This is a genomic window from Aliidiomarina shirensis, from assembly GCF_003987345.1.
In the GTDB taxonomy this organism is placed as follows: Bacteria; Pseudomonadota; Gammaproteobacteria; order Enterobacterales; family Alteromonadaceae; genus Aliidiomarina; species Aliidiomarina shirensis.
The window spans coordinates 56,491-114,161 of the sequence record NZ_PIPP01000007.1 but is presented as its reverse complement, the minus strand read 5'-3'; the positions used below and the strand labels follow the sequence as shown (position 1 = coordinate 114,161).

Genomic DNA, 57,671 nt, shown 5'->3' with positions numbered 1-57,671 from the left:
TGCGAAAACCCAAGCAATCCTAGAATGGCAATAATGCCACCAACGTTGCGATTACACATTTCGAAATTCCTTTTCTAATTCTAAAAACGATAACCTACATGCAAAGAGATATTTAACTTTGCATCTTTATTGCCATTGCGGTTTGTTTCATTAGCTACCCATGAGCTAGCGCCATAATGAAAGCCGCTGCTATCAAAACCGTTCGAGTAGTATGAGTAATACAGGCCAGCCCCATAAATATCTCGTTGATAGCCACTGAATGTTTCTTCTCTTACAAGGTTTTCGGTGCCAGTTATGCCGGCATAGACACCGAGGGCGTGATTTCTATTGAAATCGTTTGCAATGAACCCGGTAAATTCATAAGAAATGCCTGGGCCACAAGCGTTAGAGATAAAATTGGATAATGAAACACAGCCTACAGAAAGCTGCACCGCTGAATTATGGGTAACAAAATATCTACCAGAAGCACCTATGCCAGAGTAAGGCATACCAATACCGATACCAAAATCAATGCTACGTTCTTGCGCGATGGCGGGTGCTGTTAAGCCGCATAAAATTGTCGATGCGAGTAAAAGCTGGGTGAGCGTTCGTTTTCGTTGTGCTTCCATGAGTAATACTTCCTTATTTCAACTAACAAGAGCTATGAGCAGCTCTATATTTCATGAGCGCTTATTCATCGCTGGGGGTTACTTTAATTAAACTACCAGCCGCGCTATCGGTAAGCAAATATAGCGCACCGGTTTGCGGGTGAACGCGAATATCACGAATACGTTGATTCAGCTCCGTGAATAATATTTCTTCTAATTGCAGTGGTTTATGTGCGCCTGCATTATCTAAATTTGCTGCATGCTCGGGGAGCGAAAGTATGATTTCCGAGCGGGTGCGGAATCGCAGCCTAGCAACATGTTTGCCCGCAAGCGCAGGAACTAATAAATCGCCGTTCCATTCGTTAAACATATCGCCGTAATATATCGCCAGCCCCGCAGGCGCAATAGAAGGTGTCCAGCTAAATTCAGCAGCCGTCAGCCCGGGCAATTGCTTATAGGGGCTAATTAACGCACCGGTATAATCGAGCCCATCCGTGATTAGCGGCCAACCATAGTTAGCTCCACTGCGTAAGCGATTAATTTCATCCCCGCCGCGCGGGCCATGCTCGCTGATAAACATACGTTGTTGCTCTGGATGCCAGGCAATGCCTTGCACATTTCGATGGCCGTAGGTGAAGATCTCGGGCTTCGCGCTAGAGCTCGCCAGCATTGGGTTATCAGCTGGAATGCTGCCATCTTGTTCAATGCGAACAACGCTACCAATGTGGTTCGCAACACGTTGCGCATCTTCGCGATAATCAAAGCCATCGCCAAGCGTGAGTAATAGGGTGTTATCTGGCATAAATGCAATGCGGCCGCCGTAATGGGCACTGCCACGTTTGGCTGGCGCGGCGCGGAATATTACTTGGGCATCTTCGAGCGTTTCACCATTCCATGTTAACCGAGCTAGGCAAGTGTTGTTCGCATTGGCGGTTCCACAGGCGTAGCTAAGAAATACGGTGTTGTTGCGCGAAAATTGCGGGCTTAGCGCGATATCAAATAAGCCAGCTTGGCCAGATACCCAAAGATCTTCCAGCGGCGGCATGAATTGGTTGATTTCGCTGCCCTCACTATCAAGGTGGCGCACCATACCGCCGCGTTCCGTTATCAGCATGGTGTTATCGGTTAAGAAAACTAAACTCCACGGAAAAGCCAAATCCGTTGCTAAGTGCTCATACTGGTATGGCGAATTTTCGATTTCAGGCTCTGAGCTCTCTTCATCAGAGGCATCACTACTGGCGTCACTATTCCCTTCTTGGGCACTGATTTGTTCTTGGATTTGCGCTGAGCTTGTAAATGCGAATGCCGGTTGAGATTCTAGCACCGTACCGTAAGCCAGCAGGCAAAGGAGCATGCCCCAGCGCTGTAGCCATATAGTTTTTATCGGTGTAGTTGCTGAATTAGTTAATGGCTTCATTCTCACCTTCATTCGGGCGTGCTCGTGGTGTTCGTTTGTGTAGGCATTGATTCATTGGCTGCAGAGGCGTTATTAGCATGGTGTTTCGCGCGAATTCGCTTTACCAATTGCTGGCGAAAGTAACGGCTTAGCCAAGCATAAACTGCGCCACCAATAAACCCACTTAAGATCATGAAAAAAGTGCCAACATTGGTTCGTGTAGCGGCGATTAGGGTTGGCATCGGGGCAAAGTGATCGGCCACTAAAAACGCAACCCATAAACCAATCGCGCCCGCTACCGCACACCAGGCGATAAACTGTCGGCGCTGCAGGCGCACGATAATATGCGCTACAGGTAGTGCGATAATGAATGCTGCGGCCACAACAATCATGAGTAATGGTGCAAAGTTCAATAAATCGTGCCAAGTTGCATCTAAGCGCTGGCTATGTGTAATGCTGGGGCCAATACTACTGATGCTGAGGATATTAAATTGGGTTTGAATCACCGAGCCAAGTACACCAGCGATAAATACTGCTGGAAGGAAGGCGAAAATATAACTAAGCCAATGTGATTTGTGCTTCATGCGCAACAACCCTGATTGCTGTTCAGCGAACATTTTATATGGGTAGTTAACTTAACGAATTTACACGAAATTAGCTATAGCCAAGAAGGTTTTCTTGGGCTTTTCAGCGTACACCTGTGCTTGCTCGATTTTTCAGAAGCAGATAGAGTGGCGTTATTACAGGTTAGACCAGAGGAAAAGAATAAATATGAGTCAGCCATATCCGCACATGTTAAAGCCACTTGATCTCGGCTTTACCACACTAAAAAACCGAGTATTAATGGGGTCGATGCATACCAATCTTGAAGAAGAAAAAGGTGGTTTCGCTAAGCTCGCCGAATTCTATGCAGCGCGCGCCCGAGGTGGTGTTGGTTTAATTGTTACCGGCGGTATTAGCCCAAATTACCGCGGCCGATTGGCGCCTTTTGCCAGCCAGCTAACGAACCGCTGGCATGTTACTAAACATAAGAAAGTTACCGATGCAGTGCACGCTGCTGGCGGAAAGATTGCTATGCAAATATTGCATGCCGGGCGCTATTCTTATCACCCGTTCAGTGCTGCACCAAGCGCGATTAAAGCGCCGATTACGCCGTTTAAGCCAAAAGCCTTGAGCGAGCGGCAGATTCTGAAAACCATCAAACACTATGCGCGAGCCGCGAAGTTAGCGAAAGAGGCTGGCTATGATGGTGTTGAGGTTATGGGTTCGGAAGGTTATTTGATTAACCAGTTTATTTGTCAGCGCACCAATAAGCGCACCGATCGTTGGGGCGGTAGCTTTGAGAATAGAGCGCGCTTCCCACTCGAAATTATGAAGGCTGTGCGCGCTGCGGTTGGCGATGATTTTATCATTATCTACCGCCTTTCGATGCTCGATTTGGTAGAGGGTGGCAACACGCTAGAAGAAGTAATCGAGCTTGGTAAAAGCGTGGAGAAAGCGGGTGCTACTATTATCAATACCGGCATTGGCTGGCATGAAGCTCGTGTGCCCACCATAGTAACCTCGGTGCCGCGTGGAGCATTTCGTTGGATTACCGCACGTTTGAAAAAAGAATTGAGCGTGCCGGTAGTGGCAACGAATCGAATTAATACACCCGAGATAGCCGAAGATATTTTAGCCAATGACGAAGCCGATATGGTTTCGATGGCGCGCCCATTCTTGGCCGATCCTGATTTTGTAAATAAAGCGGCTGCTGATAAAGCGGATCGGATTAATACCTGTATTGCGTGTAACCAAGCCTGCTTGGATCATGTGTTTGAAAACAAACGCGCGAGCTGTTTGGTGAACCCATTAGCTGCATTTGAAACTGAGCTGGTAATGCACCCGGTTACGGAGAAGAAAAAGGTTGCGGTGATTGGCGCGGGCCCAGCGGGGCTTTCGGCGGCATGTTTTGCGGCGGAGCGAGGCCATGAGGTGCATTTGTTTGATGCCGCGAAAGAAATTGGTGGCCAGTTTAATTTCGCCAAGCAGATACCGGGTAAAGAAGAGTTTTATGAAACCATTCGTTATTTCGCCAACCGGCTGGTGGATGCCGGCGTAGTTCAGCATTTGGAAAGCCCACAAACTGCCGAAAGTTTAAAGAGCGCGGGTTTCGATGAAGTGGTGTTAGCAACTGGGGTGAAACCTCGGGATGTGCAAATTCCGGGTATCGAATCGGATAAAGTGTTGGGATATTTAGATGTGCTGCGTGATCACAAGCCGGTTGGCAATCGCGTTGCTGTTATTGGAGCTGGTGGTATTGGCTTTGATGTTTCTGAATACTTAACCACGGAACACTCGCCAACCCTGAATAGCGATGAATGGCATGGTATTTGGGGTATTGATCAAGGCTATGAGAACCGAGGGGCGCTGATGCAGCCATTGCCCGATCCTTCACCGCGAAAAATATTTTTGCTACAACGCAAAGAAAGCAAAGTGGGCGGTGGCCTAGGCAAAACTTCAGGTTGGGTACACCGCAACACCTTAAAAAATAAAGGTGTTTCGATGCTCAATGGTGTTACTTATAAGCAAATTACTGATCAAGGATTGGAAATTGAACGTAATGGGCAAACAGAGTTATTAGAAGTTGACCATATTATTATCTGTGCGGGGCAAGTGCCATTACGCACGTTGCAAGAACCGCTGCAACAAGCGGGCATAAATGTGCATTTGATCGGTGGCGCTGATGTAGCGGCGGAGCTTGATGCGAAGAGAGCAATTCGCCAAGGTGCGGAGGTTGCAGCACAGTTATAGTTGTTGAAATAGAAATACGCGAAAGGAGAAGCATGAATGGCAGATACAAAAGCAGCACCGAAAGTTTTAGACGATGCGCGCGGGCGATTAGAAGATATTTATGATCGCCTTGATGTTTCTGACGATTCACGAACTCGCTTATCGCGGCCACAACAAGTTATTGAAGCATCAATCCCGGTAAGAATGGATGATGGTTCATTGCAAATATTCCCTGCATGGCGTGTGCAGTACGATTTAACACGCGGCCCCGGGAAAGGGGGTATTCGTTTTCATCCCGATGTGAACGCAGATGAAGTAACTGCGCTTAGTTTTTGGATGGCAATTAAGTGTGCTGTAGTTGATTTACCTTACGGTGGCGCCAAGGGCGGTGTATGTGTTGATCCCAAAAAGCTCTCTCGAATGGAACTCGAGCGCCTTTCCCGGGGTTATATTCGTGCCATGTTTGATGTAATCGGCCCGGATTTAGATATTCCGGCGCCCGATGTAAACACCAACGAGACGATCATGGGCTGGATGGCCGATGAATATTCCGATATTGCGCGCGCAAAAACGCCTGCCGTTATTACGGGCAAACCCCTAGGCTTGGGCGGCTCAGTTGGTCGAGTGGCCGCAACGGGTGAGGGTGCTCTGGAAGTTCTGAGAATTTGGGTAGAAAAGCAGAAGAAGAAACCGGAAGATTTAACGATCGCTGTGCAAGGCTTCGGCAACGCGGGCTATCATTTTGCTTGTGCGGCACAAGGTTTAGGCTTTCGTGTTGTTGCAGTATCTGATTCAAAAGGCGCTGTGTATTCCGACAAAGGCTTAGATGTTAATGCTATTTGGGAACACAAGAATAAAACCCGCGAGCTTAAAGGGATTATTTATTCGGAATCTTCAGTAGGTGAAGAGAAAGGCGTTGAAAAGCTCTCTAATGCGGAGCTTCTGGCATTAGACGTGGATATTTTGGCGCTCGCCGCGCTCGAGAATGTAATCACCGAGGATAATGCGGATGATGTGCAAGCGGGGTTGGTTCTGGAGCTGGCAAATGGGCCAGTAACGAGCAAAGCAGACAAATCACTCAATAGCCGTAAGATTCCGGTTCTTCCTGATGTTCTGGTAAACACCGGCGGTGTGATTGTGAGTTACTTCGAATGGATTCAGAACCGAACGGGTGATTACTGGACCGCAGAACAAGTTCAAGAGCGCATGAACAAGCGCATTGGCGATGAAGCCAATGCTTGTTTTGAACTTGCTGAGGAAGAAGATATTGATTTGCGCACCGCCGCCTACATGCTGGGTTTACGGCGTATCACCAAAGCTATGGACGACAGAGGTAACCAAGGTTACTTCAACGGCGATTCATAACTAGGAACTTGCCCAGTTTTACTCGTCAACCGGGCCATGTTTTACGCGATAAAATTGGTCGATGTCGTAGCCCCACGCATAGGCGCGTGCGGTTACTTCATCAATTAAGCCTTGGCTTGGGCGCGGCGAGCGTGATAACAGCCAGAAATAATCTTTGCTATCACTCACCACTACGGCGTATTCGTAATTACTCCCCAATTCTGCCACGTAATAACCGCCATTGAACGGCCAGAAAAAGGTAACTCGAAAGCCTGCTTCCATACCCGGCACGGGTTTTGCTGTAGCGGTAGCGGTTTTCCACTCTCCACTGGTGCGATTATAACCTTTGTTGGTTACGTGAATGGTGCCATCTTCGTTCAAGCGATATTCAGCGGTAACGTTATCCAAATCTTTTTCAAACCGATGGGGTAGGCGCAAAATTGAATACCAAGTGCCCATGTAGCGTTCAGCGTCGAGGTTTTCTATCGGCTTAACGGCAGGATCGGGTTGGCTGGAATAATGAATATATGCCCAACCAGCGGCAACAATTACGATAATTAATAAAAGAAGCTTTTTCATGCGCGAACCCTTCTGCGTATTCCTTCAAGACCATTAATAACTATCAGCATCTAACTTTTATCAATGAATGTCTAGCGCTGTTTAAACCGCATTTAAATGTACCATTAAAGTGAATCGATATTGGCCAAATAATGCTTCGCTTGTGCAAGTATAGCCTCTTGCGCAGCAGTATCTTGCTTTTCCCACTGCCGATACATCATGCCCATCCGTGGGTTGTTTGCCAACTTACCTTTGTGCTTATCTAAAAAGTGCCAATATAAACTGTTAAATGGGCAGCTACGTGGCCCTGTTTTTGCCGATACCTTGTAGTAGCAATCTTTGCAGTAACTACTCATTTTATTGATATAGTTACCCGAAGAAATATAAGGCTTTGTAGCAAGTAGGCCGCCATCGGCGAATTGGCTCATGCCACGTGTGTTAGGAAGCTCCACCCACTCAATAGCATCGATATAAATACCCAAATACCAATCATCCATCGCATCAGGGTGAACACCCGCCAGCAAACCGAAATTACCGGTAATCATTAAACGTTGAATATGGTGAGCGTAAGCCGTTTCTAACGATTGCGATACCGCGTGTTGTACGCAGTTCATTTTCGTATCGGCATTCCAGTAGAATTCTGGTAGCGGGTTTTCGTGTTCAAAATGGTTTAGTGTTTTATAGCTGGGCATTTCTCGCCAATAGATTAAGCGCACAAACTCACGCCAACCGATAATTTGCCGGATAAATCCTTCCACTTGCGCCAGTGAAATCAGCGTTGGGTTTTCTTCATAAGCCGATAACGCAGCTTCCACCACCTCTTTGGGGCTGATCATTTTAGTGTTTAAACTAAATGAAAGGCGAGAATGGAAAAGCAGATAACAGCGCCGGCTCATGGCATCTTGGTATTGGCCAAAATAGGGCAAACGTTCATGCATAAAGGCTTCTAGTAGCTGCAACGATTGTTGCCGGCTAATCGGCCAATCAAGTTGCTTGGGGGTAGCTGAGCCCATGGTTTTGATCTTGGCGGCATCCAACATGGTGGCAATATCGGTTGCATCGTTAGCAAAATGCAGCGGCTTAGGTACGGAAACTTTATCGGGTAATTTGTTGCGGTTATCGTGGTCATAGTTCCATTTTCCACCGGTGGGTTTATCACCCGCCATTAAGTAACCCGTTTCCTTGCGTACGCGGCGGTAGAACGTTTCCATAAGAGGCGCTTTGTTGGCGGGCAGATAATCATCTACCGCTTGCCGAGAAATTAGGAAATGCTCGGTAGAACAGCACTCGATAGCGAAAGTATCGGGCAACGTTAAGGTTTCAAGTTGCTGCATTAAGCGATATTCATCAGGCTCTTGGTAACTAAACTTCTTCGGTTTACAGTGCTCAAAAATAACGTTGAGGTTTTCAGTGAGTGATTGTAGGTTTTCTCCACCATCAAGCTGCAAATAAAGAACGTCGGCACGGGTTGCTAGAGCTTTGGAGAATGCGCGCATGGCGGCAAAAAAGGCGAGCACTTTTTGTTTGTGGTGGCGCACGTAATTAGTTTCTTGCTGCATTTCGAACATAACGTAGAGCACGTTATCGTTGCGGTTAAACCATGAATGCTTGGCATTGAGTTGATCGCCAAGAATTAAACGCACTTCACGAAACGCTTTTCGTTTTTCCTTCGGAATATCTTGTAGGTTTAACCAAAGCGCCATCTATGAAAACTCCGTTTATTTGAATATGCTGCGTGAGAAGAGATCACATCTAGTTTCACGGTAGTGTAGAATACGCGGAAATACCTAAACTGGTTTGTAACGCTATGCGATTAGATCGATTTTTATCAGAAACAACCGGCATGAGCCGAAAAGAAGCCACCCGTACATTGCACCGCGGTGAAGTTACCGTAGCGGGCGAGGTGGAAAAGAAAGGCGCGAATCACGTTCCAGACGGTGCGGAAGTGCGTTTTAATGGCGTGCATTTGCAGCTTCTCGGCCCTACATATTTAATGTTTCATAAGCCCGTTGGTTGTATTTGCGCCAACGACGACCCGCATCATATGACCGTGTTTTCTTATTTGGATTTACCCAACCCAGATAAATTTCACACTGTGGGCCGGTTAGATTTAGATACTTCAGGGTTGTTGTTGGTAACCAATGATGGCAAATGGACACACCGTATTACGTCACCAAAACACGGTTGTAAAAAAGTGTATCGGGCGTTCGTTGCAGATCCGTTAGAAGAAAAGAACATTGAATCTTTTAAACGTGGTTTGAAATTACATGATGAACCAAAGTTAACAGAGCCGGCAGAATTAGAGATTATTTCTGAGCGCGAAGCCCTAGTTACGGTTTCGGAAGGGCGTTATCACCAAGTACGCAGAATGTTTGCGGCCATCGGGAATAAAGTAGAAAGCCTACACCGTGAGCAAATCGGTGAACTTGCGCTAGGCGATCTGAAATCGGGTGAGTTCCGTGAACTAACCGCTGAAGAAGTGGCCCTGTTCTAAAATTTTGGAATTATCGTTTTTTCCGTATACATGAGTTCGTCCTGATCTTTCGGCGCTTGAACGCATGCTTTCTGGTGGTAGAACTTGTAACCTGTATATTGGTTGTTTGCTTTTTCTACAAAGGATCAGAGAGTTATGTCTCAAGCCCGTCGTCTTCTACGCCCTTCGCCGCTGCTACTTGCAATTGCAGCAGCATCTTGCTTTTCAGTTGCACTCGCTGATGTCCCCATAATTCAGCCCGGTAAACCTGGGCAGCCAAGCCGCCAAATCAGTGCTGAGGAAGCAGTACAGCTTGTTGGTGCTCGGTATTCAGCTGCTGATGTTGAGTTTATGCAGGGTATGCTTCCGCATCATCAACAAGCCCTCGACATGACGGTACTACTTGCCGAGCGCACCAGCAGCAATGAAATGATTGAACTTGCAGATCGCATTGAGCGCACTCAACAAGATGAAATTGAGTTTATGCGTCAGTGGCTGAACGAACGTGGTGAAAATGTCCCTGACACGGATTGGCGTCAGCACGACGAACACGCTCACGATGGGCATCATGGCCACCATGATATGAAAGGAATGGCAACGCCAGAACAAATGGCGGATCTTGCCGCAGCGACTGGGCCGGATTTTGACCGCATGTTCCTTGAACTCATGATCAAACACCATGAAGGTGCTTTAAGTATGGTCGACGATCTACTTAAGCAAAGAGGCTCGGCGCAAGTTCCAGAAATGTTTGAATTTGTTAATGACATTAATAATGACCAAAAAGCTGAAATTGAGCGCATGGTACTAATGCTAGCCGGTTATTCGCCTGATCCTCGCGCAGGTTTAGCGGCTGGTTTTCGAGATGCTGGAGAAGCGATTTGGAATATGGAATTGCTGGCGGCATTGCCAAAGCCAGTAGGATTCTATGACTCAGAGAACCCCGCTGGTTTGCCGGAAAGCCGCTTGCGCGAACTTGCTCAGGCAGCTTCAGACACTGAAGATGGCGAAGAAGCTGATAGCAAAGATACTGAAGGTCGGCCAGCGCTACTGGATTTCGCCAATACCGATATGGCTTTCTCGGGCGATACGTTAGTAGTCGGCAGTTACCATGGTTTCAAGATTTTTGATATCGCGAATAAAGGACAACCAGAGCTCATCAGTGCTGTTGTTTGTCCCGGTGGTCAGGGTGACGTATCAGTGGTAGGCGATTTGCTTATTATGTCGGTTGAGCAAGGCCAAGGACGCTTAGATTGTGGTTTAAAAGGTGTTGCTGGATCGGTTAGTGAAGAACGCTTTCGCGGGTTACGGATTTTTGACATCAGCGATTTAACGATGCCGGTTCAGGTGGGTGCTGTACAAACTTGCCGTGGTTCTCATACGCATACTGTGGTTTCCGGGCCTGATGAAGAGAATCGGCTTATTGTTTATAACTCGGCGACAAGCTTTGTACGAGAAGACGAGGAACTGGAGGGTTGCCTCAACGAGAATCCATATCGTGATGAGCGCACAGCGCTATTCCGCATCGATGTAATTGAGATTCCAATTGATAGACCGGAGGATTCCCGCATCATTCATAGCCCAGCCGTATTTGCTGACACGGAAACTGGTAACCCTGCTGGTTTGTGGGAGCGGGGCGATCACGGTCCAGGTACGCAGACAACGAGTGAAACCAATCATTGCCATGATATTACCGTATATCCGGAAGCCGGGATTGCAGCTGGCGCTTGTTCGGGCAATGGTATTTTATTTGATATTTCTGATCCGGTGAACCCAGTACGTATTGATGATGTTGTTGATCCGGGCTTTGCGTATTGGCATTCAGCTACCTTTAGTAACGATGGTAGTAAAGTTATTTTCACGGATGAATGGGGCGGTGGTACTCGTCCGCGTTGTAAGGCATCAGACCCGCGTACTTGGGGTGCAAATGCGATCTACGATATCGTCGATCAAAAATTAGTGTTCCAAAGCTACTACAAGATGCCGGCGCCACAAACAGAAACGGAAAACTGTGTAGCGCATAATGGTTCATTATTACCAATTCCCGGGCGTGATGTGATGGTGCAGGCATGGTATCAGGGAGGGATCTCTGTGTTCGATTTCACCGATTCTGCGAATCCACGTGAAGTAGCTTATTTTGATCGTGGCCCAATTGATGAAGAAGCTTTAGTAACAGGTGGCTATTGGTCTGCTTATTGGTATCGGGGAGCTGTATACGGCACTGAAATTGTGCGTGGCCTTGATGTCCTTTTATTGCTGCCAAGCGAATACTTAAGTGAAAATGAACTAGCAGCGGCTGCTTTGGTGGATAAAGGAGAAGCGTTTAATCCTCAACTTCAAGCATTCTTGAGCTGGCCAGAAGAGCCTGTTGTTGCGCGTGCATATCAAGATCAACTTGCGCGTGATAACAGATTGAGCAGTGAGCAAATGACCCAAATGAATAGTTTATTGGATCAGGCTCAACAAGCACTCGATTCGGGTAATAAGAATGGTGGTTTGGCTACTCGCCTAAGTGCTTTAGCAGCCGATTTTAACGAAGCTGCGGGCGAATACGAAGGCCTTGATCGCCAGCGTATGAGCGAACTTAGTAAAACCTTAGATGGAGTTGCCACGCGTTTACGATAATTAATTTGAACGTGGTTTAAGATAAGCTCGCACTTGCAATCTGATGTTATTCCCAGATCGCAGTGCGAGTTTTTGTTTGTGCGGTTGTATTAAATAAACAAACGCTTATACATGTGCTCGGCGTAATCGTCCGTCATGCCGGCAATGTAATCGCATAGCACCCGATCCGCAGCTACTTGACCATCTTGCTCATATGCTTGCAACCAGCGGCCGCGAGTATTGCGTGGAAGCAACCGTTGCGGCTCCGCATGAAATGCGGAAAATAGATTAAGTAACATATTCTGGCTTCGGTAGCGCAATTGTTGAATTGCAGGTTGATTAATCACGTGCTCAAAAACTACAGCTTTCAAACCATCCAGTAACACGCGTTCATCGTCCGGCAAAATGGCATTCATTCGTACTAAGGTTTCTTCGGCGTTTGGTAATACTTCTTTCACCTGCACAGCGGTAACAAAGATATTCACCATCGCACCAATTGCGTTTTTTCGTTGATGATGGGTATCAGAAAACAGTTCTTGCTCGAGCTGCTGCATTAAGTTGCGTAGATCTACGTTTAGATTTTGCAGAAGCGCAGGAATGTGAGCATCCCACTGCTGGCGATTTAAGTTTCCGGTTACTACGGCATCTTCCAAATCGTGAACGCCATAGGCGATATCATCGGCTAGCTCCATAAGCGAGGCATCAAATGATTTATGCTTTGAACGTTGCCACGGAGCTTTATCAAGAGTATCCACGGCTTGGAATATTTCGCGATCCGCTTTGCTCAACGGTTCTAACACCCAATCAAGTAGATCGGCATCTGCGGTGAATACCGCTTTGGTAGGCTTCCATTGAGAAAGGCTTTTCGGGTGTTCTTCTGTAGGCTTAGGAGATTCCGGAGTAAGCACTGGGTATTTTAATAAACCCAACAACGTGCGGCGAGTAAGATCCATGCCGTGATCTTGATGGTAGGCTTCAAGCCGCCCCACAATGCGGAATGTTTGGCCGTTCCCTTCAAAGCCACCAGAACCTAACATTTTATAGTTAAGTGCCGTTTCGCCACCATGGCCAAATGGTGGATGCCCAATATCATGGGCTAAACACAACGCTTCCATCAAATTCTCATCAGGTAAAAGTGCACGCACGGCATCAGTTCCGGCGTGTGCGAGCTGATTGATTAATGATGAACCAATTTGTGAAGCTTCTAAAGAATGGGTAAGGCGAGTGCGATAAAAATCGTTCTCGCCGATATTCATGATTTGCGTTTTTGATTGCAACCGGCGAAATGCTGCGGAGTGAAGAATTCGAGCGCGATCTCGCTGCCAAGGGTTTCGTAAATCACCGGGCCGTGCAGGTGCTGCACCCGAACGTCGTTGCTGCCAAATAGTTTCCATGAAAACTCGCAAAGCTGAAAATTGAGTGTTTATGTTACGTGGCTATGTATTGTTTGAGCAAGCCTTAAAGTTCACCTCGTGGCACATAATAAGCCGATGCTCGCCCATACCAAGGTAGTTGTCTTTCTGTTCAACAACCACAAAGCCGAGTTTCTCGTATAGCTTGAGAGCGCGGGTGTTTTCCGGTGCAACGCTGAGTTTAATAAGCGTAAAACCTTGAGTAGCTAACGCCTTAACGGCTTCTGCCATTAACCTCGAACCAACGCCTTGACCTTGGTAATTGACGTTGATGAGCGCCGACATTATCCAAGCTTCGTTACTGGCTGTTCCCGGTGCGGCTAGAACATAGCCACATGTTTCGTTGTTGGCATGCGCTACCCAAAACATCTGGGGCCATTGCCGATAGGCTTGGAATAGAAAAGCCGAGGGGTATCCCTCGGCCTCATAATGTTGATATTCCAGCGCCGTTAACGCTGGAATATCAGCGGCTGTTACGAAACGTATATTCATTAGTTTCCTAGCAAATTTACTGGCGTACGCCTTCTACTACTAAGTCCATGTATACAGTTTGTGCTGCCGGACCTAGATTAAATTCCATTCCGAAATCAGAGATGTTGAGTGCTACTGTGCCAGTGAAGCCAGCGCGGTATCCACCCCAAGGATCTTCACCTTCACCATGTTTTTCAACATCAATCGTGATTTCGCGGGTTTCTCCGAACAAGGTTAAGTTTCCGGTTACTGCGCCCTTGCCATCGCCGTGGTCGGCGTAGCTAGTGCTCACAAACTTCGCTTGATTATATTTTTCAACATCAAGGAAATCACTGCTACGTACATGGCGATCACGCTCAGCGTGGTTAGAATCAACCGATGCAGTGTTCACGGTAACTTCAACTTTGTTTTTGCTTGGATCTGCTTCATCATAAGTGAAAGTGCCAGAGAAATCATTAAAACGACCTACAACATAGCTAACACCTAAGTGGTCGATTTTAAAATTAATGGATGCATGCGCACCTTCCGTATCAATAACGTAATCCGCAGCAATTGCAGAAGCACTTAAGGCGCTAGCCCCCGCGATTACCGAAGCAAGTGCGATATTTTTAAGATTAAACAATTTCATAGTCATTCTCCTTTAAGAGATTAATAATAGATTTATTTGTAACCTTTACTTTGTTTTCATTTTCGAGATTAAGCGCTAACTGTTGGTATTCTTATCAACTACCCCGGCCATTCGTTTCAGTGTGGCATCTTTATTTATAAAATGGTGCTTCAGTGCGGCAAGAATATGAATAGCCGTTAACACCATCATCGTTGTTGCGGCATAAAAGTGAATCGTACCCCAAAAATCCTCTTGTCGGTTCGCGAGTGCTTGAATAGCTGGCACCGTGAACCAATCGAATACTGCTATGCCGCGGCCATCAGCTGTAGAGATTAAGTAGCCGCTGCTGAATACAACGAACAGCAAGATATAAAGCGCTATGTGGCCAGCGTGAGCTGCAAAGCGTTCAATCGGCTTTTGCGCTAGCATCCGTGGTGATGGGTTAAAAAACTTCCAAGTAAGCCGCAGAGCCACCAACACGGCCAGTAAAAGACCAATACTGCGATGAATATTTGGGTAAATCCGATAACCAGGATCGTAATAACCCAAAGAAACGATATACAGCCCGAGCGGGTACATAGCCAAAACGGTTAGTGCTACCAACCAATGCATGACGATACTTGGCCAGCTGTATTGCGTTTTGCTATTTCTGATCTTTTTGGTAAATGCCATGTCCGATTCCTGCAACGAGTATTTTGCAAACTGCTATTCTTGCTGATTAATATGTTTTTGTTTTGTTTTTTCAATTTGGAAAGGTTAGCCTAGTTAAATGTATTCATCAAATGCATGATCTAAATAAAAGATATGCGCAAGGTGCATAATGAGAAGCTTGAAACTTAGAAATATAGATTTGAATTTGTTGGTGGTTCTAGATGTGTTGCTCGCAGAGCAACACGTATCGCGTGCAGCAGAGCGGCTAAACATGAGCCAACCTGCGGTGAGCCGGGCACTTGGGCGGCTACGGGAAACATTAAACGATCCAATACTTATTCGCACTGCGTCTGGGTTTACCCTTAGTTCTCGCGCGGTTCTATTGCGCGGAGAACTTGATATTGCATTGCGTGATATTGAGCGTGTTATCGAACCACCAAGCTTTGACCCGAGCACTGATGATAGCTTAATTCGTTTAACCGGGTTGGATATGGAAATTGGTTTGTATTTCCCAGTGCTGATTAAACGATTGCGCAAGATTGCACCATCAATGCGCTTTGAAGTGGTGCGCCAAGAGCACGATAGCTTTCCAATGCTTGAACGCGATGATGTTCATTTTAGTTTGAGTGGCTTGGCACCGATGAGCGCCGAACACAGTTTGCACAGAAAAACGTTACAGGAAATGAAAGTTGTGTGTTTGATGGCGGAAAATCATGCTCTGGCTCATGGCTCAATGACGGCCGAAGAATATGCAAATACACCTCATGGATTGGTATCGATTACTGGCCGAGGCCCAGGATCCATGGAGCAAGTTCTAGCGCAACACGGCTTGCAACGAAAAGTAGCACTACGCTTATCCGGATTCACTTCAGTTGCAGATTTTCTCGAAGATAGCGATCTTATTTTCACCTTGCCTGAGCGGTTAGCAGAGCGCATTGCACAGGGCCGAAAGTTATGCATCCGGCCGTTGCCTGCGCCGTTAAAAGCAAACTCGGTACGGTTCTATTTATATTGGCATGAACGCTATCATAATGATCCGAGAATGATTTGGATTCGAGAGCAACTTTCAGCAACACTGGCATAATTCTGTGCGCTAATTTTTTGGATTAGCGTTTCCTCTCTTGCCTGCACTTCGCCTGTATTTTCTTCTTGTAAAATTCTGTTAAAACCTAGATGCGACACGGGTTGTCGCAAGATCTATGGAATCTAGAAAAGCAACTAAAATATTCTATCCACTTGCTATATATCTTTGTTGCTCATTAGCTATTCTGTCGGTAAAGTTAGTTCAGGAATGTCGAAACAAAAAGGAGTTTGCATGACTACCAACAGCGCTCGAATGACCATCACTAGACAGTGGGAGCTGTTAAAATTGCTACCAAATCGGAGTCCGGGAGTAACTTCACGTGACTTAGAGCGAGCACTTGTTAGCGAAGGTTTCGAAGTAAGCAAACGTACAGTTGAGCGCGATCTTTCGGAGTTGAGACGCTTATTTCCTATTATCTGTAATGCCAAAGGGAAACCTTATGGTTGGTATTGGGCGAAAGATGCGAGCATCGATATGCCGGGCCTCTCGGTAGCAGAAGCATTGTCGCTATCGCTTATCGAGCAAATCATGAAACCATTGATTCCAAAATCTGTTATGGATTCAGTGCAACCCCGTTTTCGCCAGGCAAAGAAAACACTTAATGGATTAAAAAGCCCGCAAAAGCTATCGTGCTGGACCGAAAAAGTAGCGCACGTACCGGTAAATCTAGTTCAACAGCCTCCCGCAATTAAGCCGCAGGTGTTGGAAACAGTGCAAAATGCATTACTGCACGAAAATGTACTGGAAGTGAAATACCAATCCTTGCGTAAACAAGAGATAAGTGATTTACGTTTACATCCGCTTGGATTAGTACAACGTGCTGCAGTTACCTATTTAGTTGCCTCGTCTGAACCTTATGATCAGCCTCGTTTATTTGCGTTGCAAAGAATTGAAAAAGCGAAACCAACAGATATTAAAGCAACATCACCTGATGGTTTTTCATTACAAAATTACCTAGATGCAAGTGCTTCACAATTTGATTCTGGCAAAGATATTGTGTTGAAAGTTCGTTTATTCTCCGATGAGGTAGTTCGTTCGTTAACTGAAAGCCCGATTAGTGACGAGCAAGAAATTCGGGAAGATGAAGATGGCGCGGTGTTAATCGCAAATGTTAAAGATTCCTGGCAAATTCGTTGGTGGCTGCTTTCGTATGCGGAGCTTGTTGAGGTTTTGGCGCCGAAAGAACTGCGCGCTGAGGCTGCACGCAGGCTTGCGTTGGCGGCAGAACGTTATGCGAACTCTTAAGTACGCCGATTGATTCCTCGATAGCCACTAAGTAACACATTTAAAAGCCGATTGTTTTGAAGCAATCGGCTTTTATTTTGTCAGCAGGCTAAAATTTAGCCTGTTATTTTTCGTAGTAATGCGCGGCTTATCACCCGCATTTTATCTCGTGAAGAAAAACGTTTTAAGGTGCTTTTTACTACGCCGCTGGTAAATCGCGTACGTTTCGAGTAATCGATGCGAACATCCACTAAAACCGTTTCACCATTTTCCGAGGCTCGTATAGCTTGTGCTACTTTTTTGGCACATTCTTCGTTATTACTAATCGAAATGAAGGTGCAGTGAGTGGCTTCAGCAAGCGCTTTTATATTCAATGGTTTTAGCACAGTACATGTTTTTCGATTGTATGGGATTTGCTGAGCTTGGGAAATCTGAGAAAGTTCACCATCGTTAAATACAAAAACGGGTACGCCCAAATTCAACTCACTCGCGGTTGCCATTTCTAGCCCTGTCATGCGCAGTGCGCCATCACCAACAACACCAACCACTTGGGTGTCAGGTTTTGCCAGTTTGGCGCCAATAACACCCGGAATGCAATAACCCATAGCATTGAAATCGCTTGGGGAAATAAATTTTCGAGGGCCGTGAATTGGCATTAGTTCTGCCATCAAAAAAGTATGGTTGCCATCATCGGCAACGAGTACGGCATCGTCGTTTAGTTCAGAACGTAATGCATTAAAAAATACCGCAGGATTCACGCGATCACCGCTCTTGTGAGCCAGCCATTCCTCGTTGTATTTATGCTTCCATTCTTTAATTGTTTTCGCCACCGAAGCGTTATCACGCGGTTCAGTTTTTTCTTTCAAGTACTCTAATAGCAAGGGAACCGAGCGCGCGGAATCACCTGTAACAGCAATCTTTGCCGGGAAATTAGCGCTAAATACTTCAGGGTTGATATCCAGATGAATTAAATTTTCGGGCACTGGCATACTGTAGCTACCCGTTGGGATTTCAGCGAAACGAACGCCGATGGCTAACAAGCAATCACAATCGGCAAATGCATGAGTGGCTGCAGGCACTGCATATTCGCCAAACCCCATACCTGTGTGGAGCGGATGGTTACCCGGAAATACGCTCAATCCTTGCAATGTGGTGCATACCGGAGCACCTAAGTGCTCGGCTAGCTCAATTAACTGAGCACTGGCACCAAGGGCTCCCCAACCCACAAACAAGCCCGGGTTTTTAGCCTTTGCTAGCATTTCAGCCGCTTGTTTTAACAGTGTTTTATCCACTTGTTGAGCCGCGGTATCAGCATCAAATGCTTGCATACCTTCTACTTCACCCAAAAAGTTACCAATATTATACGGTAGCTCAACGAATACCGGCCCTGGTTCGCCAGAAGTAGCAATACGATACGCTTCGTAAATCGTAGGAATTACTTGCGCGTGAGATTCAATACGAAATGTTGCTTTGGTAATCGGCGAAAGGAGGGTGTGTTGATCCATATCGTGCAATTGATATTTATGTCCACTCTCAGTATGGATACCACCGGAGATTACGAGCATGGGAATGCCATCAAGCCCAGCTTCACCAATACCGCTGGCTGCATGAGTAACGCCAGCAGCGGGCACGATTACCATAGTACCTATACTCTCACCCATACGGCTTACTGCATCGGCCATAAAGGCGCCTGCGCCCTCATGTCCAACTAACACGGGTTGAATACTATCCGAGGCATTAAGCTCATCGTATAGTTCTGTATTATGCACGCCCGGAATACCGAACGTATGTTTTACGCCGAGTTGCTCGAGCGCGTAACGTGCTAATGCTGCACCTGATTTGTTCATTTTATTTCCTCTTTCCGCGCTATCGCTTGTGCTGCGCGGCGGCCATTCAAAATACAATTCGATAGAAAAGTGCCTTCAAGTGAGCGAATACCACTGATACCGCCACCACCAAAGCCTGCAGCCTCACCAGCAGCATAAAGGCCAGGAATCGGATTCCCCTGCAAATCTAGCACTGCTGAATCAAGGTTGGTTAACATACCACCCATACTTTTTCGGCTGATAATGCGTTCTCGAATAGCAATCAGGGGGCCAGCTTTCTTATCTACTATCGGCTGAAACTTACATGTTCTTAATTTATCACTGCGCCATTGCCGTAATTGTTGAATCTTTCTGAGCTGATCATCATTCCATAAACTTTGTCCACGGCGAATACCATTATCGTAATTGGTAATATCATGAACCATTTTTTCTGTATCCAAGTAATCATCGTTAGCGAGTGCCCGCATTTTTTCTGCAAGTTCAGGTAAGGTATCAGCGCATACAACATCTTCACACTCCTTAACCATCCAATCCACTAATGCGTGATTACCACGCAAGGTTTGCCAGATGAGCTTTAAGAATTTTTTATCGCGGAAGAATGGGTTTTCATCGGTGCCAGAAACGGCCATTTCTTTCGCCGCTATTTTCCAATTCATTATTTGCCAAGTATATTGCCCCGGTGCATGGCCAGTACGTTTGCAAAGATCATGGGTATCAAAGCCGGTAACCATAGGGGCAGGGCCCATACGTTCGCCTTTTGCATTGAGCCAAAGCGCCGATCTTGGTGGAATTAAGCTTAATCCATGGCGTGAAAATTGCGGCTTCGGGTGGGCGATGCCAGCTGCATAGTTCCACATTTGTCCGAGATTAACCACTTGGCCACCTACATTTTGAACCTCATCATGCAAAGCACCATCAGCTGCGGGTGAAACGCCATTTAGTATGTTCTCGGGGAACGGGCCGTAAACCGAATCCCAATGTTCGCGAACACGATCAATATTACCGTTAATACCGCCACTACATACAATGGTAGCCGGCGCGAACACTTCAAAATCAACAGGTGCGGCACCAGCATTGATTGTGCCTACGCAGCCTTGAATAGTACCCGTTTGCGGATCGCGAATTAAGCTATTCACTCTATGCTGATAGCAAATTTGAAGCTTATTACCATGTTTATGAGAACGTAACTTAGCTATCAAGGTTTGCACTACCCCTCGGCCGCATCCCCATGCGATATGATAGCGTGGTAAAGCGTTACCATTTCCGGTATTTCCGCGCTCGACCCATTGCACCGCCGGGAAGAACCGAATGCCGTGTTGCTGTAGCCAATCATACACATCAGTTTTGCAAGAATACGCGTATTCTTTGGCCCAACGCTGACCCCAAACATCCTCTGAATTGAATTCAGCGGCGCGAACCCAATCAGCAAGCAATAACTCGGGTGAATCTTCGATTCCATTCTTTTTTTGTTCTTTGGTGTTAATAAGCAGCATACCGCCAAACGCATCATTCGCTTGGCCACCAAATTTAGACTCTGGCCCAGCATCAATGAGAATCACGGATTTTCCCAGATCAAGGAGTTCAAGGGCACTTACTATGCCTGCTAAACCACCACCAATGATTAAGGTATCGGCTTGATATGATTTCGCCGCGGAAGAATTCATCTGTTACACCATGTAAAAGCTATCGAATAGCAGTAAACTTATCAGATATCTTTAACGAATTTTATACATTTTCCAAAGTTAGCATTAATTCTGAATATTCTGTGGTTTACTAGTAAACAGCGCTTTAACGTCAGCAACATTTTTTAAAGGCAATTATGCTCATAACCCTTAGCAAAATCGTGCTTGCCCCCATATTGCTTATGCAAGGCAAGCGTGTGCGGGTGAATACACCGCGTTTACCGGAACCCACAGGTGAACGCAGTGGTGTTATTTGTGGTGAAAAGCCAGCGCTGCGCGTACTAATTTTTGGTGATTCTGCTGCTGCCGGTGTCGGTGTTGCTGCTCAGCATGAAGCGCTTTCTGGACAAGTTGTAGCGGCATTGCAACGACGTTTTCCATTACGACACATTGAATGGCAGTTGTGGGCTAAAAACGGTGATAACAGCGCGGTAGCCCTAACGAAATTACATTTGCAACCGGCGCAACAGTTTGATGTGGTAATTACTTCACTTGGCGTTAATGACGTAACTGGAAATGTATCCACAGCGCAATTTCGCCGCAGCCAGCAAGCGATTGTACAATTGCTGCAGGAGAAGTTTCATGCTTCGCAGATCCTTCTTACTGCGTTACCGCCTATGCATCTATTCCCCGCGTTACCACAACCGCTGCGGTGGTTTGTTGGGCAACGGGCTCGTATGCTTACCCGTGAGTTAGATACAGTAGCGGCGGTAAACCATGGCTGTGAGGTGCTCGATGTAAGTTTTCCAATGAGTGAAAACACAATCGCCAGTGATGGTTTTCACCCTGGGCCTATCGGTTATAAATTATGGGCGCAAGCGATCGTTCGCAAAATAGAGGATACCCATGGCTAAATTCTCCAATTCAATAAGTTATATCACGCTCGGAGTTGATAGCTTAGAACGCTCATTAGCGTTTTATCGTGATGGCCTAGGCTTATCCACCAAAGGTATTCTTGGCGAAGAAATTAATAATGGCGCGGTGGTGTTTTTTGATTTTCAGCCCGGATTAAAGCTCGCATTGTGGCCCCGTAAAAGTATTAGTGAAGAGTGTGGGGTAACGCTCGGCCAACCTGATTCTGCCGGTTTCATGTTGGCACATAATGTTGCCGATCGAGCCGCGGTAGACGATATTATCCAGCAGGTTACTGCGGCAGGCGCCACTATTGTAAGGCCCGCTAAAAGCTTTGGTTGGGGTGGTTACGGCGGCGTATTTCAAGACCCGGATGGCCACTTATGGGAAGTAGTTTGGAATCCGCATGATGGTAGCGCAGATTAGTGCGCGGAAGGACAACAAGATGAATAGCTTAGAGTTAAAAATTCCACCTCTAATTTTGGTAGTGATCATTGCCGCTGATATGTGGCTGTTAAGCTGGATATTTGGCAGTTGGTTAGAGTTGGGGTGGCATTTTGTAACCCCGGCGCTACTTTTGTGGCTAAGTGTTGGGGTTGGTATTTTGCTACCGATGCTCGGTGTTCTAGAGTTTCGAAAACATAAAACAACGGTTAATCCCATGCAACCGAAAGAGAGTGCTTCAGTGGTACAAAGCGGTGTTTACCGGTTTACCCGGAATCCAATGTATCTTGGTTTCTTCTTTTTGTTGCTTGGCTTTGCGCTGTGGTTAGGTAACTTCGCTGCCTTTATTATGCTACCGGTTTATTTGTGGTTTTTAACGCGTTTTCAAATTATCCCAGAAGAACGAATTTTGTTAGATAATTTTGGCAAGCCGTATGCAGATTACATGCAACAAGTTCGCCGTTGGGTTTAGAGAATTGGCTCGAGGCTGAATGATGAATCCAACCTCGAGCCAGTAAGATTTTAGAATGTGTAATTTAATCCGATTTGATAGTGTTCAGTTTTTCGATAGCGGTCGCCCCGAGAAGAGGTAATAAATCCTGCCGTAGCTTGTAGCCTCTTGCTTAACTGGAACCTTCCTTCGATACCATATTCGATATACGATGATTCCTCGCCGTCGTCAACGTGGCTTAAGATCACTCGGCTCTCTATGCGTGGTGAAAGTTTGATATTTAAACCGGTGGATGCATAAAAACCGTTGTGATCCCTTTTGAATGTGCCGCTTCCCGCATCGCTCGAATTTAGCGTAACTCGATGTTCGGTATAAGTTAGCGCGCCTTCAATGAACCAATCAATATTTGACCGTACTTCGTGACGATATCCGGCACCTAAGTCAAATTTATCGACATCGGCATTTGTGTTATAGAATGAGTTATCTGAATTCATCTCGAATGAACTGGAATAGCGAGCATACTCAGCTTTAAAATATATGTTCTCAGTGATTAATTTGCTAAATTCCAAACTAAAGGCATCTGAATTTAATCTATTATCATTGCCAGGATCATCTTTGATATAGTTCAGGCCCACATAATCGTATGTAAAATCAGAGGCTAAAGTAGTGCTCGTAAAAAGCGCTGCACTAACAACGGCCATAAGCTTTAGGGTGTTCATAATGATTTCCTTTCATTAATAAAATGGTTTTGTTTTCCTAGTGTAAGAATTTATTTTATTTGCTTGGTTCCATAATTATTATTTATTTTTCAAAGAGGAACTTTTCTTGAACAATAAAGTCATGGTCTGATATTTATTTAATTGGAACAGTTTTGATAAACAAAGAGGTTATCGTGAAAAATAAGATGATTTTGCTGGTTGTAGCATTTATTTTAGTTCTTGGTGCACCGTTGCACGCCGAGGAAAAGCAGCGGGTACTCGGATTTGGAGGTTTCTTCTTTAAAGCCGAAGATCCTGCGGCATTAGCGCAGTGGTATGAGGAGCATTTAGGGGTTACTAAAACGCCTACTACTTATGAAGAAGAACCTTGGAAGCAGGAAGGTGGTAACACGGTGTTTGGTGTGTTTCGTGATACCACATCTTATTTTGGTGCTTCTGAACAACAATGGATGCTTAACTTTCGAGTAGCAGATTTAGACGCAATGGTGGCGCAGTTACGCGAATCTGGTATTGAAGTTGAAGTTGATCCAACCGAGTATCCGAATGGCTGGTTTGCGCGTTTAGCAGATCCGGAAGGTAATCCAATTCAGCTCTGGCAAGAAAAAATAATATCTTCGAGTGATTAATAGAATATAAGTAAACAACAATTAGAGAATTAAAACGATGAACAATCAACTTATCAAAATATTCCTAGTGTTTGCGTTAATTTCGTTTTCAATAGCTGGCAAGGCTGAAGATCAGAAACCTATCGAGCTCCCCACAGAGTGGGATAGCTACTATGTTGTATTGGTGAAAGAAGGCCCGAATTTTGCGGAGCTGCAAGGTTCTGAAGGTTTGCGGGCTTTAATGTTTGAGCACATTCAATATCAATTGGGCTTACAAAAAGACGGTATTGCATTATCTGCCGGGGGCTTCGCCGAAGCTAAAGAGGGAATTGCGGGATTAACCTTGCTGCGGGCATCATCTCTAGAAGAAGCAGAAGAAATTGCTCACGCAGATCCGGCGGTAAAGGCTGGCCGTTTCGCAGTCGTTGTTTACCATTGGTATGTACCGGGCGGCAGCTTAGGTGAATGAATGCTTGAATAACCAGGTAAATAACGGAATGAAGTATAAAAAATGGACTGATTAGCGAACCTATATTAAGTTATATGTGCGATATCAATAAATAAGGATATTTTTATGAGTAAATATGCTTCAGTATTAATAAGCGCAACTTTTCTTATGCTTACTGGGAACGCTGCGGCTTTTAGTTCAGATGGAACTACCAACGAAGATAAAATGGTAGAGCTATATTCTAAAGCGGGTTCATTGCACGAGTTAAGAACAATAGGTGCAATCTCTAGTGAACGTTATACAGAGTTTCTCGCGAATGGCCTGACACCTGATACTCGAATGGAGCTTAAGTACCGGCGCCTTGCGAGTGTGCATACTCAGAGAAGCGCGGCTTATGACTCCGAGAGTGGCAACGACAAACCTAATGAGCAAGAAGAGCGTTGGCAGCGTGTAGAGAACGGTGCAACTTACCAGTATGTGGAACGGAAGCGTTATTTTGAAGATCGAGGCTGGCAGCAAGTTTACTTTAGCCGCACACTTATCGAGTGAAAGCATAAAGCGAAAATAAAAAGGCCAGCTTAAAAGCTGGCCTTTTTATTGCAAATTACTTGTTCAAAGTACTTGCTGAATAATGGTGCCCGGAGGCGGAATCGAACCACCGACACGAGGATTTTCAATCCTCTGCTCTACCGACTGAGCTATCCGGGCAAACCGCGCATTGTGATTTCGGTGTAGCAACACCTCAATGCGGCGGGTATTAAACTCGTTTTGCGGTTAGGTGTCAAGGCTGCGCTGGTATTTTATTGAAACTTCTATTTCTAGAAGCCTTTTTAACACTAGGCAGCGCTTATGAAACGCACCGTTTGCGAAACGAATTAAACTTTAAGGGCGAACTTGCCCATTACCGGTAACTACAAACTTCTCGGTAGTTAGCGATTGTAAGCCCATTGGTCCATACGCATGGAGTTTCGAGGTAGAGATACCTATTTCCGCACCTAAACCTAGCTGGCCGCCATCAGAGAACCGTGATGAAGTGTTCCACATAGTTACTGCCGAATCGATATCACCAATGAATTTACGTGCGGTTTGCTCGTTTTCAGTGCAGATCACATCGGTGTGACCGCTTGAAAACTGATGTAAATGCTCAACTGCGTGGTTGTAATCATTGACTTTCCGAACCGCAATTTCGAGCGCCAAATATTCTTCACCGAAAGCATCATCGGCGATATGCTCAGCGCCTTCGAAATATTCTAGCGAACCTGAACATGCGTGAATTTTAACGTTCTTTTCCGCTAGTGCTGTTGCAGCCATTGGCAAGAACTTATCAGCTACTTCACTGTGAACTAACAAGCCTTCAAGAGCATTACATACGCCTGTACGTTGAGTTTTACCGTTTAGCAATAATGCTAAGGCTTTATCGAGATCCGCATCTTTATCAACATACAGATGGCATACGCCTTTGTAATGTTGAATTACTGGAATTTTGCTGTTATCGCTTACATAGTGAATGAGGCCTTCACCACCGCGCGGAATCACTAAATCAATGTAATCGCTTTGCTTTAACAGCTCAGCCATCAAATCACGATCTGGTGTTGGCACTACAGTAACCACATCTTTCGGTAAGCCACTAGCTTCTATTGCGCTATGCATAGCTTCGGCAATTACTTTACTGGTGCCGATCGCTTCCCGGCCACAACGTAAAATCACGGCATTTCCTGATTTGAAGCAGAGGGCGCCGGCATCGGCGGTTACATTTGGACGTGCTTCATAAATCATGCAAATAACGCCAAGCGGAATGCGCATTTTATCGATACGCATGCCATTTGGGCGCTCTTCTAGAAGATAGCTCTCACCCACAGGATCAGGTAAGGCAATGATTTCTTCAATGGCTTTTGCCATATCTTCAATGCGATCGCCATCAAGTGCTAAACGATCCATCATGGCATCATCTAAGCCTTTCTCTTCACCCGCACGTAAATCTTCGGCGTTCGCCAACAATATTTTTTCTTGATGCGCTCGAATAGCATCGGCCATACGTTGTAGGGCTGCATTTTTATCTTCGGTAGATAAAGTTGCAATAGAACGCGCGGCTTTAGCCGCACGTTTCGAAATTTCAGTAGCTAATTCGCTATTACTAATTTGGTTAGTCATTTTTTCTCCATAACATTAAATCGTCGCGATGAATGACTTCGCTGATCGGGCTGTACCCGTATGCTTCAGCGATGGCACTGCCTGATTGCCCTTTAATATGAATTAATTCATGGGAGCTATAGCGGCAAATACCTTTGGCGATCGTTTCCATGTTTTCTGCGCTCCGAATGAGCACTGCATCGCCGCGATCAAAGTTACCTTCAATGCCAACGATACCCGATGTAAGTAATGACTCGCTCTCGTTACGAATAGCTTCAACAGCGCCTGAGTCAACTAGGATTTCGCCTTGTGCAATAAGCGTGTGGCGTAACCAGTGCTTTTTATTACTTAGCGGGTTTTCTCTTGCTTTAAATAACGTGCCCGGGTTTTCGTTGCGAAGCAGAACTTCGAATTTACTACCCTTGCGCCCGTTTAATATGTAAGTGTCTATGCCGTGGGCGGTTGCTTTTTCAGCAGCCTCTACCTTAGTACGCATTCCGCCTGTGCCTACGGCACTTGCAGAACCCCCGGCCAGGGCATAAATACTCTGATCAATTTCTTCAACTACCGGCAGTAGGGTGGCATCCTTATTTTTATTCGGATCTTTATCGAATAATCCATCGATATCGGAACAAATAAACAGTGCATCGGCATCGACCACAGTAGCAACCATAGCTGCTAGGTTATCGTTGTCACCTACTTTCAAATCATCGGTAGCTAGCGCATCGTTCTCGTTTGCTATTGGCATGATGCCGTTTTCGAGAAGTGCGTTTACGGTGTTACGAATGCTTATATAGCGTTCGCGATCACGGAGATCGTCGTGAGTCATGAGTACTTGGGCACAGGGGAAATCAAAAAAGCGTGACCAGCTTTCCATAACTTGGGTTTGCCCTACAGCCGCCATGGCTTTTTTTAGAACAACCGGAACTTGTGTACTTTCAACTTTAAAATGATGTCGGCCTGCTGCAACGGATCCTGATGACACCAAGACAATTTCTTGTCCGCGCTCACGACATTCATTAATGAAGCGAGCGATGGCGAGAAGATATTTTGAACTGCATCCGTTACCATCTGGCGCGATTAGAGCACTGCCGACTTTGATCACTGCTCTTCGCCAGGCTGGGATTTTCATATGAACTCCATACTGAACTAACGAAGCACATATACTACCATAATCCCATGTTGAGCTCCACCAAGCCCGTTGTTCAAGGGCTAGATGTGCCATTTTCATCGTGAATGGGAGGTATTTTAATTATTTATAAAACGAATGAGATGAGTGTGTTATGTCTACAAGGATTCCAGCATACTTATTCAATTTAGCCGCGATTAAACGCACTTTAGACGACTAAAAAAATGCCAGAATCACAGGTTTCAAATGTAAATAACGTGTTGGTTTTTTGTATCTAGCGAGCTATTTTTCTTCTGGTGGCGTGAATCCTTCGATATCAACGTCCTTTCCTTGGAACAAAAACGCTTCCATTTGCTCCTCCAAAAATATACGAGCATTTGCATCCATCATGTTCAGGCGCTTTTCATTGATTAGCATGGTTTGCTTCTTTTGCCACTCCGCCCATGCCTCTTTCGATATGCTGGAAAAGATCTTTTCACCCAGTTCGCCTGGATAAAGTTGAAAATCAAGGCCTTCTGCTTCTTTCTTTAAATACTCACAATATACGACGCGGGCCATTTTCTACTCCATTTGCTGTGTGCTTGCGCGGAATACTAGCATATACCCAAGATTACTCGCTAGCATTGCTATGTGGCCAGTGCTCTTCAATGAATACGCGAATTGGCGCAGGTAAGCCAAGTGCCTGAAATTCTTCTCGGCTTTTGATACTGGTAGTGTGGCTACTCTGCCGTTCATACGTTCCGAGCTTTTCATGCAAAGCTACTGCGTTGTTCGCTGAATTATCTTGCGGTGCATTGAGCTGCCAAACGTTGGCTTCTAATTTATAGTGACTAAATACGTGTTTGAAGCGACCCTTGAGCGTAGCTCCTTTGGGCGCTTCGGTAACTTCTGGCAAGCTCCACAAAGAAGCCCAAATACCTTTATCCGGGCGTTTCTCGAGTACTAATGCGTTATCCTCGAGCCAGATAAAGTGCCCTTCTTTAACGGGGGTAGTTTTCTTTATTTTTGGTGTGGGTAATATCTCTATTTTATTCTCTCGATAAGCTACACATTCTGTGGAGAAAGGGCAGGCTTGGCAATTGGGATTACGCTTTTTGCAGAGTGTTGCGCCGAGATCAAGTAACCCTTGCGCGAAATTTCGATTATTGGTTTTTGGGGTTAATTGTTCCGCGTGCCGCCATAAGGTTTTGTTTACTGCACTGGATGTTACTTGCCCCTCGATACCAAACAGGCGGCAAAATAATCGCCGAACGTTACCGTCAACTATTGGGCCATAAGCGTCGTAAGCAAAAGAACGAATAGCTCCGGCGGTATAACGGCCAACACCCGGAATTTTCTCGATGTCGGTTAACTCGCGCGGAAACTCACCCGATAGTTCTTCTACAATGTAACGTGCAGCTTTTTGTAAATTCCGAGCTCGGGAGTAATAGCCAAGGCCTTGCCATTGGGCCATAACCTCATCTTCACTGGCGTTAGCCAAAGTTTCAATATTTGGAAAAACCTGCATCCAACGCTGAAAGTAAGGAATTACAGTGGCAACTTGGGTTTGTTGCAACATGATTTCGCTTACCAGCACCCGATATGGTGTGGCAGGTTTTTGCCAGGGTAAATCATGGCGGCCGTGGCTGTGTTGCCAAGCTAAAACAGTGTTCGCGAAATCGCCTACATTTAGCTGATTTTGGGTTTTATTTGATGGTTGCATGCGAGTTTGCTTGTTTTTCCTTCAAGAGGTTGGATAATAACGGCCCGTTGAGTGTAGCAGGTTCGTGGTTAAGCACGCCATGCGGGTAACCGAAGAATTTAGAATCACAGAGGTCGATATGAACAAAGCACCAGAGCAACAGAATAACAGCGGAGAAACGCCTGAGAAAACTGAGGGTGGCCGCTATATGCGCCAAATCCGCAGTTTTGTTCGTCGTGAAGGGCGTTTAACCAAAGGGCAAGCTGGCGCGATGGAGCGGCAATGGCCGAAAATGGGTATTGAATTCAATGGTGAGTTACTGAACTTTGAAACTATTTTTGGCAATAGCAATCCAGTGGTTCTAGAAATTGGTTTTGGAATGGGTAAATCTTTGGTGGCCATGGCAAAAGCTGCACCAGAAAAAAACTTCATTGGTGTAGAAGTACATACGCCGGGTGTGGGCGCGTGTTTGCTTGAAGCTGAGCGGCAAGAGGTAGATAACCTACGCGTTATCGAGCACGATGCGGTTGTGGTTTTAAACGAGTGGATTGCGGATAATAGCCTTGATGGCGTGCAAATATTCTTTCCAGACCCTTGGCACAAAAAGCGTCATCATAAACGCCGCTTAATTCAACTCGATTTTGTGGCCTTATTGCGTAAAAAACTCAAAGAAGGTGGCGTGCTGCACTTGGCTACCGATTGGGAAAATTATGCAGAGCACATGCTAGAGGTTATGGGTGAAGCTCCGGGCTACCGTAATCAGGCCAGCGATGGAACTTATATTCCGCGTCCAGAAGAACGTCCGTTAACGAAGTTCGAGCAACGAGGGCAACGCCTTGGACACGGTGTTTGGGATATGAAATATACGGCTATTTAACCATCTTCAGTTAGCAAATCACTGAGTACTTGGTTCAAGTATAAACGGCCGGTTTCAGTGGTTTGCCAAGTCGTTGCGGTATTTTCAATAAAGCCCTTATGTATTGAATCGGCAAGCGCTTTTTCGGCCATTGCTAAGGGTAACCCAGTAAATTCGGTGAATTCCGCTTTTGGCACCGCTTCCAGTAACCGCAACCGATTCATAAAGTATTCGAATACGCGCTCATCCGGTTCTACCTGCCATTGTTTGAAGGTGAAGTTGCGGGTTAAATCGAGATAACCACGTGGATGTTTTACTTTTTCGGTGCGTATAATTTTTTGTTCATGCGGTAAGGTTATTTTGCCGTGAGCACCGCAACCGATTCCCAAGTAATCTCCGAAACGCCAGTAATTGAGGTTATGTTGGCCACGATGTCCAGGCTTACCGTAAGCACTTACTTCATATTGCTCGTAGCCTGCCGCTGCAAGGCGAATATGGCCTTGCTCATAGATTTCCCAAAGTACATCATCGTTGGGAAGTACCGGTGGCTTACTGGCAAACATTGTGTTCGGTTCAATCGTTAGCTGATACCAGGAGATGTGTGGTGGATTCAGCGCAATAATACCCTCTAAATCTGCCATAGCACTTGCTAACGTTTGTTCTGGTAGCCCGTGCATAAGATCGAGATTAAAGCTATGTAACGGCAACGAACTTGCATGTTTGGCAGCTGTTTGGGCTTGCGCGGGGTCGTGAATTCGACCCAAGCGCTTAAGTTGTTGGTGTTGTAAGCTTTGTACCCCGATCGATAAACGCGTTATTCCCGCATCGGCAAAACCGGCAAAGCGCTCAGTTTCAAAAGTGCCGGGGTTGGCTTCTAAGGTTATTTCGATATCGGCAGCAAAAGGAATTCGGGCTGCAATACCATTGAGTAGCCGTTGAATGCCTGCAGCGGAAAAAAGGCTTGGCGTGCCGCCGCCAATAAAAATAGATTCCAATTTACGCCCTTGTGCATAAGGTAAATCGGCATCAAGATCGTCAAGTAGGCCAGCTATGTATTGGGCTTCGGGAATCACTTCCGGTTGTGCATGGGAGTTAAAATCGCAATAGGGGCACTTTTGCACACACCACGGAATGTGGACATACAAACTCAGCGGTGGAAGTTGCATACTGCTCACTGTCATGAAGTTTCCCGATTAAAAATCATTATAACTTTGGTGAATTAAGTTGTTGAACGAGCAGCTTTAGCGCTTTGGCACGATGGCTCATGGTTTGTTTTTCGGCTTTGCTCAGTTCCGCCGAAGTGCAATTCCGCTCAGGCACCCAAAAAACTGGGTCATAGCCAAAGCCGCCAGAACCCGCAGGTTCCTCGGTGATGATTCCTTGCCAGCGGCCATGGCAAACAAGTGGTGTAGGATCGCTGGCGCTGCGCATGAATACGAGTACGCAATGAAACTCTGCTTGGCGCTGTGCTGTTGGAATACCTTGCATAGCCGTAAGGAGCTTTTCCACATTATCGCTATCGCTGGCATTTTCACCGGCATAACGAGCTGAATAGATGCCGGGTGCTCCCGCAAGCGCCGTTACGGCTAAACCAGAATCATCGGCAAGTGCCGGTAAGCCGGTTGTTTCGCAAGCATGCCGAGCTTTAATAATAGCGTTTTCGATAAAGGTTAGGCCGGTTTCATCAGCATCACTGACATTGAGCGCCGTTTGTGGGGTTACATGCCATCCCAGCGGTGCAAGTAGCTCCGAAAGTTCAATGACCTTACCCTTGTTACCGGTTGCGAGTACAAGCTCTAATGAGTTTTTAGTGAGCATTTGATACCTCATACATAAGTTTGCGCCGATTATAGCGCACTTCGAAGGCTGTGTTATTATCGAAAGCGGAATCGTTGCTGTTTGGAAATTATTAAAGGACGCTTGAATTACTAATGGAAGCTGTAAACCTACTTATTCTTATTGCTGGTGCATTGTTAGTTGTGAGCATTTTGGCTGTGCAGTTTTCTGTGCGGGTAGGCGCACCGCTGCTCCTGGTTTTCTTAAGCGTAGGTATGCTTGCTGGTGAGGAGGGGGTTTTAGGGCTGCAGTTTGATAATCCAGACGCAGCACTGTTGATAGGTTCGGTGGCTTTGGTCATTATCCTCTTCGATGGTGGCTTGCGCACGCACCCTGAACGTTTTCGAGTGGCGTTAAGGCCGGCAGCAACACTCGCCTCAGTGGGGGTGTTAATTACATGCTTGGTCACTGGTTTAGCCGCCGCTTGGTTGTTTGGTTTCTCTTGGATAGAAGGGCTATTACTGGGGGCAATACTAGGCTCTACCGATGCCGCCGCCGTATTTTCCATTTTCCAATCGCAAAAACTTCGCATTAAAGAGCGTGTAGGCTCAACCCTTGAAATTGAATCGGGAAGTAACGACCCGATGGCGGTTATGCTCACGGTTACGATCGTTGCAGTTCTTGCTCAGCCAGAGGTGCCACTTGATGGTTGGGTTATATTGGTATTCCTACAGCAGGCTGTAGTTGGCGCCTTAGTGGGTTACCTTAGTGGTAAAGTATTTGTGTATGGTTGTAAAAAGCTCGATTTACACGTTTCCTTCTTTCCGTTACTGGCGGTAGCCGGTGCAATTACCGTGTTTGGCTTAACCGCGCAACTCGGTGGTAGCGGATTTCTAGCTGTTTATCTTATGGGTTATATCGTTGGGAATGCTCGTTTACCGCAAGTAATTCATATTCTTCGGGTGCATGATGGGCTCGCTTGGTTATCTCAGATTGTTATGTTCTTAATGCTTGGCCTACTCATGACGCCTTCTTCGATAATCGATATTCTTGTTCCCGCGCTTATTCTTGCAGTGGTACTTATTTTTGTAGCGCGGCCCCTTGCTGTTTTCATTAGTTTGGCTCCTTTTCGGTTTCCCTGGCGTGATCAAGTATTTATAAGTTGGGTAGGTTTGCGGGGTGCCGTGCCTATTGTATTAGCCCTCTTCCCTTGGATAGCAGGATTGGAAAACCAACAATTGTATTTTGAAATCGCCTTTGTTGTGGTGCTGGTTTCTTTGGTAGTGCAAGGTTGGAGCATTAGTTGGATAGCCCGCAAGTTAGGGTTGGAAATTCCCGCTGAACCTGAACCTGAATATAGAATGCCGCTGGATAGTATTCATTCGAAAGATGTGCTGGAGATCGTGGTATATGAAATCACCGATGATTCGGCCGCTGCGGAGCACCATTGGGGCGAAATAAACCTACCTCGAGATGCCGATTTTATCGGCTTGATTCGCGATGGTGTATGGATACGGAGCTCTATTGATCCAACGCTACAAGCGGGGGATTCATTGATGGTTATGGCAGCTTCCGATGACGTTAGTAAAATCAGTGAGGTACTAGCATCAACCGGAACAAGCAAACGTATTAACCGTAAATCGTTCTTCGGTGATTTCGTATTAAACGCCGACGTAACACTAGCCGACTTAGCTGGGTTCTACGTATTGCCTGAAGATGGCGGTGAAGATCTCGATACGAAGATTAATGATATTTTCGTCCGTCGTTTCCATCGAAGAGTGGTAGTGGGCGACCACGTGTTGCTCGGTAATTTGGTGTTTACGGCCCGTGAAATAGCTGATGATGGAACGATTTTGAAGGTAGGTGTTAAGGCCGCAGCAAGTTAGAGTTAGCTGCAGCCTTTCGTGGACTCATAGTAGCTGTATTAAGTTAATGATTAACTTTGGTTAACGATAAAATGTGTGGGTAAAACGTAGCTCTTCGCTTTTATCGCCTTGGGTGATTGTGATAAAAAATCGCAAACGATCATCGTCATCATGACCAACTTCACTGATGTAGTAGATGGCCGGCTCTTCTACAAAGCGGCGAAACTGCAAATTGATGCGCTGGCCTAAGCTGTTCAGTGCGTACCCTTGAATAGCCACACGCTGCGCAGGATTATCTTCTCGCGTAGTATCTAAAACCGATATGTTAACAAGCCCCCGCGCGTTACTGCGGCGAATGTTGTAACGCGTTGCAATTTCAGGTTGTAGCATAGTGCTTGGAAAAGCGCTGTAGTGCACCTGCCAATTATCGAAATTCTGATATTGCCCACCCTGTGCTTGCTCTTGGGCATCAGCAACGGATACAAACAGCATTGCACTGATAGCAATTGCGAATAAGGCAAAACTTTTTAAAATATTCATTTTACGCTCTCTGTTTTCATAACTTATTCCGCGCAAATACTCTGTTAGCTAATACTTACGCGGATAAATTGCACGATAATTATTAAAACCAATACGGAAAGATCGAGCCCTCCGATCGGTGGAATAATCCGGCGAATAGGTGAAAGCATTGGTTCCGTTAATTGTGCCAATACAAATTCCATCGGATGACGGCCTTGGCTAAACCAGCTCATAATTGCGCGTACTAAAAGCACCCAGAAAATAATGGTCAGGGTAGTTAATGCAACGCTATGTAAAGCTGCTAGCACGAGATTAAGAACCGTGTAGGGAAAGCTACCCATTTGCAGATGAATCAAAATAAATATTTTTAACGCGGCTAGAGCACAAGCTAAGAACGCTGCGGCAATATCGAATCGCCCGATAGTAGGAAATACACGGCGCAGTGGGTTCAAAATAGGGCTTGTTATTTTCACAATAAACTGTGAAACGGGATTAAAATAATCAACCTGCGCTAGCTGCATCCATAGCCGTAGGATGACGGCCATGATGTATATATCAAAGGCCGTTGTAATCAAAAATTGAGCGCCATTACCCATGTTTTATTCCTTCCGTAAATTTAAGTAACGCAGCTTAAAAAAGCTTCGCCATTTCTTGGTTCCGAGCAACTGCAGCATCCACCGCGCGCTTGGAAATATTGTTCAATTCAGCCTGTTGGTAAACTTCTACCCCTTTCGCTGTGGAGCCACCTTTACTGGTTACCTGCTTGCGTAAATCAACTAAAGAAAGTTCGCTCTCACTTGCCATTTTCGCAGCGCCTAAACACGTTTGTTGCACCATGGCGCGAGCTTGTTCACTGTCGAACCCTAGATCTTCTGCAGCCCGCTGTAAGCTGTGCATAAATTCAAAAAAGTATGCTGGACCACTTCCGGCAACTGCACCAAGCACATCAATAGCATCTTCATCTTCAAGCCAGATGGTGATACCTACGTAATCAAAAACTTGCGTAACAAACTCGCGATCGGCACTCGTTGTATTGGCATCGGCAACTAAGCCTGAAACACCTTCACCTACTAGCGATGGGGTATTTGGCATAACCCGGACTAAAGCAATATCGTTGCTGAAGTATTCGTAGTAGCTTTCCATGCGCAAACCAGCGGCGATCGTGATAATTAATTTTTTATCTAAATCAGGAACGTGCTTCTGCAAATCTTCACACACATCGCGCATTAACTGAGGCTTCACCGAAAGTACGATAACATCGGCCTTAGCAGCGATTTCGTGATTATCTTGGCTGGTAAAAAGGCCGTACTTTTCTTCCAGCATATCGAGTTTTGGCCGGCTGGGATTACTAACAATTATTGAGCTGGCAGGATACCCACCTTTGATCATGCCACCGAGGATACTTTGCGGCATATTACCTGCACCGATAAAACCAATGGTACGTGTACTGTTGCTCATAATAATTACTTCCTTCTGTTCAATAGATTTTAGCAAACTACTTGTTTCTTGCCCCAAATAGGGCGGTGCCAATTCTTACCATAGTTGAGCCGTAGCGGATGGCTAGGGCTAAATCGTTGCTCATTCCTAATGATAAGGTATCAACGTCCGCGTATTGTGTTTGCAGCTCACGATAAGCGTTTTCAAGCTTTTTAAAACTCTGTTCTTGTTCCTCGGCACTGGCCTCTGGATTAGGTATAGCCATGATACCTCGTAATTGTAACCTTTCTGACGATACAATACTGGCCGCAAGTGCATTAATTTCTTCCAAGCTCACGCCAGCTTTACTGGCTTCATCATCAATATTGACCTGAATTAAAATATTTAAAGGTTTCAAATCAGAAGGGCGTTGGTTATTTAACCGACGCACCAATTTTTCGCGATCGATACTGTGTACCCAATCAAAGTGTTGCGCTACATCTTTCGTTTTATTTGATTGTAGCGGGCCGATAAAGTGCCAGGTAATATCTTTTAAATCGCTCAGCTCGCTGATCTTATCGATGGCTTCTTGCAGGTAATTTTCGCCGAATTGACGCTGACCAGCGCGATAGAGTTCCGCAATCGCGGATGCTGGTTTCGTTTTACTGACTGCAAGAAGTGCGATACTGTCAGGATTGCGGTTTGCGGCCTGAGCAGCATGCTGAATTTGTTGTTTTACCTCGGCGAAATGCGTGTGCAATGCAGAGTTTGATACTTCTGTTGATGTTGGCATTAGCTTTATTTGTCTTCTTCTAGTTAAATTTGAACAAGAGTTTTATATGGACATCAAACAATTACTTGAATACAGCGTTAATCATAAAGCATCGGATTTGCACCTTTCGGCAAACGCGCCAGCCATGTGCCGTATCGATGGTGATATTGCTAAGATTAACACAGACCTACTCGACTCTCGACAAATCGAAGCAATGGTTACGTCGGTGATGAACGAGCGTCAACTTGCACAATTTAAGCAAGAACTCGAGGTTGATTTTTCTTTTGCCGTAGAGGGCCTTGCGCGTTTTCGGGCGAATGTTTTCATGCAGCAGCATGGGCCAGCCGCGGTTTTTCGTACTATCCCCGATAAAGTTTTGAGTCTAGAAGAGCTTAATGCGCCAGAAATTTTAGGCCGGATATCGGAATACCCGCGCGGTTTAGTGTTAGTTACGGGGCCTACTGGTTCAGGTAAATCAACTACTCTTGCAGCTATGGTTGATTATATTAACAATACGTATCCGCATCACGTTCTCACGATAGAAGACCCAATCGAATTTGTACATGAAAGTAAGAAGAGTTTAATCAACCAGCGCGAAGTTCATCGTGATACCCATAGCTTTAGTAGTGCTCTGCGGGTAGCGTTGCGCGAAGACCCTGATGTTATTCTCGTGGGTGAATTACGCGATTTAGAAACTATTCGCTTGGCGCTTACTGCGGCTGAAACAGGGCATTTGGTATTCGGTACGTTGCATACTACTTCAGCACCAAAAACAATTGATCGGATTATCGATGTATTCCCCGGTGATGAAAAATCAATGGTGCGTTCAATGCTTTCTGAGTCACTACGTGCTGTGATATCACAGATATTGATCAAAAAGCCTAATGGTGGGCGGGTTGCGGCGCACGAAATTATGCTAGCTACGCCTGCGATCAAAAACTTAATTCGTGAAGACAAAGTGGCACAAATGTATTCTTCGATTCAAACCGGAGGTGCCGTTGGCATGCAAACGATGGAGCAAGCTCTAAATCGTTTAGCTGAGCGCGGTGAGATTAACCAAGATCAGGTGAAAAACAAGTTAGGGCAAATCAGCTAGTGCCGCTTGCGTGGTTTTTCGCTAGAATACGCGCCTGAAGTAACCCACGGGTTTCAGTATTACCTTTAGTGGTGCAGCGAATTTTGAGGCGGAAATAATATGCGTGTTTTGGGAATTGAAACGTCTTGTGATGAAACCGGTATTGCTATTTATGATACTGAACAAGGTTTATTATCCCATGCTTTATACAGCCAGGTGAAATTACACGCCGATTACGGTGGTGTAGTGCCTGAGCTTGCATCACGAGATCATGTTCGGAAAACCTTACCACTGATTCGTAAAGCCTTAGCCGATGCAAATCTTACCGCCGAGGATATTGATGGCGTTGCATACACTGCAGGCCCAGGCCTAATCGGTGCTTTGCTGGTGGGGGCAACAATAGGGCGCAGCTTAGCGTTTGGTTGGAATGTTCCGGCAGTGGGTGTGCATCACATGGAAGGGCATTTGCTAGCGCCAATGCTAGAAGATAACAAGCCTGAATTTCCGTTTATCGCATTGCTCGTTTCCGGAGGCCATACCCAGTTAGTGCAAGTGGATGGCATTGGCGAATATTCGTTACTCGGTGAATCGGTTGATGATGCCGCTGGAGAAGCGTTTGATAAAACCGCAAAGTTACTTGGTCTTGATTACCCAGGCGGGCCGCGGTTAGCGGCGATGGCCGATAGTGGTGTTGCTGATCGGTTCTTATTCCCAAGGCCAATGACCGATAAGCCGGGCTTAAACTTCTCGTTTAGTGGATTAAAAACGGCCGCTGCCCAAGCCATTGCAAAGAATGGTAAAGATGCGCAAACACAAGCTGATATTGCTCGTGCATTTCAAGATGCAGTTGTTGATACTCTAATTATTAAATGCCAACGGGCGTTGCAGCAAACCGGTTTAAATCGCCTGGTGGTTGCTGGTGGGGTAAGCGCCAATGTGCGTTTGCGGGCAATGCTTGAAGAAACAATGAAGAAGCGTGGTGGCGAAGTGTTTTATCCACGTTCAGAGTTTTGTACTGATAACGGCGCGATGATCGCGTTTGCTGGCGCTCAACGTTTGGCAGCGAAGCAAACTGCAGAATTATCAGTAAAAGTTCGGCCGCGCTGGCCGCTTACTGAATTGGCGCCGCTTTAATGTATTTTTGAAAATGTATTTGTGTATGTAACCGTAATTTATTCTGGTGTTTTATTCTTTGCCGCTGATTTTTTCTTGGCTTTTTTCTGAAAGCTAACCTCGGTACCGCGCCATAAGCGGACGATGTTAGTTCGATGCCGCCAGATAATTAATGCGGCTAACATAATGGCCGGTATCGTGTATTGTGGCTTGATAAACCACGCATACACCGGGGAGAGTGCCACGGTAATTAAAGCGGCTAATGAAGATACTCGACTTGCCCAGAACACAACAATCCAAGTGACGATGAGTAACAAGGCCATTTCTGATGCCACCGGAAACATAGCGCCAAGAGCAGTTGCAACGGCTTTACCGCCTTGGAATTTGAAGTAGAGTGGATAGATATGGCCTAAACACGCGGCGATGGCAACTAAACCCAAAATAATAGGGCTTAAATCAAGATAATACGCAGCCCAAACCGGAATCATCCCCTTGAGAATATCGCCAAGTAAGGTGAAGCCAGCTGGAATTGGGCCGCCTAAGCGATATACATTGGTAGTACCCGGGTTTCCCGAACCGCGTAAGCGCGGGTCGTCGAGGTTGAAAGCTTTACATACAATGATCGCACTGCTTATAGAACCAAGCAGGTAAGCAAACACGATCATGAGTAGGGCAAGGGCAGACATGAGCTTTTTTGAGCGTTCCTGTTGCGTTAGTATAAAATAATGATGAACAGCAGAATAAAGTTTTTTTACTGCAAAAGCTATTCGAAGCGAGCACTATCCAAGGAAAAATAGCTCGATTGGGCAACTAAATTGTAACAACATTTGAAGAGTAGGAATTGGCGTGCGAGATTTTGTAAGTATTGAAGGCTTAGAAGTGTTGGCAGTGGTGGGCATTTTTGAGTGGGAGCAAGAAATCACGCAACCTTTAGTGATTGATTTAAAAATGGCGTGGGATAATAGAACACCAGCACAAAGTGGCGCCATTGAAGATGCACTTGATTATGATGCCGTGCGCAAAGCCGTGACGAGTTGGATTTCTGCCAAGCCTTGGGGGCTTATCGAGGAAGTAGCTGAAGTACTCGCAGCACGTATTATCGAAGAGTTTGGCGTTGCGGAATTGGAAGTTCGAGTAGCGAAACCAACAGCAGTTGCCTCGGCAAAAACGGTAGCAGTAACTATTCATCGCACTCGGCAAGAGTGATAAAAAAGGCTGGCAAATAATATGGCTAGTGAAAGACAAATCAGCATAGGTATTGGCAGCAACATTAATCGGGAAGAAAATATCCGTGGTGCTGTTCTGGCACTTTCTCGGTACTATCAGCAGTTACAGGTTTCACCGGTTTATGAATCAGAAGCATTGGGGTTCACTGGACCACCATTCTACAATTTGGTAGTGAGCTTTCGCTCGAGTAATACACTTTTGGAAATTCAACAACAGTGTAAAGACATTGAAGAAAGCTTTGGCCGTCCAGCAGAAACTGAAAAATATAGTTCGCGCACTCTCGATTTAGATATTTTATTGTTTGGCGATTTGGTACAAGAAAGTGCTCGCAATGGAGAGCCTGATTTACCGCGTTCCGAAATCTTAACCAGTGCGTTTGTTTTAAAACCGCTTGCAGATCTGCATCCGTTACATAAACACCCGATAGAACAGCAAACGTTTCAAGAGCTATGGAAACGGTTCCTGCATAGTGATGCTGGGCAACAGCAACCGCTTACGGTTGTTTCGTTTCGTTGGTAATGGTAGTTAGCAGTTGTGCGAGCACCTGTTCGCGCTGCACGTTTAGCTGCTCGCTTATTTCTTGATGTTTAAATCCTGCGGCCATAATCTTTTGCACATCGATATTGGCCATAGCCGCTAGGCCATTTTCTAGGGCTTTGAAATCTCTCCGTTCGCAAATTTCACTACCAGCAAAAATAATCTGCAAACACGTTAGCACAATATTAAATTGTTCTGGACGCCGCCAACTGTCGTTTCTTTGAAACACAGTAAGTAACTGTTTGGCAGTTAACTCCGATTTTTGCAGCTCGGCGTATAAAAATTCGGTTTCATCCGCTGCGCGTTGAAAGCGTTGGGGAACTTTGAATGCTTTTGCGGGATCTACTGTTGCTGAAATTTCAGCGTGCAAATCGATACAAAGCAGGACATAGCGATGTATTACTTTTTCTTCTCTAGCCTCTACCGTAAGGTTATTAAGCGCACTGCCACTTAGTTTTTGCAAATGTGTAAGCATTAACTCACTGTTGTTTGCTTGATTAGCAGTATTCAAGAGAATGTTTAGCGCGCCAATTTGTTGCAGAACTTGAAAGTAAACTTCGGGGTTGGCTGTGGTGAGCGCTTTATACGTTTCTTGCCATACGCGTTCAGCGGTAAGTGTTTGCAGTTCTCCTGAAGTAGCCATTTGTTGCATGAGCGCTAGCGTTTCGTTAGCAATACTAAAACCCAGTTCATAAAAGCGGGCTAAAAACCGGGCTACGCGAAGAACTCGAAGAGGATCTTCTTGAAATGCGTTAGATACGTGACGCAATTTGCGGGCATGAATATCCGCAATACCATTATGTGGATCGTGAAGTTTGCCATCGTCATCACGAGCAATCGCGTTAATCGTGAGATCACGGCGCAAGAGGTCGTCCTCTAGGCTTACATCGGGCGCTGCATAACACGTGAAACCGGTGTAACCGGAACCTGATTTACGCTCAGTTCTGGCAAGTGCATACTCTTCATGTGTTTGTGGGTGTAGGAAAACTGGGAAATCATTACCAACGGCGGTATACCCTTCACTAACAAGCTGCTCAGGAGTGGCACCCACTACAACATAATCGTAATCGGTAACGGGTAATCCGAGCAGTTCATCGCGCACAGCGCCACCAACAACATAAACCTTCATAAAATTCCTAGCAGATATTCGCCCAATTATTTGAGCCGGTATGGTTGAGAATCATTGCCAATCTTCATGGTGATTGCAAGGATTGTAGCAGGCTGATACCTTGCTGTACTCCTGTTTGCATTTTATGTGTAGGTTCTAACGGCTATGTACCATGATTTCTTTGGCTTTACGCAAGTGCCATTTTCAATTGCACCGGATCCTGAATTTCTTTTTCTCGGGCCACGGCATCGCGAAGGATTAGCACATTTACGCAACGGCCTCACTGGAAGTGGCGGATTTTTGTTATTAACCGGCGAAGTAGGAACGGGTAAAACTACATTATCAAGAGCTATTCTTGCAGAGCTGGGTGATACGCTTGATGTTGCGTTTGTGCTCAACCCTATGTTGAGTGAGCGCGAGTTACTGGCCACTATTTGTGATCAGTTTGGTATTCCGGGGCGGCACGAAAAAGCTTCGTTAAAACGCTTAACCGATCACTTGAGCCGATTTTTACAAGAAGCAGGTGAACAAGGCCGGAACCCGGTTGTTTTAATTGATGAAGCGCAACATTTATTACCTTCTGTGTTAGAGCAACTGCGTTTACTTACTAATTTAGAAACCGATTCTCGAAAACTTCTGAGTGTTGTGTTAATTGGCCAGCCTGAGTTGCAAGAGTTGTTGCAACGGCGTGAGTTGCGGCAGGTAGCGCAGAGAATCGTGGCCCGATATCATCTACTGCCATTAACTTTTGCTGAAACCAAAGATTATATTCAACATCGGTTAGCGCGTGTTGAAGCGAACGAAAATATTTTTAACACAGCGGCTTTAAAGGCGGTGTGGCAGTTTTCCCAGGGAACCCCTCGGTTAATCAATTTGGTGTGCGATCGGGCGCTACAAATCGCTGCTCGAGAGGAGTTGCAGCAGGTAACGGGCAAACATGTAGCTGAGGCCGTTGCTTCTTTAAGTTTTGCGCCAGCAGTGCAAAGAGCCCCACACGCTCGTCGGGTTAGGCTAAGCGGTTACATCGGTGTTACCGCGATTTTGGTTATCGTAATTGGTGCCTTGAGTTGGGCGATCTCTGAATACTTACCGCTATCTTCTGATAACAACCAAGCTAACACCCAAGCTTCGCATGATTCTAAACCAAATAGGCCTTTAGATATTGGCTCCGGTATGCTTCTTTTACCAGCGGTTGAGGCTTTAGCTGAGCGCTGGGATGTTGCTAGTTTCGCAATAGGCAGTGAGCCTTGCCAACAATTGCGCGATGTTAATTTAGCATGCTTGCGCACCAACTTTAGTATGCCGGAATTAATACAGTTTGATACGCCGGTATTGTTTAAAGGCGCCGCCGCTAATCAAGCCCAAGCGCAACAACGGGAAGCGGGTTATTACTTGTTACTCGGGTACGGCAGTGCAGCAAACTTAGGGAATGCGGATAATGAGGAATCGCATGCTTGGATAGTTTGGGATGGCGAAGCCTTACACTACCTTTCAGATATTCAATTTGCCGAAATTTATTCGGGAAATGCGTTATTGTTGTGGCAAATCCCGACCAGTGATGACCTTACTGATGTGGTGCGGGGCGGCTTAGCTGAGCGGGTGCCATACTCCATGCAGAACCGTTCATTGTTGCAACAATTGCAGTGGTTGCGGCAGAGCCAAGCCGTTCGCATCAACGAAATGAGCGTAGAAGCGCCAGCCGCAAATGAATTAAGCGCCATTGAACTTGCGGTGTTGAGCAGTGCTCACTATCAACAACGGCCTCGTTTAAGTGATGCAAATCTCAATGTTGCAGGAATTAGAACAACCGCCGAGCCGCGTGTGAGCTACTTGGGCGGCGCGGAAACGCTTGAGCAATTGATTATCCCACAAGAACGTTTGTTAGTACCTGAGGAGTTTAGCAATAACCCAATTGTTGCTAATACTGTAGCGAATGAAGCGGATGAGGATAATCGCAATAGCAACGAAGGAGAACGCCTTACCACGCGGCAAGTAAATGTCTCTGAAGAAGATGATTTGGACGATGTTTCGCCTCGCATTCGGGCGCTCTTCGATCAAGCCGTGGCGGAAGTTGGTATTAACGATGTATTGTCGGATCCTTCTGTAAATAATACTCAAACGTTACGCGAATTAAATGAGCTAACCGCGGCTGAACGCCGTTCTTTACCGCGCTTTGAGTATAATTCCCACATGTACAGCGGCCGTACTCAGGAACGCTGGATCCGGCTCAACGATAGAATGCTCCGAGAGGGCGATAGATTGGGTGATCTACGTGTTATACAAATTGAAGCTGCCCACACCATATTTGGTTTTCGAGAAATTTTATTTCGAGTTGAAGCACTTGAAGATTTAACTGATTGAAACACTTGCGAACTGGTTGTACCTTTGCGATGATACGCTCAAATTAAACAAGCGTTTGAAAATCGCCTGAATTGAAGCTTTCGGCTAAATGAATGGGCGAAATAGGCGCAGTTGGCCTGCTTTGTAGAGGCTAAGTACAATCAACGGGAGTGTTTTTATGAGTGATTATCGCGTTGCGCTACAAGATATGAATTTTGTACTGCATGATGTTCTGAAAGTAGGTGATGATTGGGCTGAAATGCCAAAAATGAGTGAGGTTATCGATCCTGATACCGCTCGCGCTATTCTTGATGAAGCTGCAAAGCTCACCTCCACACTTATTGCACCAAATGCGAGAGCTGCTGACGAAGAGGGCATTTCCTTTGCAGATGGCGTGGTAACTACTCCTAAGGGCTATAAAGAACAATTCCGCCAGCTAGCCGAAGGTGGCTGGGTTGGCGTAACGGCTAATCCTGAGTTTGGCGGCATGGGCATGCCGAAAGTGCTTTCTGCGCAATATGAAGAAATGATGTGTGCATCTGATATTTCCTTTTCGCTGTACTCTGGTCTAACTGCGGGCGCGATTATGTCGCTCGATCTGCATGCTAGCGACGAATTAAAGGATATATATTTGCCACGCCTTGTTGCTGGTGATTGGACAGGCACAATGTGCCTAACCGAGCCTCATGCGGGTACTGATCTTGGCATTATTCGCACGAAAGCCGTGCCGAATGAGGACGATAGTTTCAGCATCACGGGTACAAAGATATTCATAACCGGTGGTGAACACGATCTTACCGAGAACATTGTTCATTTAGTGTTGGCAAAATTACCTGACGCGCCTCCGGGGACTAAAGGGATTTCGTTGTTCGTGGTACCAAAATTCTTGGTGAATGAAGATGGCTCGATCGGCGAGCGAAATGCCGCAAAAGCGGGCTCTGTTGAACACAAAATGGGTATTCATGCGTCGGCAACCTGTGTCATGAACTTTGATGGCGCTAAAGGTTGGCTTGTAGGCGAACCACACCGTGGTTTAGCTGCTATGTTCACGATGATGAACTATGAGCGTTTAGGTGTGGGTATTCAAGGGTTAGGCGCCGCCGCTCGCTCCTACGTTACGGCATTAGATTACGCACTTGATCGACGCCAAGGGCGCGGTGCTAAAGCTACGCAAGACACCAATGCTGAAGCGGATCCGTTAATTGTCCATGGTGATGTTCGCCGTATGCTACTAACAATGAAGGCGTTTGTTGAAGGTGGCCGAGCGTTTTCCAGTTATGTAGGACAACAGCTAGATCGGGCTAAATATGCGGAAACTGCAGAAGCGCGAGAAGCTGCAGAGGCGCTGGTACAGTTGCTAACGCCTGTTGCTAAAGCATTCATGACGGATACCGGTTTAGAAGCAACTATAGCTGGGCAACAGATATTAGGTGGTCATGGTTTTGTGCGCGAGTGGGGCCAGGAACAATGGGTGCGTGATTGCCGTATCGCGCAAATTTATGAAGGTACTAATGGTATCCAAGCGCTTGATTTACTCGGCCGTAAAATTGTAGGCTCGGGAGGCGCTTTACTGCAGCCGTTAGCACAGGAAATCAAAACGTTTCTGGCGCAAGATTCGGGGCAGTGTTCCGCGGAATTTAAACAACTCGATTCAGCATTAACGGAACTGGAACGTGTTTCGAAAGATGTCCTTACTAATTTCCGCGGTGATGAAAACCTAATCAACAGCGTAGCTGTGGATTATTTAAATCTTGTTGGCTACGTAGCCTATGGATATTTGTGGCTGCGGATGGCGCAAGTTGCAGAATCTAACCGGGATTTGGGCGATTTTGCTACGAGTAAAGTGAAAACAGCGAAGTTCTACTTTGCCAAACTACTACCTCGGATTCATGGCATTGTGGCATCTATTGATGCTGGTTCAGAGAGCTTGTTTAGCTTCGGTGATAACGAGTTTTAATAGCGTTAAGCTATCGCCGCTTAGTTTTCTCAAAGCGTTAAATTAAACCCCGCCCGCTTATTAAAGTGGGCGGGGTTTTTTATATCGAAAAGCGCTTGTTTCGGCCAACAATTGCAGAGTTGCCAGCATAGGTTTGATAGCGTATTTTAACTTCGTGATCACTTTGGAAAATTATAATAAAAATCATGATTGATTCTCCTTTTAGTAAGTTACGCGATGTGCAGGAGCCGGAATCGGCCGAACAGCAACTGGGCTGGTTTCGGGGTCTGGTTATTTGTGTTGTTTGGGTTTGCCTTTGGCGAATTTCATTTGTTCTCGAGTATGCTCCGTTTACTAGTATTTGGTATCCGCCCGCAGGTTTGAGCTTCGCAGTTATTCTTCTGTATGGCTGGCGTGGAACGTTGCCAATTATTGTTGCTAGTTACATTACCGCCTTCTGGATCGATGGAATGTATGCGCTTGATACGGAGTTGCTCGCTTTATTCGTGAATAGTACATCGTCGACATTAGCCCATGTTTTTTCTTATGGGGTTGGTGCTTTGTTCTTGCGCCAATTTATACGTATGCATGTAATCCGCACATTGCCAGCGATTATTCTAGGTTTTTTGGCGTTGGGCTTTATTACATCGTTGCTTGCTTCATTTTTTGGCGTTCAGGTACAGATAAGTGCGGGTACGCTTTCCATTTTTAACTTATACAATGATTGGTTGTTACGATGGATTGGCGACATGGTAGGCGTTTTTGTACTGACGCCTCTTTTTCTAGCGCTGCTTGTTTGGAAAACGCCCATGTACTCTGCTTGGTTACGCCGCCTGCGCATTAGTACGCAGCCCGCTCCAGTTTATCGCTATGCCATGAAGCTGACGATAAACCTAACCTTGTTGCTTTGCTTGATCGTACTCTCATGGTGGTTCGAAAATCCAGATGTAGCTTTTGGAGTATTCTTTTTGGTTATTCCACAGATGTGGATCGCATACACAGAAAATGCTTTACGCGCGGTACTTAGCTTAACCATTTTCTGTATTGCAATAGCTCTCGGGGTAGCATTATTTTCACTTGATGAAAGTGCCATAATCTTTCAATTCGCAATTTCGGTTATCGCAGTGACGGTATATTTCGGCTTGGCGGTACCGTTAATGCTTTCGCAATCACAGAACTTACAGTACCAAACCCAAAACGATCATCTTACGGGGGTGGCGAACCGTAGTTATTTTTTAGATTCTGCGGAAGAAGAGTTTGAGCGAAGTTATCGAAACCAGTTTCCGGTTTCACTTTTAGCGTTTGATATTTGCCATTTTCGCGCAATTAACAACAATTATGGCCATGTAGTTGGTGATGATGTTTTGGTGAATGTATCGAAATATTTGCGTTCAGAGTTACGCCAATCAGATATTATAGGCCGATTGAGTAGTAATTCGTTTATGTTGTTAATGCCGGCGTTAACGCACGATTCAGCGCAACGCTTTGCTGAGCACATGATGCTGAAGCTCAGCTATATGAGTATCGATAGATTAAAAGAGCCGCTGGAAATAAAGTATGCGGTTATTGAGATTACTCAAAATGAAACGGTGGACAGTGCCGTAAGCCGGGTTTCTGAATTACTGCAACAAAAGAAGATCCGGGAACGTGGTTATTCCGCTAATACACGTTAGCGGGTTTTACCGAATAGATAAATTTCGCATTTTTTTATAACTTTGTTCTTCAATGCTCAGAAAATGTTGTCTTTTCTCTCGTGCAAGATAACAATAGAAAGATTACCCGCGGCCTTGGAAATACTATGCCAGTAAAAATTGAAGCTTCGAATCGTACTTTCGTTTCTAAACAGCCTTTTATCGAGTTAAAGCAGCACTTCCGGGCTATTCTAGCCAGTGTGTTGCTGTTCACCTGTTTGTGGTTAAGTACCTCAATTGCAGCGTTTGCGCAGGATTATGATATTGATCAGATATCGCGTGCTGTGGTGCAAGTTAAAGTTGCTGATGGTGCTGGCTCTGGTAGCCTTCTCATCCGCAATAATGAAGTATTAGTGTTAACCAACAAGCACGTGATGGAAGGCTTTAATGAAGCTGATATTGCTGTTCTTTCCGATTTGAACGCGCCAGCGGAACTCAAATTTAAAGCTGAGCTAAAGGGTTTTTCCGATGGCTACGACATCGCTGTGTTGCGTATTGTTAGCGATTTAGAAGGGAATCCGATAACACCAGAAGATTTACTGCAAGGGCAGTATGGCTTCCCGTTCAGCGAATTAACTTTGGCCGCCCCAGCAACGGAAACTCGCAGGGGTGAGCATGTCGGCGTTTTTGGCTATCCGGGCGTAGTTGAAGATGAAATGGTGTATACCACGGGTATCATTTCCGCCGTCCAATATGGTGAATATAAAGGCCAGCGTTTACCACTATGGTATCGCACCAATGCGGAAATATCGCCAGGAAATAGCGGCGGAACGGTCGTGAACAGCCGTGGTGAATTTATTGGTATTCCCAGTTATGTGGCAAACCAGGAAGTAACGGGTAGCCGCCTTGGCTCGTTATTCGCGGCTGAGTTTGCGCTGGCGATTATCGACGACGAGGATGAGCTGCTAAATGATTGGGCCGAGGCAACGCGCAGTGATGACGAGCGTTTGGATTTTAGTAAGGAGCCAGGGTTTGGTTCCGCTTCTTTAAACACAGAAGATCTGGCCTCAATGTACCAGCACGAGATTATTTCCGGCGGAAGTATAAACTCACGTTACTTAGGCGGTGAGTGCTTGGGGTATGTTGCTTCTGCACCTGATTTCCGGCTTATGCTTACAGAAGAACAAGCTACCTTGTTTGTTAGTTTCGTGAGTAATGAAAGTTCTGACGATACATCGTTACTGGTGAATGCGCCGAATGGTGATTGGTATTGCAATGATGATTATGAGAGCACCTCGTTGAATCCCGGGATTGTGATCGAGAATGCAGATGTAGGGCAGTACGATATTTGGGTGGGTAGCTATTTAGCCGATAGTTTCATTACGGGCGATTTGGGATTATCAAACACGACGTTACTCACAGCGGAAAATGTTATCGCAAGCTTGAACTTTAGTGGTGAACCATATTCTGGTCAAGCACACTTGGCGCAAGGTTTTATACCGGATCCGCATACCATTGAAATTATGGGTGGGGGTGCAGTTAATTTAGCTAACACAGACATTGAAAGCTGTGTGGGTTATGCCAGTTCACGGCCGGACTACCGGTTGCATTGGGAAGGTGCGGCAGCGCTATTGCAGTTTTATTTTAAAGCCGAAGATACGGAGTTGGACCCGGTGTTGGTGGTGAACGCTCCAGATGGAAGTTGGCACTGCAACGATGACGCAAATGATAATACCTTAAACCCGAGTTTAATATTCAACGAAGCTATGGATGGCATCTATGACATCTGGGTGGGGAGTTTTCAAGAATCTGTGTGGGTGAAAGGTGAACTGCGTATTACTGAAATTGAAACACAGGTTGAATAGATGAATTTATGGATCGATGCCGATGCATGTCCGGTTCAAATTCGGGAAGTAATGTTTCGGGCGGCAACGCGGAAAAAAATGCAATTAACATTAGTTGCGAACCAACGCATAAAAGTGCCACCTTCACCGTGGATAAAAGTGTTGGTAGTTGGTGCCGGGTTTGATGTGGCGGATAATGAAATAGTGCGTTTAGTTGAGCCTGGCGATTTAGTTATAACTAGCGATATTCCGTTGGCCGCAGATATATTAGCGAAAGGCGGACAAGCATTAAGTCCTCGGGGTGAGCTGTTCACGCAAGAGAATATCGGAGCTCGGTTAAATATTCGTGACTTCATGGATACCATGCGAGCAAGCGGCGTGCAAAGTGGTGGGCCACCACCCCTTAGCCAAACTGATCGAAAAAACTTTGCTGATCACCTCGATCGAATTTTAGCGCGAAGTAGTTAACCCCGCGCTTTGGTACTTATGAGCTCACGCGTGTGAAAAGCGCCATACTCTCCATATGTGCCGTTTGCGGGAACATATCTAGCATTCCGTATTTTGTAAGTTGATAACCTTGTTCTTTAAGGATCGCGGCATCTCTTGCCAAGGTAATTGGATTGCAAGAAACATATAAAATTTTCTGTGCGCCTAGGTGGCTCAACTGTGAACAGATTTCTTCTGCGCCCGCGCGTGGTGGATCGAGCAAAACCACATCAAATTTTTCCTTAGCCCAACTGAAATTTGCGATGGGTTTATTCAAGTCCGTGCAGAGAAACGTAATGTTATTGAGGCTATTTGCTTTCGCGTTCACAGTGCCTTGAGCAACTTGGCTAGCAACGCCTTCTATGCCAACGACGCGCTTTGCGTATTGCGCCAAAGGAAGCGTGAAATTCCCGAAACCACAAAACAAATCAAGCACTTGTTCCGATCCAGAAAGATTTAACCAATTTAATGCTTGGCTCACCATTTGTTGGTTGACCTCTTGATTCACTTGTAGAAAATCACTTGCATTAAAATGGATGGTTAGCTCGCCTAGTGTATAACTAAACTGAGGTGTTTCGCTGCTTACCGGATAGAGTTGCTCATAGTGAAGGCGCTCCGGAAGATCATTTTCACTATCCGCTATTTCGCGCTCCTCACTTTGTTGGGCGTGCATAGTACTTGCTATAATCAGCCGAACGCCCAGTTGCTCTGCCCAATCAAACCATGTTCGCTGATCACCTTCATGTAAGGGCTGGGTAATGCGCAGGATAATATTCGCTTGCTGGGCTTCGGCAATTAGCTCGATATGTCCGATATGGCCTTGGCCGCGTAAACGAGGCAATAAACTCTGCAATTCGCCAACTAATGGCTGTAACTGGGGTACCAAAATCGGACACTGCTGGATTGTTGTGAGGCGTTTGCTGTTGCGTTCGCGAAAACCGAGCACTAAGCCCTGAGATTTGGTTCGTGTTACGCCTAATCGGGCTTTGCGTCGGTAGCCGTAGGGCGCAGAACCAATAGGTGCGGCATGCTGAGTTTGCTCATCAATTATATTGGCGCGTTGCAAGTGCTCGGTAATAACGCTTTGCTTGAAGGCTATTTGTGCCGAATGCTGGAAGTGTTGTAAATTGCAGCCGCCGCATTGTTCAAAGTGGGGGCAGGGCGGTTCTACGCGATCGTCACTCGCTTTATGTAATGTACTAATCACAGCATTGTTATATTTACTTCGGCTCTGGGTGACTTGTGCAGTGACTTCTTCGCCGGGTAAGGCACCACTAATAAACATAGTTTTACCCAGAGCATCTCGCGCTACACCTCTTCCTTCATGGCTTAAACGAATAACGGTAAGCGCATTACTTACGTTCAGATCGCTTTTCGCCGCAGTTTGCTGTGGCGATTTTTGTGTTTGTGCCTTAACTTTTTGGGCGTTCTTTTTTAGGCGTTTTTCTTTCTGATAACGATCGAACAATGAAGCCATAAGTGCTAGTAAGTTCCGTATAAATTTTAATGTGAAATAGTAGTTTACCTTAAATTAACTATCTAATCGCGGAGCTTGTGCTACTTTTATATTGGAAACTAAGTTATTGAAAAATATTTTAGTTATTGAAGAAGTAAACAGTGGAGGTGGATGTGTCAGGACTTTTAGGTTTAATTGTACTTATTCTAGATATCTACGCAATTGTTGGCACAGTTCAGAGCGGAGCGAGTACTGGTAACAAAGTGCTTTGGATTGTGATCATACTTCTTATGCCTGTAATAGGCTTTGTATTGTGGTTTTTATTGGGTCCCAAAGGTTAGCGAATTTGTTCGCAATTTTTGTTTAAAAAAAGGGAGGCGCTTAGCCTCCCTTTTTTATATTCGTTCGATTTTAATCACCAAGAGATAACAGCGTAGCATTCCCGCCCACTGCGGTAATGTTATCGGTGAATGTTTTCTCAGTCATAAATGCGTATAAGTAGTGTGGTCCACCGGCTTTCGGGCCAGTACCTGACAACCCACGGCCACCGAACGGTTGCACACCAACTACAGCACCAACCTGGTTCCGGTTGATGTACACATTACCCGCCTTGATCCGTTTCGCAACATCATAGGCGAAGCTTTCGTTACGGCTGTGAATACCGAAGGTTAAGCCAAAACCAGTGTTGTTAATGTCGTCAATCACAGCATCTAAATTTTCGCGTTTGAAGCGAATAATGTGCAGAATTGGACCAAAGTTTTCGCGCACTAACTGGCTGATCGAATCAATTTCAATCGCAGTTGGCGCTACGAAAGTACCGTTATTGGTAAAATCTGGCATTGGCGCTTCAGCAATCAATTTCCCTACGTGCTGGATATCGATAATGTGCTGTTCCAAGTTAGTTTTCGCTATACCATCGATCACTGGGCCGACATCAGTTTTGTATTCGATCGGATCGCCAACGAGTAACTCCTGCATTGCGCCCTTAAGCAACTCAATAATGCGGTCGGCAATATCATCTTGCACATACAGTACGCGCAGGGCAGAACAACGCTGACCAGCGCTCTTAAACGCGCTATCGGCGATGTCGGTTACGGCTTGCTCAGGAAGCGCCGTAGAATCGATTAGCATCGCATTCTGGCCGCCTGTTTCAGCAATTAACGGTACTAATGCGCCAGTACGAGCAGCAAGCGCTCGATTTATCGCTTGAGCGGTATTGGTGGACCCAGTGAAGCACACGCCCCCGATTTCCTCTTGGCTTACTAAATAAGCACCAATTTCTGCGCCCTTACCAGGAAGGAATTGCAATACATCACCAGGAACTCCAGCTTCTAAGGCGAGCTGCACGGCTCGGTAAGCAATTAAACCAGTTTGTTCAGCAGGTTTTGCAATCACACTGTTACCGGTAGCTAGCGCTGCGGTAACTTGGCCGATAAAGATAGCTAACGGGAAGTTCCATGGGCTAATGCAAATAAAGGTGCCACGACCTTGGGTGAAAAGCTCGTTGGTTTCACCTGTAGGGCCAGGCATTTTATCGCCTTTGCCCATAAGTTCGCGCGCTTGGATCGCATAATAACGGCAAAAATCAACTGCTTCGCGCACTTCATCGATGCCATCTTGTAAAGTTTTACCCGCTTCTAAAGTACAAAGCGCAATAAGTTCGTGCAGGTTTTCTTCAAGTAAATCGGCAAGCTTTTCGAGAGCTTCAGCACGAACGTTTACATCAGTATCGCTCCAACGGGTTTGTGCGCCGTTAGCAATGGTTAGCGCTTCGGCGGCGAGATCGGCATCACCCCAACCAATAGTACCGATTTGATGGGTACTTTGCTGTGGTGAAGTAACACCTACACGCTGACCTGTTTCAACAAGTTTGCCGTTAACGATTGGGCCGCCTTGCCATTGGTTGTTTTGGAAGCTGCGCACTTTTTCAAAAAACTCTGCGCTTTGCGATTCAATATTCATGTTTAACCCCATAGAATTCTTACGTTTCCCGAAAATATCACCCGGAAGAGGAATCTTATCGTTTGCCAAGCTCGGCTTCTTCCGCAGGTTTACGAGCGGGTGTTCTACTAAGTTCTCAATGGGAACCCGCAGATCAAGTAACTTGTGAACAAACGAACTATTTGCGCCGTTTTCAAGTAACCTGCGCACCAGATATGGTAGTAATTCTTTATGTGCACCAACGGGCGCGTAAATACGAACCGTACGGCCAGGGTTATGCACTAAAAATTCATCATAAAGATCTTTACCCATACCGTGTAAGCGTTGGAATTCGTAACGCCGATCGCCCGCTAAACTTTGCACGGTCATAATAGTTTGCGCATTGTGGGTAGCAAATTGCGGATAGATATGGCCGTTGGTGTCATCACTCAGCAAGTAATGTGTACACGCCATGTAGGAAACGTCGGTACTCGCCTTGCGGGTAAATACCGGATAACCCGATGTTCCGAATTGCTGACAGTGTTTGATTTCGGTATCCCAATACGCGCCTTTTACTAACCGTACTGGAATTTCATCACCGCCATCTTTAGCGAGCGCGTTAATCCAGCAAAGTACCGGTAACGCCCGCTTTGAATATGCTTGAACCACGAGCCCGAAATACGGCCAATCTTTGCAAACACCACTGCGGTATACTTTCTCAAAAAGCTCAAGTGAGAGCTCCAAGCGATCCATTTCTTCGGCGTCGATACTAATACCAACGTTTGCTTGCTTAGCAAGGGTAATAAGATCGGTAAGTGTAGCGGCCAGTTCAGTTAACACCCGTTCTTTATTCGCAACTTCGTAACGTGGGTGTAATGCCGAAAGTTTAATTGAGATACTTGGCCTCGGTACTTCAGGGTTTACAAAATCTTCTTTGCCAACGCGTTGAATCGAATTTACATACGCTTGTTTGTAGCGCTCAGCATCTTTGCTGGTTAAAGCCGCTTCACCGAGCATATCGTATGAGTGCGTATAGCCAATTTCACGTTTATCACGGCTATTTTTTAGTGCCTCTTCAATATTGCGGCCGAGTACGAATTGCTTGCCCATCAATTGCATTGCTTGATAGGTAGCTTTACGTACTACAGGTTCACCCAAGCGCTTAACTAAGCGGCGGAAACGCGATACTGCGGAATCACCTTTACGGCCTTTTGGATTGATTACATTGTTCGCAAGATTCAAGCCCCAGGTACCGGTGTTTACGAGTAACGATTCACTTTTTTTCATGTAATCGTTCCAAGCACCCTGACCGAGTTTATCTTGAATAAGGGAATCTGCAGTGAAACTATCTGGAATTCGCAGTAACGCTTCGGCAAGGCACATTAAGATAATGCCTTCGGCGGTATCCAAACTATATTGCTGTAGAAACGCATCAACGCCATCACCACCCTGTGTTTTCTCGCGTACGCGATGCACAAGATCATATGATTGCTTCGTAAGCGCTTCTACCGTTTCTTTGTCTTCTGGAACCAGTTTGATCAGTTCTTCAAGATAAGCTTCTTCATCAACCGAATAATTGTTCGTAATGGCTTGCTTAAGTTCTTGAAGCTGGTTCGCCTGATAGTGTTGAGTTAACACTTCGCTGGCTTTGAACATTGCGTCTCCTGTAACCAAAATTCGGTTCGAAAACCGATACTGCAATCCGAAGAGGATATCGTCGCCATTGTAGGGGTATTTTGCGCCGCGTAAAGCTTTGTCGATCCTATTTTTTTACTTTCTAGGTTGTTGATTACGGTTAACTATTACTCAATGTAATCTGAGAGTTGACCGCTACAGTGTTAAGTGTTCAGAATAGTGTAAAGTGATTTGCTAAAAGAGGCCTGCAGTGGCAACTAACAAAAGCCAAGAAATTGAACTTAAGTTCATGATAAATAAAGATAGTATTAAAGATGTTGAATGCTATCTTAATCGTCTAGGGAAACCGACTGAGAGTCTACAAATTGCAAATATCTATTTTGATACGGCAAATAAAGATCTACATCAGCATAAGATTGGTTTGCGTATTCGCCGCTGGAATGACCAGTCAGAACAGACGGTAAAAATGGCCGGCTCTCAGGTTGGGGCGATGAGCCAAAGACCAGAATACAATATTGATTATACGGGAAGTGTTCCGCAGCTTGATTTATTCCCCGCAGATATTTGGCCGCAAACGATCAATACTAGGAAGTTGCAAGAACAGCTAGAAGCGCAATTTCAAATCGATTTTCAACGTCAACGCTGGTTGCTCAATGTGGGCGTTAGCACAATTGAAGTTGCCATCGATGAGGGTGTTATTTTTGTGCCTACGAAGGATACTCGGCAAGAGCCAATTTGTGAGTTGGAGGCTGAATTAATTTCCGGAAATATCACAGATCTTTTGCAACTCTCAGAACTTTTAACGCAGGAGTTTACGCTTGCGCCAGGGCTTTTAAGCAAAGCCCAGCGTGGTTTTATTCTTGCGGCAAATGCGGTAGTTGAATAGCCTTTATTGATTCGCGATTTTGCAGGCAAATTACCTAAGCATTCTTTGTTTTATTCAGCCAAAGGGATTGTAATGTTCCAACTGCCGTTGCCGCCTCAACAACCACTAAACTATGCCCTTCAATCGATAATTGGAGAAGATAGCGTTAACGTCATTCAACAGCTTGATGCACTGCTGAGTGAGGATGCGAGCATTTGCCTTTCTGATGAGCAAAAGCAACAGCTCTATTGGTTGGTGCAGGTAAGCCCTTTCATTGGCCGAGTGGTGAGCCGGTATGGTGCGCCGGCAATTCAACGAATGTTTACGCCGATGGCGGCCGAAGCCGAACTGATTCGTGAAGCGCTTGCCAAATCGAACAATGAGGGCGATGCCATGAGCGTGGTTAGACGGTTTCGGCACATTGAAATGGCCCGTATTGCGAGCCAAGATCTATTAGGCGAAATGCCGCTCGGTAGAATGCTGCAAGAAAACTCCGCGTTGGCTGATATGTTGATTGAGGCTGGCATTGCCTATACCTGTAATCAACTTGCGCCACGTTATGGTAGAGCTATCGATGGTGAAGAAAATGAATTGCCATTGATTGTTTTGGCTATGGGAAAGCTGGGAGGTAGTGAACTCAATTTCTCCTCCGATATTGATTTAATTTTTGCGTATCCTATGAATGGCGAAACTCAAGGTGGCCGCCAGAATATTGATTTCTCAATGTACTACAATCGCGTTGGCCAAGGTTTAATAAAACTTCTCGATCAGCCTACGGTAGATGGCCGTGCCTTTCGTATTGATATGCGTTTACGGCCTTTTGGGCAATCGGGTGCGCTCGTTTCCAGCCTGTCAGCTTTAGAGGATTATTATCACGAACAAGGGCGGATGTGGGAACGATACGCGATGATTAAAGCGCGTGTGTTGAATACGGATTATGCATTGGCACAGCAAGTGCGGCAGATGCTACGGCCATTTATCTACCGGCGTTACCTTGATTACAGCGCTATCGATGCCCTCCGCAAAATGAAACTTCTAATCAATCAAGAAGCCCGCAGGCAGGGAGTTGCGGAAAATATTAAGCTTGGTTTAGGTGGCATTCGGGAAGTGGAGTTCGTCGCTCAAGTTTTTCAGTTGATTCGCGGTGGGCGAGAGCAAGAATTCCAAACTTACTCGCTATTATCAGCATTGAACGCCTGCGGCCGACACGGAACGCTGACAGAATCGGCCATTGAGAAACTCTTGCAGGGCTATGCCTATTTACGCAAGCTTGAGCATATTTTGCAGGAAATCAACGATGATCAAACTCAGCAATTACCGCACGACGAATTAACTAAAATGCGAGTTTTAGCAGCCTCGGGATATGCGCAATCAAATGAAGGTTGGAAGGCGTTCATGACGGCTACGCAGCAGGCGATGAATGGTATTCATCAAGAGTTTCTTAATGTTATTGGCGGCGAAGAGGATATGTTGGCGGGAGAAGAAAGTGAATACGCCATTTTATGGCAGGATTTACTCGCCGACGATACAGCACTTGAGGTTTTGCGAGAAGCGAACGCCGAACAACCAGAAACCTGTTGGCAAGTTATCCAAGATTTCCGCATGTTATTGCGCAAACGGCCAAGTGGACCGCGCGGCAGAGAGTTGCAAGCGCTACTGATACCCGCGTTAATCGAATCGGCGTTGAAGGAGCCGAATGCTCATCTCATTTTGCAACGTAGCTTTGAAGTGCTGGCGCAAATAAGTTCACGTACTACATATTTAGAATTGCTTTGCCAAAACGTGGATGCGCGCGAACAGTTGTTATTTCTTTGCGGTGCCAGCCCATGGATTGCGCATTTAATCGCGAAGTTCCCGCTACTACTCGATGAACTTATCGATCCGGTTCAGCTTTACGAATTGCCAGATGTTGAATCGTATCGTTCTCGTGTTTCTGAGTATTTAATGCGTTTGCCGAATGATGATGCGGAAGCGCAAATGGATGCCTTACGCCAAGTAAAACAAATTTTTCAGATGAAAGTTGCGGCCGCTGATTTGAATTCGGGCGTTCACTTAATGCGTGTAAGCGATCATCTCACATATCTTGCCGAGGCCATGATTGAACAAGTGGTGAGTTTGGCGTGGCGGCAACTTTGCGAACGCCATGG

Annotated in this window: 53 protein-coding genes and 1 tRNA gene (2 of these 54 only partly in view); 26 read left to right on the top strand and 28 right to left on the bottom strand. The window is 45.8% G+C overall.

Translation table 11 applies throughout. The features are described 5' to 3' along the window. The 4 genes from CWE13_RS12280 to CWE13_RS12265 form a co-directional block, all read right to left on the bottom strand. On the bottom strand, positions 1–59 hold the 5' end (the start) of the coding sequence (locus tag CWE13_RS12280) for a hypothetical protein (RefSeq protein ID WP_126809059.1). The gene continues 463 nt to the left of window position 1, outside the view; 59 of the gene's 522 nt are visible here — the first part of the coding sequence; its start codon is at positions 57–59; its stop codon lies off the left edge, out of view. Positions 60–80: 21 nt separating this feature from the next. Beyond that, on the bottom strand, positions 81–608 hold the full coding sequence (locus CWE13_RS12275; protein WP_126809056.1) for a hypothetical protein: 528 nt from the start codon (positions 606–608) through the stop codon (positions 81–83). Positions 609–669: 61 nt separating this feature from the next. Beyond that, a complete protein-coding gene (locus tag CWE13_RS12270; RefSeq protein ID WP_241973695.1) occupies positions 670–2,004 on the bottom strand; it encodes a PQQ-dependent sugar dehydrogenase in 1,335 nt (444 codons plus the stop codon). A gap of 8 nt (positions 2,005–2,012) precedes the next feature. Further along, positions 2,013–2,567, bottom strand: coding sequence for a hypothetical protein (locus tag CWE13_RS12265; protein ID WP_126809053.1), 555 nt, complete (start codon positions 2,565–2,567; stop codon positions 2,013–2,015). Positions 2,568–2,754: 187 nt separating this feature from the next. Here CWE13_RS12265 and CWE13_RS12260 point away from each other — a divergent pair, with 187 nt between their 5' ends. Together CWE13_RS12260 and CWE13_RS12255 are read left to right on the top strand one after the other, a co-directional pair. After that, positions 2,755–4,776, top strand: a complete 2,022-nt coding sequence (locus CWE13_RS12260; protein ID WP_126809051.1) for an NADPH-dependent 2,4-dienoyl-CoA reductase — start codon at positions 2,755–2,757, stop codon at positions 4,774–4,776. Between the two features lie 36 nt (positions 4,777–4,812). After that, on the top strand, positions 4,813–6,120 hold the full coding sequence (locus CWE13_RS12255; RefSeq protein ID WP_126809050.1) for a Glu/Leu/Phe/Val family dehydrogenase: 1,308 nt from the start codon (positions 4,813–4,815) through the stop codon (positions 6,118–6,120). Between the two features lie 18 nt (positions 6,121–6,138). Here the strand turns inward: CWE13_RS12255 and CWE13_RS12250 are convergent, their stop codons facing one another. After that, complete coding sequence (locus tag CWE13_RS12250; RefSeq protein WP_126809047.1) at positions 6,139–6,678, bottom strand: lipocalin family protein; 540 nt, start codon at positions 6,676–6,678, stop codon at positions 6,139–6,141. 104 nt (positions 6,679–6,782) lie between these two features. Beyond that, entirely contained in the window at positions 6,783–8,360 is a 1,578-nt protein-coding gene (locus CWE13_RS12245) for a cryptochrome/photolyase family protein (protein WP_126809046.1), read from the bottom strand. Positions 8,361–8,464: 104 nt separating this feature from the next. On the opposite strand from CWE13_RS12245, the gene CWE13_RS12240 reads away from it, so the two are divergent. Beyond that, a complete protein-coding gene (locus CWE13_RS12240; RefSeq protein ID WP_126809043.1) occupies positions 8,465–9,151 on the top strand; it encodes a pseudouridine synthase in 687 nt (228 codons plus the stop codon). A gap of 135 nt (positions 9,152–9,286) precedes the next feature. Continuing rightward, positions 9,287–11,752: a DUF305 domain-containing protein gene (locus tag CWE13_RS12235; protein ID WP_126809041.1), complete on the top strand. Its 2,466-nt coding sequence runs from the start codon at positions 9,287–9,289 to the stop codon at positions 11,750–11,752. A gap of 89 nt (positions 11,753–11,841) precedes the next feature. Here CWE13_RS12235 and CWE13_RS12230 read toward each other — a convergent pair whose 3' ends face one another. The 4 genes from CWE13_RS12230 to CWE13_RS12215 form a co-directional block, all read right to left on the bottom strand. Further along, positions 11,842–13,125 (bottom strand): anti-phage deoxyguanosine triphosphatase, encoded by a 1,284-nt coding sequence (locus CWE13_RS12230; RefSeq protein WP_126809039.1) that lies wholly within the window; start codon positions 13,123–13,125, stop codon positions 11,842–11,844. A 42-nt stretch (positions 13,126–13,167) separates the two neighbouring features. Beyond that, positions 13,168–13,635, bottom strand: coding sequence for a GNAT family N-acetyltransferase (locus CWE13_RS12225; RefSeq protein WP_126809037.1), 468 nt, complete (start codon positions 13,633–13,635; stop codon positions 13,168–13,170). A gap of 16 nt (positions 13,636–13,651) precedes the next feature. Further along, complete coding sequence (locus tag CWE13_RS12220) at positions 13,652–14,242, bottom strand: YceI family protein (RefSeq protein WP_126809034.1); 591 nt, start codon at positions 14,240–14,242, stop codon at positions 13,652–13,654. Positions 14,243–14,317: 75 nt separating this feature from the next. Then, on the bottom strand, positions 14,318–14,893 hold the full coding sequence (locus CWE13_RS12215; RefSeq protein WP_126809032.1) for a cytochrome b: 576 nt from the start codon (positions 14,891–14,893) through the stop codon (positions 14,318–14,320). 148 nt (positions 14,894–15,041) lie between these two features. Between CWE13_RS12215 and CWE13_RS12210 the strand changes: the two genes are divergently transcribed. Together CWE13_RS12210 and CWE13_RS12205 are read left to right on the top strand one after the other, a co-directional pair. Continuing rightward, positions 15,042–15,956: a LysR family transcriptional regulator gene (locus CWE13_RS12210; RefSeq protein WP_126809029.1), complete on the top strand. Its 915-nt coding sequence runs from the start codon at positions 15,042–15,044 to the stop codon at positions 15,954–15,956. A 231-nt stretch (positions 15,957–16,187) separates the two neighbouring features. Then, positions 16,188–17,201: a helix-turn-helix transcriptional regulator gene (locus CWE13_RS12205; protein WP_157980968.1), complete on the top strand. Its 1,014-nt coding sequence runs from the start codon at positions 16,188–16,190 to the stop codon at positions 17,199–17,201. A gap of 95 nt (positions 17,202–17,296) precedes the next feature. Here CWE13_RS12205 and CWE13_RS12200 read toward each other — a convergent pair whose 3' ends face one another. Both CWE13_RS12200 and CWE13_RS12195 read right to left on the bottom strand, forming a co-directional pair. Beyond that, complete coding sequence (locus CWE13_RS12200; protein ID WP_126809025.1) at positions 17,297–19,027, bottom strand: thiamine pyrophosphate-binding protein; 1,731 nt, start codon at positions 19,025–19,027, stop codon at positions 17,297–17,299. Continuing rightward, positions 19,024–20,670: an FAD-binding dehydrogenase gene (locus CWE13_RS12195; protein WP_126809023.1), complete on the bottom strand. Its 1,647-nt coding sequence runs from the start codon at positions 20,668–20,670 to the stop codon at positions 19,024–19,026. The genes CWE13_RS12200 and CWE13_RS12195 overlap by 4 nt, the downstream gene beginning before the upstream one ends. Positions 20,671–20,825: 155 nt before the next feature. Between CWE13_RS12195 and CWE13_RS12190 the strand changes: the two genes are divergently transcribed. Genes CWE13_RS12190 through CWE13_RS12180 form a run of 3 tightly spaced genes read left to right on the top strand, consistent with a single transcriptional unit; the run spans position 20,826 to position 22,456 of the window. Then, positions 20,826–21,542, top strand: a complete 717-nt coding sequence (locus CWE13_RS12190) for an SGNH/GDSL hydrolase family protein (RefSeq protein WP_126809021.1) — start codon at positions 20,826–20,828, stop codon at positions 21,540–21,542. Further along, the gene (locus CWE13_RS12185) at positions 21,535–21,966 is read left to right on the top strand and encodes a VOC family protein (RefSeq protein WP_126809019.1); all 432 of its coding nucleotides are present in this window, start codon (positions 21,535–21,537) and stop codon (positions 21,964–21,966) included. The genes CWE13_RS12190 and CWE13_RS12185 overlap by 8 nt, the downstream gene beginning before the upstream one ends. Then, the gene (locus CWE13_RS12180; protein WP_241973694.1) at positions 21,947–22,456 is read left to right on the top strand and encodes a methyltransferase family protein; all 510 of its coding nucleotides are present in this window, start codon (positions 21,947–21,949) and stop codon (positions 22,454–22,456) included. Before CWE13_RS12185 ends, CWE13_RS12180 begins: the two co-directional genes overlap by 20 nt. A gap of 50 nt (positions 22,457–22,506) precedes the next feature. Here the strand turns inward: CWE13_RS12180 and CWE13_RS12175 are convergent, their stop codons facing one another. Then, positions 22,507–23,154: a hypothetical protein gene (locus tag CWE13_RS12175; RefSeq protein ID WP_126809017.1), complete on the bottom strand. Its 648-nt coding sequence runs from the start codon at positions 23,152–23,154 to the stop codon at positions 22,507–22,509. A 173-nt stretch (positions 23,155–23,327) separates the two neighbouring features. Here CWE13_RS12175 and CWE13_RS12170 point away from each other — a divergent pair, with 173 nt between their 5' ends. From CWE13_RS12170 to CWE13_RS12160, 3 genes are all read left to right on the top strand, one after another. Further along, the gene (locus tag CWE13_RS12170) at positions 23,328–23,780 is read left to right on the top strand and encodes a VOC family protein (RefSeq protein ID WP_241973693.1); all 453 of its coding nucleotides are present in this window, start codon (positions 23,328–23,330) and stop codon (positions 23,778–23,780) included. 37 nt (positions 23,781–23,817) lie between these two features. Beyond that, positions 23,818–24,228, top strand: a complete 411-nt coding sequence (locus CWE13_RS12165) for a YciI family protein (protein ID WP_126809015.1) — start codon at positions 23,818–23,820, stop codon at positions 24,226–24,228. A 105-nt stretch (positions 24,229–24,333) separates the two neighbouring features. Next, positions 24,334–24,756 (top strand): hypothetical protein, encoded by a 423-nt coding sequence (locus tag CWE13_RS12160; RefSeq protein WP_126809012.1) that lies wholly within the window; start codon positions 24,334–24,336, stop codon positions 24,754–24,756. A gap of 83 nt (positions 24,757–24,839) precedes the next feature. Here the strand turns inward: CWE13_RS12160 and CWE13_RS12155 are convergent. The 5 genes from CWE13_RS12155 to mutY form a co-directional block, all read right to left on the bottom strand. Then, positions 24,840–24,915: transfer RNA gene (locus CWE13_RS12155), tRNA-Phe, on the bottom strand. A gap of 174 nt (positions 24,916–25,089) precedes the next feature. Continuing rightward, complete coding sequence (locus tag CWE13_RS12150) at positions 25,090–26,358, bottom strand: glutamate-5-semialdehyde dehydrogenase (protein ID WP_126809010.1); 1,269 nt, start codon at positions 26,356–26,358, stop codon at positions 25,090–25,092. Beyond that, positions 26,351–27,469: a glutamate 5-kinase gene (gene proB / locus CWE13_RS12145; RefSeq protein ID WP_126809007.1), complete on the bottom strand. Its 1,119-nt coding sequence runs from the start codon at positions 27,467–27,469 to the stop codon at positions 26,351–26,353. The genes CWE13_RS12150 and proB overlap by 8 nt, the downstream gene beginning before the upstream one ends. A gap of 279 nt (positions 27,470–27,748) precedes the next feature. Then, positions 27,749–28,024, bottom strand: coding sequence for an oxidative damage protection protein (locus tag CWE13_RS12140; RefSeq protein ID WP_126809004.1), 276 nt, complete (start codon positions 28,022–28,024; stop codon positions 27,749–27,751). A gap of 52 nt (positions 28,025–28,076) precedes the next feature. Beyond that, positions 28,077–29,168, bottom strand: a complete 1,092-nt coding sequence (gene mutY / locus CWE13_RS12135; protein ID WP_126809001.1) for an A/G-specific adenine glycosylase — start codon at positions 29,166–29,168, stop codon at positions 28,077–28,079. A 118-nt stretch (positions 29,169–29,286) separates the two neighbouring features. Here mutY and trmB point away from each other — a divergent pair, with 118 nt between their 5' ends. Further along, positions 29,287–30,024, top strand: coding sequence for a tRNA (guanosine(46)-N7)-methyltransferase TrmB (trmB, locus tag CWE13_RS12130; protein ID WP_126808998.1), 738 nt, complete (start codon positions 29,287–29,289; stop codon positions 30,022–30,024). Here trmB and hemW read toward each other — a convergent pair. After that, positions 30,021–31,184: a radical SAM family heme chaperone HemW gene (gene hemW / locus CWE13_RS12125; RefSeq protein WP_126808996.1), complete on the bottom strand. Its 1,164-nt coding sequence runs from the start codon at positions 31,182–31,184 to the stop codon at positions 30,021–30,023. The two genes, trmB and hemW, sit on opposite strands and share 4 nt — an antisense overlap. A gap of 22 nt (positions 31,185–31,206) precedes the next feature. Further along, the gene (rdgB, locus tag CWE13_RS12120; RefSeq protein WP_126808994.1) at positions 31,207–31,821 is read right to left on the bottom strand and encodes an RdgB/HAM1 family non-canonical purine NTP pyrophosphatase; all 615 of its coding nucleotides are present in this window, start codon (positions 31,819–31,821) and stop codon (positions 31,207–31,209) included. A 113-nt stretch (positions 31,822–31,934) separates the two neighbouring features. Between rdgB and CWE13_RS12115 the strand changes: the two genes are divergently transcribed. Continuing rightward, on the top strand, positions 31,935–33,665 hold the full coding sequence (locus CWE13_RS12115; RefSeq protein ID WP_126808991.1) for a potassium/proton antiporter: 1,731 nt from the start codon (positions 31,935–31,937) through the stop codon (positions 33,663–33,665). 60 nt (positions 33,666–33,725) lie between these two features. Here the strand turns inward: CWE13_RS12115 and CWE13_RS12110 are convergent, their stop codons facing one another. The 4 genes from CWE13_RS12110 to CWE13_RS12095 are packed head-to-tail and all read right to left on the bottom strand — an operon-like array spanning position 33,726 to position 36,372. Next, positions 33,726–34,184: a DUF4426 domain-containing protein gene (locus CWE13_RS12110; RefSeq protein WP_126808988.1), complete on the bottom strand. Its 459-nt coding sequence runs from the start codon at positions 34,182–34,184 to the stop codon at positions 33,726–33,728. Positions 34,185–34,228: 44 nt separating this feature from the next. Beyond that, positions 34,229–34,759 carry a YggT family protein gene (locus CWE13_RS12105; protein ID WP_126808986.1) on the bottom strand — a complete coding sequence of 177 codons (531 nt, stop codon included), beginning with the start codon at positions 34,757–34,759 and terminating at the stop codon, positions 34,229–34,231. Between the two features lie 34 nt (positions 34,760–34,793). Then, the gene (proC, locus tag CWE13_RS12100; protein WP_126808983.1) at positions 34,794–35,621 is read right to left on the bottom strand and encodes a pyrroline-5-carboxylate reductase; all 828 of its coding nucleotides are present in this window, start codon (positions 35,619–35,621) and stop codon (positions 34,794–34,796) included. A 37-nt stretch (positions 35,622–35,658) separates the two neighbouring features. Continuing rightward, positions 35,659–36,372 carry a YggS family pyridoxal phosphate-dependent enzyme gene (locus tag CWE13_RS12095; protein ID WP_126808981.1) on the bottom strand — a complete coding sequence of 238 codons (714 nt, stop codon included), beginning with the start codon at positions 36,370–36,372 and terminating at the stop codon, positions 35,659–35,661. A gap of 46 nt (positions 36,373–36,418) precedes the next feature. Here CWE13_RS12095 and CWE13_RS12090 point away from each other — a divergent pair, with 46 nt between their 5' ends. Continuing rightward, a complete protein-coding gene (locus CWE13_RS12090) occupies positions 36,419–37,447 on the top strand; it encodes a type IV pilus twitching motility protein PilT (RefSeq protein ID WP_126808979.1) in 1,029 nt (342 codons plus the stop codon). Between the two features lie 99 nt (positions 37,448–37,546). After that, complete coding sequence (gene tsaD / locus CWE13_RS12085; protein ID WP_126808977.1) at positions 37,547–38,560, top strand: tRNA (adenosine(37)-N6)-threonylcarbamoyltransferase complex transferase subunit TsaD; 1,014 nt, start codon at positions 37,547–37,549, stop codon at positions 38,558–38,560. A 38-nt stretch (positions 38,561–38,598) separates the two neighbouring features. Here tsaD and plsY read toward each other — a convergent pair whose 3' ends face one another. Further along, on the bottom strand, positions 38,599–39,225 hold the full coding sequence (gene plsY / locus CWE13_RS12080; protein ID WP_126808974.1) for a glycerol-3-phosphate 1-O-acyltransferase PlsY: 627 nt from the start codon (positions 39,223–39,225) through the stop codon (positions 38,599–38,601). Between the two features lie 160 nt (positions 39,226–39,385). Between plsY and folB the strand changes: the two genes are divergently transcribed. Both folB and folK read left to right on the top strand, forming a co-directional pair. Further along, positions 39,386–39,745, top strand: coding sequence for a dihydroneopterin aldolase (gene folB, locus CWE13_RS12075; protein WP_126808971.1), 360 nt, complete (start codon positions 39,386–39,388; stop codon positions 39,743–39,745). Positions 39,746–39,766: 21 nt separating this feature from the next. Further along, positions 39,767–40,285, top strand: coding sequence for a 2-amino-4-hydroxy-6-hydroxymethyldihydropteridine diphosphokinase (gene folK / locus CWE13_RS12070; protein ID WP_126808969.1), 519 nt, complete (start codon positions 39,767–39,769; stop codon positions 40,283–40,285). Here the strand turns inward: folK and CWE13_RS12720 are convergent. After that, entirely contained in the window at positions 40,260–41,432 is a 1,173-nt protein-coding gene (locus CWE13_RS12720) for a tRNA nucleotidyltransferase/poly(A) polymerase-related protein (RefSeq protein WP_126808967.1), read from the bottom strand. The two genes, folK and CWE13_RS12720, sit on opposite strands and share 26 nt — an antisense overlap. A gap of 144 nt (positions 41,433–41,576) precedes the next feature. Here CWE13_RS12720 and CWE13_RS12060 point away from each other — a divergent pair, with 144 nt between their 5' ends. From CWE13_RS12060 to CWE13_RS12040, 5 genes are all read left to right on the top strand, one after another. Continuing rightward, a complete protein-coding gene (locus CWE13_RS12060) occupies positions 41,577–43,772 on the top strand; it encodes an AAA family ATPase (protein WP_126808964.1) in 2,196 nt (731 codons plus the stop codon). Positions 43,773–43,929: 157 nt separating this feature from the next. Next, positions 43,930–45,708 (top strand): acyl-CoA dehydrogenase C-terminal domain-containing protein, encoded by a 1,779-nt coding sequence (locus CWE13_RS12055; RefSeq protein ID WP_126808963.1) that lies wholly within the window; start codon positions 43,930–43,932, stop codon positions 45,706–45,708. Positions 45,709–45,893: 185 nt separating this feature from the next. Beyond that, positions 45,894–47,360: a GGDEF domain-containing protein gene (locus tag CWE13_RS12050; RefSeq protein WP_126808961.1), complete on the top strand. Its 1,467-nt coding sequence runs from the start codon at positions 45,894–45,896 to the stop codon at positions 47,358–47,360. A gap of 125 nt (positions 47,361–47,485) precedes the next feature. Then, a complete protein-coding gene (locus tag CWE13_RS12045; protein ID WP_126808958.1) occupies positions 47,486–49,183 on the top strand; it encodes a S1 family peptidase in 1,698 nt (565 codons plus the stop codon). Then, positions 49,184–49,630, top strand: coding sequence for a YaiI/YqxD family protein (locus tag CWE13_RS12040; RefSeq protein ID WP_126808955.1), 447 nt, complete (start codon positions 49,184–49,186; stop codon positions 49,628–49,630). Positions 49,631–49,646: 16 nt separating this feature from the next. Here CWE13_RS12040 and rlmD read toward each other — a convergent pair whose 3' ends face one another. Then, on the bottom strand, positions 49,647–51,125 hold the full coding sequence (rlmD, locus tag CWE13_RS12035; RefSeq protein ID WP_126808953.1) for a 23S rRNA (uracil(1939)-C(5))-methyltransferase RlmD: 1,479 nt from the start codon (positions 51,123–51,125) through the stop codon (positions 49,647–49,649). Between the two features lie 140 nt (positions 51,126–51,265). On the opposite strand from rlmD, the gene CWE13_RS12030 reads away from it, so the two are divergent. Further along, entirely contained in the window at positions 51,266–51,445 is a 180-nt protein-coding gene (locus CWE13_RS12030) for a PLD nuclease N-terminal domain-containing protein (protein WP_126808951.1), read from the top strand. Between the two features lie 70 nt (positions 51,446–51,515). Here CWE13_RS12030 and putA read toward each other — a convergent pair whose 3' ends face one another. Next, positions 51,516–54,680 carry a bifunctional proline dehydrogenase/L-glutamate gamma-semialdehyde dehydrogenase PutA gene (putA, locus tag CWE13_RS12025; protein WP_126808950.1) on the bottom strand — a complete coding sequence of 1,055 codons (3,165 nt, stop codon included), beginning with the start codon at positions 54,678–54,680 and terminating at the stop codon, positions 51,516–51,518. Positions 54,681–54,909: 229 nt separating this feature from the next. Here putA and CWE13_RS12020 point away from each other — a divergent pair, with 229 nt between their 5' ends. Then, positions 54,910–55,545: a CYTH domain-containing protein gene (locus tag CWE13_RS12020; protein WP_126808948.1), complete on the top strand. Its 636-nt coding sequence runs from the start codon at positions 54,910–54,912 to the stop codon at positions 55,543–55,545. A gap of 72 nt (positions 55,546–55,617) precedes the next feature. Beyond that, positions 55,618–57,671, top strand: the 5' portion of a protein-coding gene (gene glnE / locus CWE13_RS12015; RefSeq protein WP_126808946.1) for a bifunctional [glutamate--ammonia ligase]-adenylyl-L-tyrosine phosphorylase/[glutamate--ammonia-ligase] adenylyltransferase. The gene runs 829 nt beyond the window's last position; the window shows 2,054 of its 2,883 coding nt (coding positions 1–2,054); the start codon lies at positions 55,618–55,620; its stop codon lies beyond the right edge, outside the window.

What these genes read in the sequence shown, in the direction of transcription:
- CWE13_RS12225 (WP_126809037.1), bottom strand. Translation starts at nt 13,635, where the DNA reads ATGAATATACGTTTCGTAACAGCCGCTGATATTCCAGCGTTAACGGCG.
- CWE13_RS12045 (WP_126808958.1), top strand. Translation starts at nt 47,486, where the DNA reads ATGCCAGTAAAAATTGAAGCTTCGAATCGTACTTTCGTTTCTAAACAG.
- CWE13_RS12175 (WP_126809017.1), bottom strand. Translation starts at nt 23,154, where the DNA reads ATGAACACCCTAAAGCTTATGGCCGTTGTTAGTGCAGCGCTTTTTACG.
- mutY (WP_126809001.1), bottom strand. Translation starts at nt 29,168, where the DNA reads ATGCAACCATCAAATAAAACCCAAAATCAGCTAAATGTAGGCGATTTC.
- CWE13_RS12190 (WP_126809021.1), top strand. Translation starts at nt 20,826, where the DNA reads ATGCTCATAACCCTTAGCAAAATCGTGCTTGCCCCCATATTGCTTATG.
- CWE13_RS12110 (WP_126808988.1), bottom strand. Translation starts at nt 34,184, where the DNA reads ATGAATATTTTAAAAAGTTTTGCCTTATTCGCAATTGCTATCAGTGCA.
- CWE13_RS12270 (WP_241973695.1), bottom strand. Translation starts at nt 2,004, where the DNA reads ATGAAGCCATTAACTAATTCAGCAACTACACCGATAAAAACTATATGG.
- CWE13_RS12250 (WP_126809047.1), bottom strand. Translation starts at nt 6,678, where the DNA reads ATGAAAAAGCTTCTTTTATTAATTATCGTAATTGTTGCCGCTGGTTGG.
- CWE13_RS12255 (WP_126809050.1), top strand. Translation starts at nt 4,813, where the DNA reads ATGGCAGATACAAAAGCAGCACCGAAAGTTTTAGACGATGCGCGCGGG.
- CWE13_RS12060 (WP_126808964.1), top strand. Translation starts at nt 41,577, where the DNA reads ATGTACCATGATTTCTTTGGCTTTACGCAAGTGCCATTTTCAATTGCA.
- CWE13_RS12275 (WP_126809056.1), bottom strand. Translation starts at nt 608, where the DNA reads ATGGAAGCACAACGAAAACGAACGCTCACCCAGCTTTTACTCGCATCG.
- CWE13_RS12260 (WP_126809051.1), top strand. Translation starts at nt 2,755, where the DNA reads ATGAGTCAGCCATATCCGCACATGTTAAAGCCACTTGATCTCGGCTTT.
- CWE13_RS12195 (WP_126809023.1), bottom strand. Translation starts at nt 20,670, where the DNA reads ATGAATTCTTCCGCGGCGAAATCATATCAAGCCGATACCTTAATCATT.
- CWE13_RS12180 (WP_241973694.1), top strand. Translation starts at nt 21,947, where the DNA reads ATGATGGTAGCGCAGATTAGTGCGCGGAAGGACAACAAGATGAATAGC.
- CWE13_RS12115 (WP_126808991.1), top strand. Translation starts at nt 31,935, where the DNA reads ATGGAAGCTGTAAACCTACTTATTCTTATTGCTGGTGCATTGTTAGTT.
- CWE13_RS12205 (WP_157980968.1), top strand. Translation starts at nt 16,188, where the DNA reads ATGACTACCAACAGCGCTCGAATGACCATCACTAGACAGTGGGAGCTG.
- tsaD (WP_126808977.1), top strand. Translation starts at nt 37,547, where the DNA reads ATGCGTGTTTTGGGAATTGAAACGTCTTGTGATGAAACCGGTATTGCT.
- folK (WP_126808969.1), top strand. Translation starts at nt 39,767, where the DNA reads ATGGCTAGTGAAAGACAAATCAGCATAGGTATTGGCAGCAACATTAAT.
- putA (WP_126808950.1), bottom strand. Translation starts at nt 54,680, where the DNA reads ATGTTCAAAGCCAGCGAAGTGTTAACTCAACACTATCAGGCGAACCAG.
- CWE13_RS12220 (WP_126809034.1), bottom strand. Translation starts at nt 14,242, where the DNA reads ATGAAATTGTTTAATCTTAAAAATATCGCACTTGCTTCGGTAATCGCG.
- CWE13_RS12720 (WP_126808967.1), bottom strand. Translation starts at nt 41,432, where the DNA reads ATGAAGGTTTATGTTGTTGGTGGCGCTGTGCGCGATGAACTGCTCGGA.
- CWE13_RS12140 (WP_126809004.1), bottom strand. Translation starts at nt 28,024, where the DNA reads ATGGCCCGCGTCGTATATTGTGAGTATTTAAAGAAAGAAGCAGAAGGC.
- CWE13_RS12095 (WP_126808981.1), bottom strand. Translation starts at nt 36,372, where the DNA reads ATGCCAACATCAACAGAAGTATCAAACTCTGCATTGCACACGCATTTC.
- CWE13_RS12230 (WP_126809039.1), bottom strand. Translation starts at nt 13,125, where the DNA reads ATGGAAACTATTTGGCAGCAACGACGTTCGGGTGCAGCACCTGCACGG.
- proB (WP_126809007.1), bottom strand. Translation starts at nt 27,469, where the DNA reads ATGAAAATCCCAGCCTGGCGAAGAGCAGTGATCAAAGTCGGCAGTGCT.
- CWE13_RS12090 (WP_126808979.1), top strand. Translation starts at nt 36,419, where the DNA reads ATGGACATCAAACAATTACTTGAATACAGCGTTAATCATAAAGCATCG.
- CWE13_RS12040 (WP_126808955.1), top strand. Translation starts at nt 49,184, where the DNA reads ATGAATTTATGGATCGATGCCGATGCATGTCCGGTTCAAATTCGGGAA.
- CWE13_RS12165 (WP_126809015.1), top strand. Translation starts at nt 23,818, where the DNA reads ATGAACAATCAACTTATCAAAATATTCCTAGTGTTTGCGTTAATTTCG.
- CWE13_RS12215 (WP_126809032.1), bottom strand. Translation starts at nt 14,893, where the DNA reads ATGGCATTTACCAAAAAGATCAGAAATAGCAAAACGCAATACAGCTGG.
- CWE13_RS12055 (WP_126808963.1), top strand. Translation starts at nt 43,930, where the DNA reads ATGAGTGATTATCGCGTTGCGCTACAAGATATGAATTTTGTACTGCAT.
- plsY (WP_126808974.1), bottom strand. Translation starts at nt 39,225, where the DNA reads ATGTCTGCCCTTGCCCTACTCATGATCGTGTTTGCTTACCTGCTTGGT.
- proC (WP_126808983.1), bottom strand. Translation starts at nt 35,621, where the DNA reads ATGAGCAACAGTACACGTACCATTGGTTTTATCGGTGCAGGTAATATG.
- CWE13_RS12150 (WP_126809010.1), bottom strand. Translation starts at nt 26,358, where the DNA reads ATGACTAACCAAATTAGTAATAGCGAATTAGCTACTGAAATTTCGAAA.
- CWE13_RS12245 (WP_126809046.1), bottom strand. Translation starts at nt 8,360, where the DNA reads ATGGCGCTTTGGTTAAACCTACAAGATATTCCGAAGGAAAAACGAAAA.
- CWE13_RS12160 (WP_126809012.1), top strand. Translation starts at nt 24,334, where the DNA reads ATGAGTAAATATGCTTCAGTATTAATAAGCGCAACTTTTCTTATGCTT.
- CWE13_RS12105 (WP_126808986.1), bottom strand. Translation starts at nt 34,759, where the DNA reads ATGGGTAATGGCGCTCAATTTTTGATTACAACGGCCTTTGATATATAC.
- CWE13_RS12210 (WP_126809029.1), top strand. Translation starts at nt 15,042, where the DNA reads ATGAGAAGCTTGAAACTTAGAAATATAGATTTGAATTTGTTGGTGGTT.
- CWE13_RS12265 (WP_126809053.1), bottom strand. Translation starts at nt 2,567, where the DNA reads ATGAAGCACAAATCACATTGGCTTAGTTATATTTTCGCCTTCCTTCCA.
- CWE13_RS12235 (WP_126809041.1), top strand. Translation starts at nt 9,287, where the DNA reads ATGTCTCAAGCCCGTCGTCTTCTACGCCCTTCGCCGCTGCTACTTGCA.
- rdgB (WP_126808994.1), bottom strand. Translation starts at nt 31,821, where the DNA reads ATGCTCACTAAAAACTCATTAGAGCTTGTACTCGCAACCGGTAACAAG.
- hemW (WP_126808996.1), bottom strand. Translation starts at nt 31,184, where the DNA reads ATGACAGTGAGCAGTATGCAACTTCCACCGCTGAGTTTGTATGTCCAC.
- CWE13_RS12185 (WP_126809019.1), top strand. Translation starts at nt 21,535, where the DNA reads ATGGCTAAATTCTCCAATTCAATAAGTTATATCACGCTCGGAGTTGAT.
- rlmD (WP_126808953.1), bottom strand. Translation starts at nt 51,125, where the DNA reads ATGGCTTCATTGTTCGATCGTTATCAGAAAGAAAAACGCCTAAAAAAG.
- CWE13_RS12200 (WP_126809025.1), bottom strand. Translation starts at nt 19,027, where the DNA reads ATGAACAAATCAGGTGCAGCATTAGCACGTTACGCGCTCGAGCAACTC.
- CWE13_RS12050 (WP_126808961.1), top strand. Translation starts at nt 45,894, where the DNA reads ATGATTGATTCTCCTTTTAGTAAGTTACGCGATGTGCAGGAGCCGGAA.
- trmB (WP_126808998.1), top strand. Translation starts at nt 29,287, where the DNA reads ATGAACAAAGCACCAGAGCAACAGAATAACAGCGGAGAAACGCCTGAG.
- CWE13_RS12240 (WP_126809043.1), top strand. Translation starts at nt 8,465, where the DNA reads ATGCGATTAGATCGATTTTTATCAGAAACAACCGGCATGAGCCGAAAA.